Here is a 52,899-nt window from a genome sequence, read left to right as displayed (position 1 = left end):
CCAGTTGAGCCTGCTGGCGGGCGGCGCATTCGTTGGGATCTTGCTGCTGACCGGCCTCGGGCGCTGGTATCAGCGTCATGGCGAGACCTTACGCCGCCAGCGCCGGACCGAAGCCGCCGAACGGGCACTCACCCTATCGCGCGCCCGGGTGACGGGGGCGGTGCTCGTGCTAATGGCGCTGCTGCTGTCGAAATATTTCTATACGGCGGCTTTCACCGGCTATTACAATTTCTACCTAATCGACCGCTTCGGCCTCCCCGCCCAAACGGCGCAAATCTGCCAGTTTCTGTTCTTCGCCGCCGTGGCCGCCGGCACGATGATCGGCGGGCCGGTGGGAGACCGTATCGGGCGGCGCAAGGTCATCTGGGGGTCCATCCTAGGGGTGCTGCCGTTCACCCTGGCCCTGCCCTATGCCCCCTTGGAAGTGACCATCGGCCTGAGCATCCTCATCGGCCTCGTCCTAGCTTCGGCTTTTTCTGCGATCATCGCCTATGCCCAGGATTTAATTCCGGGCCGCGTCGGCATGGTGTCGGGCCTATTCTTTGGCTTTGCCTTCGGTATCGCCGGGATCGGGGCGGCAGCCTTGGGCGTCTTGGCCGATTGGACCAGCATTACGACCGTCTTCCAGGTCTGCGCCTTCCTGCCTGCGATGGGGCTGCTGACGGTGCTGCTACCGGATATCGAGCGCGACCGGGCATAACCTATCGCCGGAACGGAAGCCATGCGCGGTAAGTCCAGCAGCGCAGCAGCCACTCGGCAGGGCCGTACCGAAAGGCGCTGAGCCACGGCCCGGCGAGCAGGATTAACCCGGTCGCCACGGCGACCGCTAAAATGAGACAGACCGCTGGACTTAGGCGGGCAAACAGATCGAAACCGTGGATCACCCCATTCACTGCGAGTGACTGGCCGAGATAGAGGCTAAGCGATACCTGCCCGGCTTTTGCCAGACGGCGATAAACCCAAGTGCCGGACAACCGCGCTAGTCCCCCCGCATAGAGGAGGGCTAAGCATGGGCCGCCAAGGGCGAGGGCTGGTAATGAAATCGGCAGGCGGTCGGCACCAAGCAAAAGCCCGGCGACGGCAATACCGTTTCCAACAACGGCACCGCCCCACACCACCGCGCCGTATCGCCGACAGAAATCTTGGACACTGGACGGGTCAGCCAGAAGATTTTTCCGCCCGGCAATGACCCCCAGAGCAAAAGCGGCGAGGGCCATCGGCCCATTGTAGAGCGGAAGAACCAGGAGGGCGACCAATCCCCAATCGGCAACGCGCTGGGTCAGAATGTCGCCCCATCCGCCCCGATACGCCGCAAGAAGGGTGGCCGCGTCTTCGGGGGTCGGTACCCCGCCGGTCTGGCTCAACCAATCAAGCACCCCAAAGGCGGGCAGGGCGAACAACCATCCCATGAAAGCGGTACGCCGCAAGACCGCCTCCGACGCAGCGCGAAGCCGCCAGACAATCGCCCCGAGAAGGGCATAGCCGGTCAGAATATCCCCCGGAAAGAGCAGACTCCCGTGGGCTATTCCGAGAATTAGCAACCCCCAGAGACGGCGCGGATAGGCGCCCGTTGGCAGCGTCCCCGCCGCTTCAGCGCGCGCTTGCAACGCCAGACCGAAGCCAAAAAGGAAGGAGAAGAGGATAAAGAATTTCGCCTCGAACGCCCCGACAGTCAGCGCGCGCGCCACGCTGTCCCAGAAGGACGCAGGCTCGGGGAATGGCAGCAACCCCCAGGCCATAAACGGCACATTGACAATGCAAATGCCGATCAAGGCAAAACCGCGCAGCGCATCGGCATAATCGCGACGGATCATCGGGCGGCGTGCTCCAACAGTGGGGTTAGGACAAAACGGACCCGCTGGCGAATGGCGGCATCGGTTAAGTCGGGCTTGGAAATACGGCATCCCAGGATACCATCGAGCACCAGCGCAATGGCTTCTGCCAGAGCATCTGCCGGGAGATGCGCGGGAAAGAGGCCGCCTGATTGCCCGCGCTCAATCGCTGCTTGCCATGCCGCCGCGACCGCCCGTTCATGGGCGGCGAGAGCCGCCGCAATCGTTGCGTCGCGGGCGGCGGAAGCCGCGATTTCGAGCGCGACGGCGGCATAGTCGGGGTCGGCAACCCCTAAGGCGGCCGCTTCGACTGCCGCTATTAGGGCGGCGGGCGTTATCGCCGCCGTCGCGAGCGGATCGAGTGATGCAAGCGCCTCTGCCTGAGCCTCGGCGATCAAGGCCGCGATGATGGCGGCCTTCGATGGGAAGTAGTGGTAGAGACGTCCAGCGCTGATCCCCGCTTCGGCACACAGGGCGGCGATAGCCGTTCCCTCGAAACCGTAGCGACGGATACACCGTTCGGCGGCCCTTAGAATGCTGGTCTGCTGGGCGGCATAAATCTCAGGGTTCCGGTAACGGGCCATTGTCTCGCCTCCTCTGGCGAGATTAATAACTAGAATGATCATTTTATCAATTAGAATTTGGAATCGCCCATGACAGGCAGCGGCGCGTGCAGTATCGTTCAGCACGCTCCCCTTTAAGATGCAGGGCCGATGTCCGTTTCGCCGATTGCCCGCGTTAAAACCGTCGCTTTCTCCGGCATCGAAGTGATCGACGTGGATGTGCAGGTGGCGATGACGGGCGGTTTGGTCGCCTTCACCATCGTTGGCCTGCCCGATAAGGCGGTGGCGGAAAGCCGGGAACGGGTGCGCTCCGCCCTCGCCGCCCTCGGCTTGGCTCTCCCCGCCAAACGCATCACGGTGAACCTCGCCCCCGCCGACGTGTTGAAGGAGGGCAGCCATTTCGACCTGCCCATCGCCGTTGCCCTGCTGGTGACGATGGGCATTCTGCCCGCCGACGAGGTAGCCGCCTTTCTAATGCTGGGGGAATTGGGGCTGGACGGCACACTCGCCCCCGTCTCCGGCGTGCTCGCTGCTGCGTTCGGGGCGGTGGAGCGTGATCTTGGCATCCTCTGCCCGGCGCCCTGTGGCGGGGAAGCCGCCTGGGCCAGCCCCGATCTGCCGGTGCTGGCGCCCGCCAGCCTGATGGACCTGATCAACCATATGAAGGGCACGGCACTGTTGCCGCGCCCGCGCGCCGAATTAGCGGAAGACCCGCGCCGCCCGCTCGATCTGATCGATGTCAAAGGCCAAGAAAGCGCCAAGCGTGCCTTAGAGATTGCAGCGGCGGGCGGGCATAATCTGCTGATGGTCGGGCCGCCTGGATCGGGTAAATCCATGCTAGCGCAGCGCCTGCCGGGCCTGTTGCCGCCGCTGTCGCCGCGCGAGGCCCTGAGCGTCGCGATGATCCAATCGGTCGCCGGGCAGCTCGCGGACGGCAAGTTGACGCGCCAGCGCCCATTCCGTGACCCGCATCATTCGGCCTCGCTCGCATCGCTCGTCGGCGGCGGGCATCGCGCCCGTCCGGGGGAAATCAGCCTGGCACATCACGGCGTATTGTTCCTCGACGAACTGCCGGAATTTGCCCGGGCAACGCTGGAATCCCTGCGTCAGCCGCTGGAAACGGGGCGTGTGACCGTCGCGCGCGCCAATGCCCATGTGACCTATCCAGCGCGGGTACAGTTGGTGGCAGCGATGAACCCCTGCCGCTGCGGTTTTCTGACCGATCCGGCGCGCACCTGCGGCAAGGCCCCACGTTGCGCTGTGGACTATCAGGCCAAAATCTCTGGCCCGCTGCTCGACCGTATCGATCTGCATGTGGAGGTTGCCGCCGTTTCTGCGCAAGACCTCGCCGGACCACCCGCGAAAGAGGATAGCGCCGTCGTGGCCGCCCGCGTCGCCACCGCCCGCGCGGTGCAGGCGCAGCGTTTCACCGGCATGAGTATCGCCACCAATGCCGAGGCCGATGGCGACCTGCTGACCGCCATCGCCCGCCCGGACGCCGCCGGACAGAGCCTGCTGACGGAGGCCGCCGACCGGCTGCGCCTGTCAGCCCGCGGCTATCACCGCGTTCTGCGCGTTGCCCGCACGCTGGCCGATCTCGCAGGGCGCGGGCAGGTCAGCCGCCTCGATATCGCCGAAGCCCTTGCCTACCGCAGTCGGACGGGCGTGGGTTAGCGGGGGCTAATCCCCCCCGCGCTGCTGCTGTAGGGCCATCGCGAAAACGCCATTGCCGACCGACCAGTCGGAATAATCATTCTCGTGACAGAAGATGAAGACATCCTTGGGGGACACGCCCGCGTCGCGCTGAAGATTGGCGGCGATACGGGCGTAAAGGTCGCGCTTCATCGCATCGCTGCGCCCGCGCCGCAGGGTGATTTCGACGACAACAGCCGCGTCGGATCGGGCGATGCCGTTGAAGTTACGGTCGTAAAAGTAATCGGCCTCGGCGTAGTCGCTGACCAGATTGAACAGCTCGTCCGCAGGCATGCCGATGGCATCAATCAGGGCTTGATGAATCCCCATGACGATCTTTTTTTTGAGATCGGCGCTGGTTCCGGCTTTAACGGCGGTACGAATAAAAGGCATCACTTCTCTCCCAATCGTCAAAAACTGCGCCATCCTGCGCCGCCAGACGCAGGGAAAGAAAACGATCCTTTCGGCAAATGATTATGCTTAAATCTCACATATGAAACGCGACCTGCCGCCCCTCACCGCCCTGCGCGCCTTCGAAGCCGCTGCCCGCCACGGTCGCATGACCGCTGCCGCCGAGGAACTGCACGTCACCCCCGGTGCGGTCAGCCGTCAGGTGCGGTTGCTGGAAGAGGTTCTGGGCGTCCCGCTGTTCGAGGGGCCGAAAAGCAAACCCCGGTTGACCGAGGCGGGCCGCACCCTTGCCCCCCGGCTCGCCGATGCTTTCGATGGGATCGAAGCCGCAACCCAAGCCGCCCGCGCGGTACAGGCCGCTGTGCTGGATGTTTCCTGCCTCAGCACGTTTCTGATGCGCTGGTTGATCCCGCGCCTCTATCGTTTTACCGCGCAGTTCCCCGGCATCGACGTGCGACTGCGCGCGGCAGAAGGGCCGGTCGAGCCCGAACGCGACCGCTTCGATGCCGTGATCACCATCGTGCCGGAAGGGCCGTTGGCGACGGGGGAGGAGCGGCTCTTCCCCGAATGGCTGGGGCCGGTCGGCACCCCTGCCCTCTGCGCTACCATCACCGGCACCGAAGACCTAACCCAGGTTCCCCTGCTGCACACAAAAACCCGGCCCGACGCCTGGACCGGGTGGACGCCCGCCCCCCCGGCGGGGGCGTGGTACGAGCATTATTATTTCACGCTGGAAGCTGCTGGGGCGGGCCTGGGCCTCTGTCTTGCGCCTTGGCATCTTGTCGCCACCGATATCGGGAGCGGGCGGCTGGTTGCCCCGCTGGGCTTTACGCGCAGCGGCTTCGAGTATCGCCTGAAAACCCGGCGGCACGCGGCGGCGGGCCTGGACCCATTCCGCACTTGGCTGAAGGCGGAAGCGGCAACCCAGGCGATGCCGGACCAATCCGCGCCAACCGATGACACCGGGCGGGAACGGGCTTACGCTGCCTCCTCCTTGCCCTCAACTTAGGCGCGCCCGACCATGTACCCCAACCTGTTTCTGCTCGGCGCGGGCAAATGTGGCACAACCTCCCTGCATCACTTGCTCGGGTGTCACCCGGATATTCATGCCTGCACCCCCAAAGAGCCGAGTTTCTTTTGCAGTTATTTCCAGGTGATCGCGGACCCGATTACTTATTTTTCGCTTTTTCATGCTGATACGCGCTATCGGGTCGATGCATCCCATGTGTATTTTTCCAACCCCGAGACGCCGCCGATTTTAAAGGGCCTGTTTCCGCAGGCGAGGTTTATCGTGATTTTGCGCGATCCCAAGCGGCGGGCCTATTCGCTCTATCAGCACATGCGCCGCGCCCAGCACGCCGACGGGCAGCCCATAGAACTTTCGGAGAGTTTTGCCGACGCGCTGTTCGCGGAAGATGATCGCTTCGCCTCGCCCGCATTCTTCCAGACCTGCCGACATTATTTTTATAATTTCATGTATGTTCGGTCGTCCTTGTTCGACCTTCAGATTGATCGCTATCTCAGCTTATTTCCCCGCGATCAGTTTCTCTTTCTGAGCCTTGCAGAGGTGAAAAATCAGCCGCAGGCGACGCGGGAAAAACTCGCCGCGTTTCTGGACATTTCCCCCAACGGGTTCGGCGACACGATCCCCGACGCGAACCGGGCGCCCGCCTATGCGCCCTACGACCCGGCCTGCGACGCTTTCCTCACCGAGCGCTTTGCCGGGTTGACGGATCGGGTCGAAGCCATGATTGGCCAACGGCTGGATTGGTCCTGCTAAGCCTGGGCCGCCTCTACCCCCAGGCCACCGATGACATGGCGGGCGAACAGCCGGGCGGCGGGGCTGAGATTATCGCGCTGATAAAGGGCGATGTCGGTTTCTGGCAAGGGCGGTAGCCCCTCTGCCTCCCCCAGCAGCCGGAAGCCGGACGGGATGGTGCCGCGCGCCAGTACCGTCACGGCCAGACCGGCACTGACCGCCGAGAGGATGCCTGCAAAGCTGGAGCCGGTATAGGCGATCCGCCAAGGAATGCCCGCGCGGTCCAAGGCTTCGAAGGCATGGGGGCGGAAGGCGCAATCTTCGGTGAAAAGGGCGAGCGGCAGCGGGCGCCGGTCTTCCAACCGATGATCCGCCGCCCCTACCCATTGCAAGGGTTCGCGTCGGATCAACTGCCCCTCCGCCGCGCCGGGCAGGCGGGTACACAGCACAAGATCGAGCTGATCGACGGCGAGCCGCGCGCGCAAAACCTGACTGCAGGCACAATGCACTTCCAGCGCCACGCGCGGCTGAGCGCGGGTAAATTCCGCCACCAACGGGGTGACGAACGGGCCTTCGTAATCGTCGGGCACGCCGAAGCGGATCAAGCCTTCCGCGCCGATGGCAAGCAGATCATCGACCGCCGCATCATGGTCGCGCAGCAACCGGCGCGCATGGCCGAGCAAACGCACACCGTCTTCGGTCGGATGGGCACCATTGCGCCCGCGCGTTAACAACCGCCGCCCCAGCATCTCTTCCAGCCGTTTGATCTGCGCCGTCACAGCAGGCTGGCTGCGCCCAAGCTTGTCCCCCGCCAGCGTGAGACTAGCGTGATCGACGGTGGCGACGAAGCAGCGCAGCAAATCGATATCGAGGGTCGGTCGCATCACAAAACCTGATGAAATTATCCATTCTATTGCTTTGATCTATGCTAGACGCGCCCGCATGCTGTGGCTAGACCTTTCCTTGGGGGAAACGCACGATGACCAGCCCCAGCCTAACCCTATCGATGACAACGCGAGGCGGCATGAGCCGGACGCAGTGTTTTCTTCTTCTGATGCTCGCCCAGGTCGCCATCGGCGTTGGGCCGCTGATGGTGCGGCAGGTCGATGTCGGCCCGGCGGATAGCGCTTTCTGGCGCCTATCGCTCTCGCTGCTGGCCTGGGTGGGGATTGCCCTATTCTTGCCGCGCGGGAAAGTTGGCCTGAAGCCGGGGGTGAAGGCCGCCAGCCTCCTGCTGGGGGCGGGCATCGCCTTTGCCGCCGACCTCACCACCTATCACTTCGCCCTGATGCACACGGCGATTGCCAATGCGACCTTTCTCGCGAATCTCTCGCCGCTGCTGGTCGCCCTGGGGGCCTGGGCGCTGTTCGGGGAAAAGCCTGCCCGCCGCGCGCTGATCGCCCTGGCCGTTGCCCTGCTGGGCGCCGCCATTATGACCGGCTTTCCCCATAAGGCCGGGACGATCGCTTGGGGCGACGGCCTCGCCCTCATCGCCTGCCTGTTTTACACGCTCTATCTGCTGCTCACGCGGCGGTTGGCGGGGGCGGTGAGTGATTGGACGGTGATCCTGTGGACCAGCTTTGGCTCGGTCGCCGCCGCGCTGGTGCTGGCCGCCTTCCGGGGCGGCGTGACCTTCCCGCACAGCGCGAGCGGTTGGGCCGCCGTCCTCGGCCTCGGGCTGATTTCGCAGACGATGGGCCAGGGCCTGACCCTCATCACCCTCGCCCGCCTGCCCGCCGCCTCCGGTAGTCTGATGCTGCTGGCGGGGCCGGTGGTAGCGATGCTGAGCGGCTGGGCGGTCTATGGCGAAACCCCCGGCCTCGATCAGGCGCTCGGCGGCGCCGTGATCCTAGCAGCGCTAGTGCTGGCGCGGCGGGGTTAGGGGGATGCCGCCGACCGCCAAGCCGTCCAATCCACCGGCTCCGAGGTTTGGACGTCTAGATCACCTGGGCTAAGCCGATCTAAAAAGAGGCCAAGGACGTGTAGAGCACATCGAAGTGGCCGGGATCCCAACGGCCACGGGCGGAGGCCCCTTCGAGACCATCCCGCCCTTCCCGGACGATGCGCCAGGCATCCCCCTCGAAGGCGACGCCGGGTTGAGCATCCAGGGCATCAAGAAGGTCGAGATCGCGCGCCTTACGGTTCGTCATGGGATGGTCAGACGTAGGCCCCCGCCTCTAACCGTTCGATGACGCTTAACACCTCCTCGGTCCGATCCGCAGTGATCAGATCAATCGCCCGCTCGCCGTTCAGCATCGGGTGCCTTGCGTGTAACCACAGGCGGGCTTCGTCGGCAGTATAAAAATCCGACAGCCGCTCGACCACATACCGGAGATCGGCGATCACCGTTTGCGTGTGCAGATTGGGCGTACCAGTCCCATGCGACCAACGGGAGACAGTCGCCGTCGAAACATCGACGATATTGGCAATATCCTTACCCTGAAGGCCGCCCCGGGTGCGAAGGTCGTCAAGAATACGGGCAACCGCAGCGCTCATGATGCAGGCCTCTCTGATCTGGAATCATGCGCCCCCTAGCCCACCACCTCGGTCAATTGCTTCAGCGATTTTTCCAGCAACTCCCGTCCAATATCGCGCGTGATCAGCACGATGCGGCTGCGGCGGTCGTCGTCCGGCCAAGCGGGGAGCGGCACCGGCGGATGCAGCAGGTGTTGGACGCCGTGGAGCACCAGGGGCGTCTCCTGCCCCCGAACGTTGAGGATCGCCTTCAAGCGCAGAATATCCTCGCCGCGATAGGCGGTCAGGGATTGCAGCCAGAGGGTCACCGCTTCCCACGGCACGGGCGCGTCCAATGTTAGGCAATGGGCGGCGATGCGGTCGTCATGGCGGTTGATGTCATGGTGGTGATGATGATGCCCGTGGTCATGCCCATGATCATGGTCATGATGATGATCGTGCCCATGATCCTCATAGGCTTCCGCCTGCAGCCAGCGGCGCACGTCGAGGCTTTTGGTCGCGGGGTTCCACAGACCGCTTTCCAAAAGCTCTGCCGCCGAAACATCGGCTGGCAGGATCGGCGCTGCGGGATTGAGGGCGTGCAGCCGGGCTTTCAGCGCGGCAACCGCCGCTGGATCGGCAATATCCTGCTTGGTCAGCACGAGACGGTCGGCAACGGCGGCCTGTTTCAGTGCTTCCGGCTGGGCGGTCAGGGTTTGATCGCCGACCACGGCATCCACGGTGGTCACCACGCCGTCGAGCCGGTAATGGGCCGCCACCAGCGGATCTTGCATCAGCGTGTGCAGGATCGGCGCCGGATCAGCAAGACCGGTGGTTTCGATCACCACGCGCTCGAACTCCGGCACCGTGCCGCGCACCCGGTCGATGGCCATCTGGCGCAGGGTTTTCGACAGGTCGGACTGGATCGTGCAGCACAGGCAGCCGGAGGCCATCAGCACCCGCTGCTGCCCCGCCTCTTCCTCGATTTTTTCGATCAAATGATGGTCGAGGCCGATTTCGCCGAACTCATTGATCAGCACCAGCGTATTCTTCAACGCCGGATCGCGCAGCAGCCGGTTGAGCAGCGTCGTTTTCCCCGACCCGAGAAAGCCGGTGAGGAGGGTAACGGGAAGCAGGCTCATGCTTGCGGTCCTGGCACGGAGAAGACGATCGCCCGGCCATCGTCGGCCCCGGCGATCAAATGATTGCCGTTGCGCGCCCAGGCAAGGCAGGTCACCGGGCCGCGCTTCGTGACCTGCACCTTGCCGCCCGCCTGGGTCTTGAGATCGACCATGGCGAGCGTGCCATCTTCGAACCCGCAGGCGACGAAATGGCTAATGGGATGGGCGGCAACGCGCGTGACCATGACGTTGCGGATTTCCACCAGTTCCAAGGGCGCCCGGCCTTCCGGCCCTGGCCCGTCGAACGGCCACGCCACCATCACGTCAGCGCCGGAGGTGCAGAGCCACTGCCCATCGGCGGAAAAGGCCAGGGATTTCACCTTGCTCTGATAGCCGGACATGCGCATCTCGCGCTTTTCATCCAGCCGCCAGCCGTGGACATCGCCTTCCTGAGTAGAGGTGGCGACGATGGTGCCTTCCGGGTTGATGGCGACGGCGAGATGCGAGCCTTTCCACACCAGCTTGCGCGGCTCCGCCGACCCGTCGAGCGCCCAAAGCGTCGCGCCGTTATAATGGCAGGCAACCAGCTTATCGCCATGCACGGCGATATCCATCACGGTGCTGTCGTGCGGCCCCAAGCGCGCGGTTTCCGTACCGGAGGCATCGAGCAGGATAACCTGCTTGCCCAGCGCATAGGCGATGCGCCCGTCCGGGAACGCGGCCATCACCTCGATCCATTGATGGGGGTGCTTGGCCCATTCCACCGGCTCGCCCTCGGTGGGAATGCGCATAATCCGCCCATCTTCCCCACCACTAACGTAACCGCCCTCAGGATGCGCGACCAGGGCCGTCAACCCGCCCTTATGCACCTGGGTTTCGCTCGATACCTGCTGATCGACCGTGGCGAAGGGAATGCGGCGCAGCTTGCCGTTTGCCTGACCGAAAGCGCCTTCCGTGCAGTCCCAGGCCACCGTAGCGCGGGTCAGATAGCCATCGAATTTCCAATTGGTGCGCGAGGCGTTTTGCATCAGAAGGACGATCCCGGTTCTTGTAGAAACTCAATTTCTTCCAGCGTGCTCTCCCGCCCCAGAATATCGTTCCGGTGCGGGAAACGGCCGAAGCGGGCGATAATGGCCCGGTGTTTTTCGGCATAGTCCGCAGCCTTGGCGGCCGCGATCTGCGAGGATTCGGTCTCAAGACCGAGCATCAATTCTACGCATTTTTCTTGCAAGCCAAGATCTTCAGCATGTTCGAACGGTAGGTAGAAAAAGAACCGCTCCAGCGGTGTCAGCTTGCGATCATAGCCGCGCTCCAGCCCCAGCAACGCCACCTGCTGCCCGCGTGGATCGCCGGAAAAGGCGCGCGGGGTGTTGCGGTACGCATTGCGCGGGAACTGGTCGAGCAACAGGATCAGCGCCAGGGCCGAGCGGGGGGCATCCTCCCAGGCGGCCAAGCCGCCCGTCAGCGCCTGGCCGATCTCGATTTGAAACCGGCGGGCGATTTCCTGATCGAACTCCGGGTTCTTTTCGAACCATTCGGCGCGAAAAGCCTGCGGCTCCGCAGGGCCGAACCAGAAATCGAGGATCGCCGCCGAACTCGTCACACTGTCACCCCTTGCGCGCAGTTCAGGAACCCTTCGCGCAGGGCGTCGGCGTCAAGGTCGCGCCCGATGAAGACGATGCGGCTATCGCGCGTATCGCGCCCCCGCCACGGGTTGCCCCAGGAATGGTTCATCTGCATGTGAACGCCCTGGAAGACAAAGCGGCGGTTGGACCCGGCGACGTTCAGAATCCCCTTGGAACGGAAAATATCCTGGCCCTTCAGGCGCAGCAGTGTGCCGATCCAGGCTTCGAATTTATCGGGGTCGATGGGTTTTTCGGTGGTGATGCCGACCGACACCACATCATCCTCGTGATGATGGTGGTGATGCTCCAGGAAATGCGGTTCCTGTTCCAGAATGCGATTGAGGTCGAAAGCGCCGCGATTGAGGATCAGCTTCAGGTCGATTTCGCTGTTCTTGGTATGATGCAGCGGCGCGAAGGCGTTGATCTTGCGGATACGCGCCTCGACCTTCGCCAAATCCTCCGGCGACACGAGATCGACCTTGTTCAGCAGCAGCACATCGGCAAAGGCGATCTGCTCCACCACCTCGTGCCCATCATCGACGTGATCAAAGAAATGCTTGGCATCGACCACGGTCACGATGGCGTCGAGCTTCGCGGCCTCCTTCACCTCGGCATCGACGAAGAAGGTCTGCGCGACCGGGGCCGGGTCGGCCATGCCGGTGGTTTCGACGATGATGCCGTCAAACTCCCGCCCGCGCCGCGTTAGCCCGCCGATAATGCGGATCAAATCGCCGCGCACGGTGCAGCAAATGCAGCCGTTGTTCATCTCGAACACTTCTTCGTCGGACTGGACAACCAATTGATCGTCGATCCCCAGTTCGGCGAACTCATTGATCACTACAGCATATTTCTTGCCGTGCGGTTCGGTCAGAATCCGGTTCAGCAGCGTAGTCTTACCCGCGCCCAAAAAGCCGGTAAGAATGGTGACGGGAAGTTGCAGCATCGAAAGTCTCGCTTGGTTAACGGCGGTGTCGGGTCACATATCGGGCGGCAAGGCCGCAAATTAAAGCCGCCAGCGGCACGCCCACCGTCAACGGCCCCATGACGGCAAAGCTGGGCGCCGGGCGCGTATAGGCGGTATAGATCAGCATCAGCGCGACCCAGAGCGCCGATCCTAAGATCCAGACGAGAAGAAGATTATAGCGCCCCGGCGGGGAATGGTGATCGGCCATCATTTTCATCCGCAATTCCTGTGCGACATAGGTGCCGCACCCGGCGAGGCGGGGCAAGGGGCTTGCAGGAAAAAGCGCGGATTCATACTCTGCCCGCATGGCACTTGTTCCGATCCAGCAGATCAAATTGAGCGGCACCTGGGCGCTGGCGGCGGCGGCGGGCGTGGTGTCCGTTACCCATAAGCAGCGGCACGGGCGCCAGCGGCTGAAACTGGGCGCCGATACCCTGGTGGTGACGGTACCGCGCGATCAATTGCTCGGCGACGGCGACGCGCTGGTCACCGAAACGGGCACCCATTATCTCGTGCGGATGGTGCCGGAACGGGTGCTACTGGTCAGCAATGCCGAAGCCGCCGTCACCGCCCGTTTGGCGTGGCACCTCGGGGCGCGCGGCGTTCCGGTGGAAATCCAACCGGGCGGCATCGTTATCCCCGATAGCCCCGCCAATCGACGGCTGGTGGCGGGGCTGGGCGCAGAGAGCGAGCCCGCCAAACGGGTGTTTACGCCGGAACTGTCGGAACTGATCCGCCCGCCCCGGCGGCGGGGTTAGGCCAAAAGCGCTAATTGCGCGTCGGTCAGCGCCCCCGGCACAATCGTAATCGGCACGCGCAGGCGCCCGGCAACCCGGCCCGCGACGTGGGACACCAAAGGCCCCGGCCCTTCCGATCCCGTCCCCGCGCCGAGAACGAGGATGGAGATCGACTGATCCTCCTCGATCAGCCGCAGCAGCTCCTCCCGCCGGTCGCCCTCACGAATATAGAGCGCCGGAATCCGCCCGGACCAGTCGAGCGCCTCGCCGCCTAAGCGCTGCAACACCTGTTCGGCCTGCTCGCGCTTTTCGGCGCGGATCAGATGTTCGATCGAAAGCCACTGCTGGCCGACCACCGGCTCCATCACATAGAGCAAGGCCACATGCCCCCCAGTATGGCGGGCGCGCAGGCAGGCGAAATGCAGGGCGGTGTTGAGTTCCGGGCTATCGTCAACGACGACAAGGAAAATCCGATGCTCGCGCGGCATAAAGCCCCCCTTGATCAGCGGTTACGGAACGCCCAGAAGCCAAGGCCGCCCATCAGCACGGCAAGACCGAGCGAGGCGACCGCATAGGCCCAAGGCAGTGAGTAGGCCCAATCATGCACATCAGCAGCAAGGCCGATCTGGCTGGTGATCAGCGGCGTCGTCAAGGCGCCAATCACCTGGTGATCCTTGACCGCGAAGACCGTCACTTGAAACGGGCCGACCGGCACATTCGACGGCAGGGCGAAGCTGACCTTGAACAATCGCCCGCCCAGCAGGCGGATCGGCTCGTTTTTCTGAACGATCAAGCCGCGCTTGGCGAGTTCGCCGATCACTGCCGCCCGGTCGCTATCGAGATCGCGCGGGGCATCGGTCGCGCGAACGGGTTCAAGGCTATTCTGCAAGGCCGTCAAGCCGATGCGGTTCTGGTTGAGGTCTTCGAGCGACAAGAGGCTCGTCACCGGCTTACTGGCCGCCAGCCCATAGAAGCCCGGAACCTGGGTAAAGCGCTGTTCCGCCCCATTCAACCATAGACCGAAATTGCGTTCCTTGCGGCGCAGGCCAAGGGTTTGGCCGGGGCCGCGCAGCATGACAATCACATCACTGTTAAACTCGTCCACCATGCCGAAGACGGTGATTTCCGTTCCCGAAAAGCCGGTGGTGATGGCGACCAGCGGGTGCGTTACATCCGCCAACACCGCTTGGGCGCGGGCGCCGGTCGGCAGCCAGAGAAGCAGCAGGATCAGCAGGCGCCTCACCGCAGCACCTCTAGCCCATAGAGATCGCTGGGGGTCAGGATCAGGTCGAAGAACAGCTTTACCGCCACCGCAAGAATGAGGGCCGACATCAGCATGCGCGACTGTTCGCCCCGCAGGTTCATGCCGAAACGCACGCCGATTTGCGTACCGATAATGCCGCCGACCAGTAGGATGAGCGCCAGGAAAACATCAACCGTCTGGTTGGTGACGGCTTGCAGCAGCGCCGTAATCGCGGTGACGAAGATGATTTGGAACAGCGAAGTTCCGGCGACCACGCTGGCGGGCATGCCGACGATATAGACCATCGCCGGGATCATGAAGAAGCCGCCGCCCACCCCCATGATCGCCACGATCACCCCGCCGAGAAAGCCGATGGTGAGCGGCACAAAGACGGAGATATAGAGGCGGCTTTTCGGGAATTTCAGTTTCCACGGCAGCCCGTGCATCCACAAATGCTGATGCAGCCGCCGCAACGCCGGGGCGGGGTTCTTAGCGGCGCGATAGGCCTTGATGCTTTCCACCAGCATCAACCCGCCGACCGAGCCGAGCACCAGCACGTAGAGAATGGAGATCGCGGCATCAATCTGCCCCAAGCGCTGCAAGATCCCGAAAATCCAAACGCCCAGCGCCGACCCGACGACCCCGCCGCCCAGCATCACCCCGCCCATGCGGGTATCGACGCCGCCGCGCTGCCAATGGCTGAGCACGCCGGACAGCGAGGCGCCGACAAGTTGATTGGCCTGGGTGCCGACGGCCACCGCGGGCGGCACCCCCAAAAAGATCAGGATCGGCGTCATCAGAAAGCCGCCACCGATGCCGAACAGCCCGGAAATGAAACCAACGCCGCCGCCCAAGGCCAGCAGCACCAGAATATTCACCGACATTTCGGCTATGGGCAGATAGACCTGCATTCCGCTCACCCGCAGCATACGCGCGGGCTAGCTTAGGGGCGATTTGCGCGGCGGACTCAGGCTTTTTCGGCATACCCGGCATTTCGTCGATCATACCCGGCAAATCGCCGATCATTTTCGCTTTTTCGCCGTTTCGCCGGGTGGTCCGCCGACGCGCCCCGCCAGCACACTGCCGCCATCAGAACAGGAGGCAGGCATGCACAAAATTCTTATTCTCGGCGCGGGCCGCATCGGCACCTCGATGGCAGCGCTGCTGCAAGGCACCGGCGACTATCAGGTGACGATCGGCGATATTTCCGCCGCCGCACTCACCGCCGTCGATGTGCCGGGCGTTGCGACGCGGCAGGTCGATTCGACCGATGCCCATGCCCTGGCCGAAGCGATGAAGGGCCAAGGGGCCGTCGTCGGCGCCGGACCGTTCGCCGTCAACGTCCATATCGCCGAAGCCGCGCGCACCCACGGGCTTGATTATTATGACGTGACGGAGGATGTCGCCGTCACCAACCGCGTCCGCCATCTGGCCCAGGGCGCCACCACGGCCTTTGTACCGCAGTGCGGTTTGGCGCCCGGCGTCATCTCCATCGCCGCCCATGATCTTGCCTGTCAGTTCGATAGCTTGCGCGAGCTGCGCCTGCGTGTGGGCGCCCTACCGAAGTTTCCCGCCAATGGTTTGGGCTATAACCTGACCTGGAGCACCGAAGGGCTGATCAACGAATACCTCAACCCCTGCGACGTTATCATGGGCGGCCAGCGCGTTGCTGTGCCGCCGATGGAGGGGCTGGAGCATTTCGCCATCGACGGGATCGACTATGAAGCCTTCACCACCTCCGGCGGGGTCGGCAGCCTGTGCGAGACCTATGAGGGCAAGGTCGAAACCCTGACCTATAAAACCATCCGGTTCCCCGGCCATTGCGCGGCGATGCACCTGATCCTTGAAGATCTGAACCTCAAAAGCCGTCGGGGCTTGCTGAAAGAGATTCTGGAAGGCGCCATCCCGCAGACGCGGCAGGATGTGGTCGTCGTCTTTGTCACGGCCACCGGCTTCCAGCAGGGGCGCCTGATGCAGACCAGCTTCGCCCGTTCGATCGGCGCGCAAACCTGGGAAGGGCGCGACTATAGCGCCATCGAGCTGACCACGGCGGCGGCGGCCTGCGCCGTCATCGACCTGAAGAACGGCGGACATTTGCCGCAAACCGGCTTCGTGCGCCAGGAAGACGTGGCACTCGACGCCTTCCTCGCCAACCGTTTCGGCAAGGTCTACGCCTAATCGAGGCGGCGGCGGAGGGCTGCCCTCCGCCGCCGCACGGTTTATTGATTCAGCACATCGGCTTTCGTGGAGGCCGCCGTCGTCATGATCGCGCTCACCAACTCAGCCGGAACCTTCAACTGCTCCAAGGTTGCCTGGAGGTGCCCGGCAACGGCATTGAAATGCGCCTCGTTCAGCCCCCGCGCCACGAGATGCTTATGCCCCTCGCGCAAATCTTTGCCGTCGTAATCGGACGGGCCGCCAAACACCATCGTCAGAAACGCCACCTGCTTGGCGCGCTGGCGATCCAGGCTCACGCCCTCAAAGAACGGCGCCAGGGTCGCATCCTGCAAAATCCGATCATAGAAAATATCCACCGCCGCGCGAACGGCACCCGCCCCGCCAATTTGTTCGTAGACGCTCATGCTCCCCTCCATTTAAGCTGCATTTTATATGCATAGTATCGAATGGGCTTGGGGGAGCAATCCAAATTTTGCATTGATGTCGAAAACCGGGTCACATCTTTGTCACATCGCACAAAAGCGATTGATAAAGAGCAATTTTTGCTCCTTGCATCGTCTGGAGATCGTTAGAGCATCGGCGGCATCGCGAAACTGACTAGTGCATCAGTTTTTTGCGATCTTCTCACCCCGCCGCCGTAATACTTATTCTCGGGTTTCCCACCCGTCAGACAACTACGGTTTCGGCATTTCCGTAAATTTTTACTTAAATAAAGCCCAACCTTGACCCTTCGATAAGCCGCAACGAATATACAGGAAATATCGACACCCCCTGCGGATCAGGCCGATCTATGTGGATTCTTCGGGCGCTCAGCTTTCGCATTTATCTGGCGGTCGCCATTCCGACGGGCGCTTTCTTGATCGTCAGCGGGCTGGCCATTACCGATAAACTTGCGGTGAATGGCCAGATGCGGCACCTGAAAGAACAGGTTTCCTTCGCCACGGCTGCCGGGGCGATCATCCACGAATTGCAGAAGGAGCGCGGCGCCTCCTCGCTCTATCTCGGTAGCAAGGGGCAGCAGTTCGGCCCGGACCGCGAGACCCAACGCACACTCACCGACACGCGCCTTGCCGCCGTCATCGATTAAGCCGACCGGCTCCGGGCGGCCAAGGGGGAGAGCGCGTCGACGATGCGGGAGGCCTTAGCCGGTCTTACCGAGAGCCGGCGCAAGATCAGTACGCTCACGCTGAAACCCCAAGAGAGTTTTGCGTATTTTACGCAGACCATCCGCCTAACGCTCGATCAGGTCTATGGTCTGGGGAAAGCTGATCACGGTGACTTGGCCGCTGAAATTCAGGCCTATCTGGCCTTCATCGAGGGCAAGGAATGGGCGGGGCAGGAACGCGCTACCGGGTCGGGCGGGTTTGCCGCAGGCCGCTTCGACCCGCCACTGCTTCAGCGACTGGTCGGCCTCGCCCATTCCCAAAACGCCGCTTTTGTGACCTTCAAGGCCCGCACCGACGCCCTTCAGGCCGAGGCTATCGCCGCGCTTAAATCCATGCTTCTGCGCACAAGCGCGGCCATTGTTATCGTTCTGCTGGTTGACACGCTCATCGCCCGGCGCATTTCCAGCCCCATCGTGGGAATGACCGAAGCGATGACGCGGCTGCGCAAGGGCGACCTCAGTCTAGCGATCCCCTATGCCGACCGGCGCGACGAAATTGGCCACATGGCCCGGGCCTTGGCGATTTTCCAAGAATCGATGCAGACCAATGCCCGCCATCAGGCCGAGCAAGCCGCCACCGCCGACCAGCGCGAGCAGCAACGGCAGCGCCTCGAAACCCTCAGCGCTACTTTTTCTGATGGGGTAGATAGTCTGATCGCGGCGGTCGAAGACCTGAATACCGCGATGATCGATGCCGCCAATGCGATGGTTGTTGGCGCCCATGAAACCAAACAGCGGCTTTTCGACGAAAACCCACGCCCGCGCAGACGATCAGGGATGCCCTCTCGGCTTAATCCTGACAGGCGGAGAGGCTTCCGACTACAATGCTGTCTCTGACCTGCTGGCGATGCCGGTTGGCAAACCGAGGCGGTTTCTTGCCGACAAAGGTTTTCTACGCGAGGAGTTGCTGCTCCAACGGACCAGGCCGGTCATCCCGCCGAAGGCCAATCGGAAAACCCCGCCCGCCTGCGACTTCAGAACCTACAAGGATCGAAATGGTTACCATACTGTTGTCAACAAGACCCAGTTTTGTCCGGGTAACTCATTTGGAGGCTAAAATCTTGACTATTGCTTTGGTGGGAACGTCGTCCTTTGATCGGTTCTTCAATCCAGCCCATGAAGCGTTGCAACGGCGTGGCCATGGTGTGGCACGGTTCGTCACGCGCGAGGAACTGCTTGCCGCCGTTGATGCACTGCAGTCTTTGGAAATCCTTGGCGCGACCTCAAGCTTTGCAGCCGACCGGGAGCTATTTGCCAGGATGCCGCGTCTGCGCGCACTGGTTTCTCCGTTCACAGGGGTCGAAGGGTTCGATGTTTCGACCGCGACGGAAAACGGCATCCTCGTGGCGAATGGCCAGATTGCGGAAAACACCGTCAGCATGGCCGAGGCCGCAGTTCTCTTCACCCTGGCTTCGCTCTATGACCTTCATGGCACGGAGCGCTACCTTCGCGAAAACCTGCCGCGTCCCTCGCAGGTCCGTGCGCGCATGCTCATGGGAAAGACAGTTGGCCTGATAGGCTTTGGCAAAATTGGACAGGCTATCGCGGAACGGCTGTCTGTATGGGGCGTGAGGCTCGTCGCTTCGGTGCGCACGCCGCGATCGATGCCCGCCTACGTCACCTCCCAGAGCCTCGATGAAGTGCTCGCGACAAGCGATGTCGTTATCATGGCGGCTGCACTCACTCCTGAATCACGAGGAATGCTGGATCTTGACGCGTTGCGCCGGATGAAACCGGACGTAGTGTTTGTCAACATCACGCGGGGCGGCATCATCCCCGACGATACACTCGCCACGCTCGCCGCAGAGCGGCCGACTATGCGCCTTGCCCTCGATGTGTTCGACCCGGAGCCGTTGAAAGAGGATAGTCCGCTGCGCGACCTTCCGAACGCCATCCTCACCCCACACATGGTGGGACATACGGTCGAGTCGCAGATGCGCCTGCGGGAGGCATTTTGCGACAACCTTCTCGCGGTGGCAGAGTGGCGGGTGCCTGAATACGTCGTCAATCCGTCTGTGATCGAAATGTGGCTGGGAAAACAGGACAGCCCACAGCTCTAATTGCGTCCGAGCTTGTATCACTCATCAGTGCATCGTCATCCATTCGCGGGCGGCGCGTAGTGCAGCGGCGAGTTCGGCCTTGCTTATCGTCTGGGCAAGGTCACCGCGCAGTGCTGCAGCCCGGTCGGAGACCTTGATGGCGGCGATGAAATCAACGGCGCAGCAGCGACCGGTCGCATACATGAACCCCATTTCGAAGAAGACGTCGGCGTGATTGTCGCCGCCCATTCCAAGGGATCAGGCCGGTCATCCCGCCGAAGATAAACCGGAAAGCCCAGCCCGTCTGCGACTTCAGAACCTGCAAGGATCGAAACCGCATCGATCGGATGTTCAATCGGATCAAGCAGTTCCGTCGTGTTGCTACCCGATATGACAAGACCCGATATGATCGAGGCTTTCTCCGATGCTCACCGCTGTTGCTACCCTGTTGGGTCGCCTGCGCCAAGACCGTCGTGGCGCTACCGCCATCACCTTCGCCATCATCACCGGCGTTTCGCTGGTCGGCCATGCCTTGGCCGAAACCTTTCGTAAGATCGCCCAGGCGTTGAAATAACCGCCATGCTGCACGCACTCGGCCTGCTTTTGGGGGGATGCGGCCTGCTCTGGGCGATGGTCAGCGACGTTAGGCGCTATATCATCCCCGATCCGGTCCATGCCCTTGTGCTGCTCGGCGCCGGGCTGAGTGCGCTCGGCCTCGCCCTCTCGTGGCAGGAAGGGGCGTTCCACCTCGGCGTTGGGCTGATCGGGTTTATCGCGGCCTTGCTTCTCTTCGCCCGCGGTTGGCTGGGCGGCGGCGATGTCAAGCTGATCGCCGTATGCCTTTTATGGGTATCGCCGCGCCAAAGCCTTGAGTTTCTGCTGATCATGGCCTTGGCCGGGGCGGTTCTGGCCCTCGCGGTGCTGGTGAAACGCGGCCTTTCGCGCTCAACCGAGCCATCCCCGCTGCCCTATAGCCTCGCCATCGCGGCCGCCTGGGCCGTCTGCGTCCTCCCCCGGACGGAGGGGTAAGATGCGCCTGCTGTTCGTTAGTCTTGCGATCGGCTTCGCCCTTTTGGCGGGGATGATCGCCGTGCGCAGCGCCGGAAGCGGCAGCCGGGGGCCGACCGTGGATATTCTAACGGCGGCTGCCGATCTGCACCCGGGCGACCGGCTCGACGCCCAGCGCCTGCGCTGGAGCGCGTGGCCGATCACGGCGCTGACCGAGGCCCATATCCAACGCCCAACGCCGGCCGCCCCGCTCACCGACTGGCAGGATTGGGTGGCCCTGGCGCGGCTCACCGCCGGCGAACCGGTCTATCGCGCCAAGATCGACCGACCGGAAGGCGGAACCCTGGCGGCCATGCTGAGTAAGGACAGTCGCGCCGTTACCATCGCCGTCAATGATGTCGGCGGGGTTGGTGGTTTCGCTCTGCCGTGCGACCGGGTGGACGTGCTGTTCACCCCGCACGAAACGCGCGGCCCGACGGCGACCAGTCAGGTGCTGGTGCGCGACCTGCGCGTGCTGGCGATCAATCAAGTGATCGCGGCCGACGGCGCATCACTGGGGGGCACTGTGCGCACGGCGACGCTCGAGGTTCGGGAAGATCAGGCCCGCGATCTCGTTCAGGCCGGGGTGCGCGGCACGCTGGCGCTCAGCCTGCGTCCGGTCGGCGCCATCGATCCACCGCCCCCACCCCCGGCCCCCGTCCCGCCACCGGACCCGCCGGTCGCCGCGCCGCCCCCAGGGCCGGAGACGCCCGAGAAAACCATCGCCGTGTTTCGCGGCCTTACCAAAGAATCCGTCAGGATCACCCCGTGATGCGCCTGCTGCTCTGCGCCCTTCTCACCTTCTGTACCTTCGCGGCGGCGGCGGCGGCGGACCGGGACTATGTCCTGCCGCTTGGGCAAGGCCGGGTGATCACCCTGCCGCGCGACGCCCGCGATGTGTTCGTCGGCTCCCCCGATGTCGCCGAAATCGTCGCCAATACACCGCGTGTGTATTATATCTCCGGGGCGAAGATTGGCGCGACCAACGCCATTTTTATCGATAGTGCGGGCAATCAGGTGGCCGATATCGCCATCCGAGTCGAGGCGGATGTTGCCGGGCTAAAAACCGCCCTGCGTCAGGCCCTACCCGATGCCGACATTAACGTGCAGGCGGCGGGCGATAAGCTGTTCCTGACCGGGAACGTCCTCTCCGCCTCCGCCGCCAGCATGGCCGAACGGCTGGCGAAGCTCTACGTCAAAGACGAAAAGGGCCTCGTCAATCTGCTCAAAGTCGCGGGTGGCGATCAGATTCTGCTGCGCGTGCGCGTTGCGGAAATGCGCCGCTCCGTCGCCAAACAACTCGGCATCAAGTCGCTGGCGGTCGAGGGCGGCAACATCCGCCTGTCTGGCGGGCGCCCCGCCAACGGTAGTTTCGGTGAGTTGAGCTTTTCCATCAACAGCAGCGCCTTCGACGCGCTGGAGGACGAAGGGCTGGTCCGCACGCTTGCCGAACCCAATCTGACGGCAATCTCCGGCGAAGCCGCCAATTTCCTGGCGGGCGGCGAGTTTCCCGTGCCGATATCCCGCGATTTGCAGGGCAATTCTATCGTCGAGTTCAAGCCCTTCGGCGTCGGGCTGAACTTCACGCCGGTCGTCATCAGTTCGGGCCGCATCAGCCTGAAGATGGCGACCGAAGTAAGCTCGCTCAGCGAGGAAGGCGCCCAAACGGTCGGCCAATTGCGCATCCCCGGCCTGTCGGTGCGGCGCGTCGAAACCATGGTGGAAATGGCGAGCGGCAGCAGCCTGATCGTCGCCGGGCTGCTGCGCAACGATGCGGCAGGCAATGGCAAGGTCACCGCCGTTCTTGGCGCGTCCGGCGGGGCGGGGGCATCGACCGTTGCGCTCGAGCTGGCCTATGCCCGGCGGCGCATGCAACAACCGGCGCCGCTGCTGATGGACCTCGATTGGACCTTCGGCAGCCAAGACCTGCTAACCGATGTGCCGGCCCGGGATACGATTAAGCCCTACCTGCTGGAAACGCCGGAACTCGACCCCGCCTTGCTGGCAAAACTGCTGCATTCGGCGCAAGGGCTGCGCATCTTCGCCGGGGGTGCCGAGCCTGAAGACCACCGAACCGCTGCTGGCGCCGGACGGGGTGCGCCGACTATTGACGGCGGCGCGCTTTCTGGCATCCGACATTATCCTTGATCTGCCGCACGCCTGGACCCCGGCCGTGCGCGAGGCGCTGCGCTTTGCGGACGAAGTGGTGTTGGTCGCCCTGCCGACCGTCCCCGGATTTCGGAATTTGCGCAGCCTGATCACCGCCTGCGAGGCGCTGCGCCCGAACGAAACGCCCCCCGCTGCCGAGGCCCCGGGTGACGCTTTGCGCCGCCCCACCCCGGCCCCGCACGAGGAGTAGGCGTTGATCGCCTTAACGCGCGCCGCCCTGACGTGCCGCCGGGGTGTCTCGCCATCATGGGGGCCCTGCTGCTGCCGCTGCTGCTGATCCTGCTGCTGCTGGTCATCGATTATGGGCGCGGGCTGGCGGTGCGCATCCGCTGGCAGGGGATCGCCGAGGCGGTTGCCTTGGTCGGCGCGGCGGAGCTTGATCAGCGTCCCGACGCGCTGGAGCGTGCCCTGGTCGCCATGCGCACTCAGGCCCGGCTGGAGGAAGACGTGGCAGGCGATTCGGTCCCCCTCGACCAATGGGAGTGGTCAGACCGCGATGGGCGCCCGACGCGCGACGCCCGCGACGCTAACGGGGTGCGCGTTGCTGTGACGACGGCCCCCGTCGCCTCCTTTGCCGCGCGGTTGGTCGATCTGGTGCAACGGACGCCGGACGCGCGCGACGGCGCTTTCGCCCTGCGCCCGACCGCCCTTGCGGTCAATGATACGCTCGTCTGCCACGCCGCCCCCCTGGCGCTCTGCACCGCACCGGATACCGCCGAGGCGCTAAGCGATCCGAGCGCCGTGGGGCGGCAGCTCTTGCTCACCGCCAGCGGGGGATTGCGGGGGCTCTGCTCCCCGGGGGACGCCTGCTCGCCCGACCGGATCATCGCCCGCCTGGCCCAGCCCAACGGGAATTTCTGCGCGAACACCCGGGGCACTATCCAACCGTTACCCGCCGACAGTCTCACCGCCGCCCTTGGCGCGCGCTTCGGCGGCCCGCAGGTCTGGGCGCAATCGGGGGCACATCCGCGCGTGACCCGCTACCCGCGCGATCTGGGCCGCCAGGGTAATGATGGGCTGGGCAACGGTTATTGGGACCGGGAGTATTATTGGCGCATCAGCCGCGGCCAGTCGGTCCCCGGGGGGCTAGCGGGGGCGACGCGCTATCAGACCTATCTTTATGAGTGGGGCCAGAGCTTTGCCATGCGCGGGCGCGAAACGCTCTATCCGCCGCCCCCGGTCCTCGACCCGGGGATGGATCTCATCGCCCCGCGCCCGCTGCAACGGCCCTTTTTGCCCCTGCCGGATACTTTAGCGGGACCGACGACCCCCGCGAGCCGGGTGCTGACGATTGGATTGGCCGACTGCGGGACGGGCGCGGCGGTAGCCCTGCGGCGCTGGCTGCGCCTGTTCGTGACGGAAGCCCCAGAGCGCGATGGGCTGCGCGCCGAAATTATCGGGCGGGCCGTTGCAGGGGAACCCGCCGTCTACGCCCAAGGCCGCTTGCTACGATGATCGGACGCCAAGGGACCGCCGCCGTCGAACTGGCCCTGATGCTGCCGGTCTTGCTGCTGACCCTGCTGGCGGGCGCCGACCTTGCGCGCGCCACCCTGCTGCGGGCGGAGGGGGAGCAGGCCACCCGCGCTATCGCCCGGTTTGCCGCTGGGCAAGCCGTTTTGCCCGGCCCTAGCTTGGCTCTGGCCCAGGTTCCTGCCCTAGCCGATGATCCCGAGGCCGTTCACCTGCGCCTGACGGAGCGTCTTGACGGCGGGCACCGCTGGGTAACGATCCAGGCCGAGCTTGGGTATCGCCCGCTCACGCCCTTTCTCGAACGTCTGCTCGACGGGCCGTTCTGGCTTCGGTTTTCCGCTGTCGAAAGAAGCCCCAATGCGCATCCCTAACCGCTGCTTGGGGCAGCGCGGAGCCACGGCGGTCGAAACCGCTTTGGCCCTGCCGATCTTCCTACTGGTCATCCTGGGCGGGCTCGATATCGGCCTTTGGCTGCTGCACAAGGCCCGGCTGATCGACGCCGCCGACCGCGCCCTGACGGTGATGACTGCCGCCCGGATCGATGGGGCCTTGGCGCCGGGGGAACATCAAGACTGCACCCTGACCCCGATCCCCCAGTGTAGCGGATCACAGCGCGAGCCCGTGGAAGCGCTGCCGCAAGCCTTGGCCGCCGCGCGCCGCAGCCTGCCGACGTTACCGGCCGATGCGCTGACGCTCGACTATCGCGCCCCGCCCGCCGCCCGGCCTGCGGCGCGGATTGGCCTGTGTGTCACCATCGGCGGGGTGGAGCACCACTTTTTCTTCCTGCACTGGCTGCCAGGCATTCCCCGGCACAACCGTCTGCCGCCCGCCCGTCTTTGCGATTTTTTGCCGTTTTCCGGCCTTGCGCGCCCCGATGCCGATTAGGAGCAAGCCCATGACCCTCGACCTCCGCGCTGCCCTTTGCCAAACGCCGCTGCTCGACGGTGTGCCGTCCGACCTACTGGATCGGCTGATCGACCAGGGCACGGTTCGGCAGGTGCGCGCGGGCGAACAGCTTTTCGCCGCAAGCGATATGTCGAACACGGTGTTTTTCATTCTGGCGGGCAGCCTGCGCATCTATAGTCGTGATGAAACGTCGCCGGTGCCTTTGGCCGATTTGGGCGCAGGGGATGTCGTGGGGGAACTCGCCGCCATCGACGGCGGCGGCCGGACCGGCTCGGCCACGGCGCTTCAAGAGAGCGCTGTACTGGTCTGCCCCCCCCGATGCCTTCATCGCCCTGCTAAGCCAAGGCCCGCAGGTAGCCCTTCGGTTGTTGCGGCGGTTTTCGCGGATCATCCGCGATGCCGATAGCCGTATCGCCGCCCTTTCCAATCTCGCCCCGGGGCAGCGGGTTTATTTCGCGCTGCTGCATCTTGCCGCGCCCGACCCCAGCGGCTCCGGCCAGTGGACAATCAACCCCGCCCCCTCCCACAAGGAAGTCGCGGGGTGGGCCGGCACGACGGAGGAGGTGGTTGCCACCGCCCTCGGCAGTTTGATGCGGTCCGGCCTGATCCGCCGCCGCAGCCTGGAACTGCAAATCTTCGACCGGCAGCGGCTGGAAGATCTTATCCGCCAGCGCTAATCCGCCCTCACGATGCGGCAGAGGGCGACGACGCCAGCGTCACCCAGCGGGCATTCGCGGCGGCGGAACGAACCGCTGCATCGATGAACGCCATCCCGCGCCAGCCATCGTGCAGGGTTGGGAACAGTACCTCCGGCGGGCAGACCTCCCCCGCCGCCCGCGCCCGGATTGCACGCGCCACCTCGCTATAAAGCGTGGCAAAGGCTTCCAGATAGCCTTCCGGGTGACCGCTGGGGATGCGGGTAACGCGCGTTGCCGCTGGGGACAGGCCCGGCCCGCCGCGCGCCAGCACCTGTGGCGGCTGCCCGAAGGGCGACCAAAGCAGTTGGTTCGGATGCTCCTGCCGCCATTCCAGCCCGCCTTTGCTGCCGTAGACGCGCAGCTTCAGGCCATTCTCGTTCCCCGGCGCCACTTGGCTGGCCCACAGCATGCCGCGCGCCCCGCCCGCAAAGCGCAGCAGAATATGGGCATTATCATCGACCCGCCGCCCAGCGACGCAGGAGCTGAGGTCTGCCGCCACCTGCTGCACCGACAGACCGCTGACGAATTCGGCAAGCTGAAACGCATGGGTGCCGATATCGCCGATGCAGCCCCCCGCCCCCGCCCGCGCCGGATCGGTGCGCCAATCGGCCTGCTTCTGGCCAGTGGCCTCCAGCGGTTCGGTCAACCAATCCTGGGGATATTCGACCTGCACAACGCGGAGATCGCCTAAGAGACCGTCGGCGACCATCGCCCGCGCCTGCCGCACCATCGGATAGCCGGAGTAATTATAGGTCACGCAGACAAGGCTGCCCGCCGCGTCTGCCGCCCGCACCAAGCGGCGTGCTTCCGCCAAACTATTGGCCAGCGGCTTATCGCAAATCACCGCGATGCCCGCCTTCAAGAACGCCAGCGCCGCCGGAACATGCTGATGATTGGGGGTGACGATGGCCACCGCCTCGATCCCCTCCTTCAGCCGCGCTTCCCGCCGCGCCATGGCCATAAAATCCGGGTAGCTGCGCGCCGGATCAAGCCCCAGCGCCGCCGCCGAGCGCAGGGCCTTTTCCGGCGTGGACGAGAGCGCCCCGGCCACCAGCTCGAACTGCCCATCGAGGCGGGCGGCCATCCGGTGGACCGCCCCGATGAACGCCCCTTCGCCGCCGCCGACCATCCCTAACCGCAGGGGCCGGGTGGCGGCATCCGCCCGTGCAGAAACCATCGGTGCTCTCCCCTATGCGATGCCCAGCATGCGCTGGATTTGCGCCGGATCGGTCTTGCCGCCGGCAAAATCATCGAAGGCTTTTTCGGTGACGCGGATGATGTGCTTATCGATGAAGGGCGCGCCTTCGGCCGCCCCCACTTCCGGGTGTTTCAGGCAGCATTCCCATTCCAGAACGGCCCACCGGTCGTAACCATAGGCCGCGAGTTTGGAGAAGATGCCGGTGAAATCGACCTGCCCATCGCCCAGGGAGCGGAAGCGCCCGGCCCGATTGACCCAGGATTGATAGCCGGAATAAACGCCCTGCCGCCCGGTCGGGTTGAACTCGGCATCCTTCACATGAAAGGCGCCGATCCGCTCGTGGTAAATATCGATGAAGGCGAGGTAATCGAGCTGCATCAGCACGAAATGTGACGGATCGTAGTTGATCATCACGCGCGGGTGATTATCGACAGCCTCTAGGAACATTTCAAAACTGGCGCCGTCGAAGACATCTTCGCCGGGGTGGATTTCGTAGCAGACATCAACCCCGACCTCGGCGTAAGCGTCGAGGATCGGGCGCCAGCGCTTCGCCAACTCACCGAACGCCGTTTCGATCAACCCCGCCGGGCGCTGCGGCCACGGGTAGAGATAGGGCCAGGCGAGCGCGCCGGGAAAGGAGACGGTCGAATCGAGACCAAGACGGCGCGAGGCCTGTGCGGCAAGCCGCACTTGCTCCACCGCCCAGCGCTGCCGCTCGGCGGGCTTGCCGCGCAAGGCTTCCGGCGCGAAAGCATCGAAGGCTTCGTCATACGCCGGATGCACGGCCACCAACTGCCCCTGAAGATGGGTGGACAGTTCGGTAATCGTTACGCCATTGGCCTGCGCCACCCCCAGGATTTCCTGACAATAGGTGTCGGAGGTCGCGGCGGTTTCGAGGTCGAACAGTCGTTTGTCCCAGGTCGGCACTTGCACGCCCTTATACCCCAGCGACCCGGCCCATCGGGTGATCGCCTCCCAGGAGTTAAAGGGGGCCGCATCGCCCGCGAATTGCGCCAAGAAAATACCGGGGCCTTTTATGAGACTTGCCATGAAGATTTCCTTAGAAAGCCGGACCGGCCCATAGGGCGGCGGCCTCGGCAGCAGTCAGGGGGGCGGGCCGATCCAGGCGGGACGTGAGATGCAAGGTCTCGCCGGTCTGCCCCGCCGTCAGCATCGCCTGCATCGCTTCGAGCGCATGGGCGGCCAACGCGCCGGAGGCCCGTTGCGGCGTGCCGTGCAGCACCGAGCTTGCAAGTTCCGCAATCCCCAGACAGCGGTAGTTCGCCCGCGACGGCATGGTCGGCGCCCAGTTCGGCGACCGCCAATTGGGCTTGCCGAAGGGTTTCGTGTCGGTGTCCACCGTGATCCAATCGCCCCCGGCCTCGGTATATTCGACCGCGCCACCGAAGAAATTGGGATCGGGCACGCGCAGTGACCCCTTGGTGCCATACAGTTCGATCGGCGGATGGCTGTGCTTCCACACGTCCCAACTCATGGTGAACTGAATGTCCGCCCCGCTTTCGAAATGCAGCAGCGCCATCACCGTGGTCGGCGTTTCGACCGTGATCGCCTTGCCGGTCATCGGCCCCGCTGCCGTTACTATACGTTCGGCAAACCCAGTGGAAGCCCGGGCCTGCACACTCGCGACCGGACCGATCAGGTTGATTAGTGCCGCGAGATAATAGGGCGCCATATCGAGGATCGGACCGCCGCCCGGCTTGAAGAAGAAGGTCGGGTCCGGGTGCCAATGCTCCATCCCGTGCGACATCAGATGACAGGTGCCGGAGAGGATAGTGCCGACCGCGCCCGAATCGACCAGCGCCCGCGCCGTCTGCCCGCCGCCGCCGAGGAACGTATCCGGCGCGCAGCCGATCTTTAGGCCGCGCGCGGTCGCTTCCGCCACCAGGGTCGCGGCGTCCTCGGCATTCACCGTGATCGGTTTTTCCCCGAAGACGTGCTTCCCCGCCTTTAAGGCCGCCAGACTGACGGGGAAATGCGCATTGGGCGTCGTCAGATTGACGACGATGTGGATATCCGGCCGTGCCAGCAGCGCATCGATGCTAAGGGCTTCGATATTGAAGAGTTTCGCCTGGGCTTCCGCCGCCTCCGCCCGCATATCGGCGCAGGCAACCAGCGTGAGCCCGTGGAAAGACGCCATATTCTGGAGATAGATGGTGGAGATGTTACCGCAGCCGATCAGGCCGACGCCGAGCGTGCTCATGCCATCCCTCCTTACGACCAGGACGCAACGGTTTCGCGGGCGCGGCGGGCGAAACGCGCCACGTCGGACGGTTTATCGTGTTCGGCAACAAAGAGCGTCACCCCGGCGGCGGCGAGCGCCGGGCGGATGGCGCCCCAGTTCATCACACCGTGGCCCGGATCGGCCCAGCCGTCTTCATCGACGCACTCACCCGCCGGGGCGATATCCTTGATATGCACGGCGGCAAGCCGATGGGCGTGTTTTTGGATTTCCGCGACCGGATCGCCGTTGCCGCGCACGACCCAGGCCAGATCGGCTTCCCACAGCATATTGGGCGCTTCTTGGAATAGGCAGTCGAGGAAGGTGGTGCCATCCGCCGTGGTGCCATATTCCCAATGGTGATTGTGCCAGGCGAACTTCAACCCCTCGCCCATCACGATATCGCCGATGGTTTTCAGCTCGCGGCCCAGGGCACGCCAATGCGCCTCGCCGCCCTCACGCTCGCCCGGCGGCGGGGCGGGGGCAATCAGCAGGTCGGCGCCAATTTCCCGGCACAAGGCAACGGCCGCTTTAGCATCGGCCCGCAAACGATCCAACCCGACATGGGCCGAGGGGGCGCGCATCCCATGCTGAGCTAGCAAACGCTTGAGTTCGGGAATATCGCTGAACAACCCGCCGAAGGGTTCGACAAACTTATAGCCCAGCCCCGACAAGAGGTCGAACTGCGCCGCCAGCGGCGTCAGCGTGCGGGCGGAATAGAGCTGAAACGAGAGGGCATCGATCATAGCCACGGTCTATCTCCTTAAAGCGGCGCTTACAGGCGCACGCCGGTCGAATCGTCAAACAGGGAAAGGGCATCGCCGGGGAAAGCCACCGGCAGCGGATCGCCCGGGATCAGCGACGTTTCGGCGCCTTGGCGCAGGGCCAGCGGCGCCCCATTGGGCAGACGGCACCAGACGAGCGAGTCGGACCCCATCGGCTCCACCATCTCGACCTTCGCGGTCAGGGCGGACGGTCCCGCCTCCGCCCCCGCCAGGATATGTTCGGGCCGAATGCCCAGCGTCGCGGCGCCGGCAAAGCCCGGCGTGCGCCAGCGATAGCCGGTCAACGGGCACTGCCCTTCGTGGGTAAACTGGAACGCGCCGTCGCTTTCGATCCGCCCCGGCAGGAAGTTCATCGCTGGCGACCCGACGAACGACGCGACGAAGCGGTTCACCGGCTCGCGGTAGATTTTCATCGGCGTATCAAGCTGCTGGATCACGCCGCCCTGCATGACGGCGATCCGGTCGGCCAGGGTCAGCGCTTCGATCTGATCGTGGGTGACGTAGATCATCGTCGCGCCCAGACGGGCGTGCAGGCGTTTGATTTCCACCCGCAGTTCGGCGCGCAACTGCGCATCGAGGTTCGATAACGGCTCGTCGAACAGATAAACCCCCGCCTGCCGCACCAGCGCCCGGCCGATGGCGACGCGCTGACGCTGACCGCCAGAAAGCTCTGCCGGGCGGCGGTCGAGCAGCGGCGTTAGCTTCAGCATTTGAGCGGCGGCCTGCACGCGGGTTTCAATCTCCGCTTTCGGCGTGCCCGCGACTTCAAGACCGAAGGACATGTTCTTGCGCACGCTCATGCGCGGGTACAGCGCATAGCTTTGGAAGACCATCGCGATGCCGCGATCCTTCGGCTCGTCCCACGTTACATTGCGCCCGCCAATATGGATTTCGCCCTCGGCGACTTCCAACAATCCGGCAATCGCATTCAACAAGGTGGATTTGCCGCAGCCCGACGGGCCGAGCAGCACCAGGAATTCCCCCGGCGCAATCGTTAGATTTAGGTTTTCGAGAACCCGGATACTGCCGAAACGGATGCAGATATCCTTCAGGTCCACAGGTGCGGTCGTGCCCATCGGCCTATCCCTTCACAGCGCCCGCAGCGATGCCGCGAACGAACCAGCGCCCCGAGGCGAAATAGACGACCAGCGGCAGCAGCGCCGTGAGCATGGTGGCCGCCATATCGACGTTGTAGGCGCGTTCGCCCTGGGTGCTGTTGACGATATTGTTGAGCTGGACGGTCATCGGCAGGTTTTCCCGCCCGGCGAAGACCAGCCCGAGGATGAAATCATTCCAGATGCCCGTGACCTGAAGAATGACCGCGACGACGATCATCGGCACCGCCATCGGCATCATGATCCGGCCATAGATCTGGTAAAAACCCGCCCCATCCACGCGCGCCGCCTTATAGAGTTCCGGCGGCAGCGCGCTGAAGTAGTTACGGAACAGCAGCGTCATCGTCGGCAGACCAAAGATCGTATGGACGATGATGATCGTCAGCAGCGATTGGCCGAGCCCGAGGAAAGAGAAGACGCGCACCAGCGGGTACAGAAAGATCTGATAGGGAATGAAGGCGACGATCATCATCGCGGTGAACAGAATATTCGTCCCCCGCGCCCGCCAGAACGACAGGGCATAACCGGTGAGCGAGCCAACGAGGATCGACACGAAGACCGACGGAATGAGGATTTTCACCGAATTGAAGAAGCCGACGCTGATGCCGTTGCAGTTCAGGCCCGTGCAGGCCGACGACCATGCCTTCGCCCAGGCTTCCACGGTCCAAACGTCCGGCAGCGCCACGATATTGCCCAGGCGGATTTCCGCCATCGGCTTCAGCGAGGTTACGATCATCACGTAGAGCGGCAGCAGGAAGAACAGCGCGGTGATCAGCAAGAAGGCATAGATCCCCCAGCGCGCGGGCGTGATGCGGGTGGGCTTGCGGCCCCGCGGCGTAACGGCGGCGGTCATGCCCGACCTCCCTTGCGGCTGCGCCAGTACATATAGGGCGCGACGACGGCGATGACGGTAATCAGCATCGAGGTGGCCGCCGCCGTGGCGAGGCCGATGTTGGCGCGCTCGAACAGATGATCCATGACGAATTTCGCAGGAACTTCCGACGCCACCCCCGGCCCGCCATTGGTCATGGCGACCGATAGATCGTAGAGCCGCACAACGCTGGTGGAGAGCAGCACGGTCGCCGTGGCAAAGCTGGCCGACAGCATCGGAATGACGATGGAGATATAGACCCGCCACGCGGGCAGCCCATCGACCTTGGCGGCCTTCCAAATGTCTTCATCGATGCCGCGCAGCCCCGCCAACATGATCGCCATCACCAGCCCGGCGGCATGCCAGACGGCGGCGAGCACGAGGCAGAAAATCACCGTATCCTGCCGCACGATCCAGTCGAAGGCGAAATCGGGGAACCCCCAGCCGCGCACCAGTCTCTGAATGCCGTGGGTCGGGTTCAGCAGCCATTGCCAGACGAGGCCGGTCACCACGAAGGACATGGAATAGGGATAGAGGAAGATCGACCGGAAGCTATTTTCGTTGCGCACGCGCTGATCGATCGCCACCGCCAGCAAAAACCCAAGGGCCAGCGCGAGGAGAAGAAACAACCCGCCGAAGATCACGAGGTTATGGACGGAGGTCAGCCAGCGGTCGTTGGCGAAAAGCTGGTCGTATTGGCGCAAGCCGACGAAATTCGTGTTCGGCAGCATCCGCGAATTGGTGAAACTGATCCAGATCGTCCAGCTTGTGGAACCGATATAGACGATCACCAAGACTAGAAAGGCGGGCAGCAGGGCCGATAGGGCCGACCGGTTGCTGGACAGCCGAAACCAATGGGGTTTCATGGGATGAACCCTCCCTGTTTCGCAGCCAAAGCCGCGACGGGGCGTTTTCTTTTAGGAAAATGGCCGCGCGGCGGCAAACGCGCCGCGCGGCCACTGCGCGACTAAAGCTCTTGCTTCAGCACGCCCAGGATTTTTTCGACGAATTGATCGACGGTCTGGTTCGGATTGTTCCAGAACTGGGAATAAACATCCTCCAGCGCCCCGGTCATCGCGGGGGAGGACAGCATTTCGACGGCAGGCACCTGCTGGGATTTATCGCCGATGACCTTCATCGCCCGCTGCGCGCAGATATCGAGCGAGGAGCCATCGACATCGAGACGCACGGGGATTGACCCTTTCTTCTGCGCAAACAGAATCTGGGTTTCCGGCTCCAGCATCACTTTCGCCAAAGTCGCTTGCGCCTTCGCCTGGGCCTCGGTTTTCGGTTTCGGGAAGGTGAAGACGTCGCCGCCCATCACATAACCGCCGCCCCGGCTGCCGAACAGCGTGCAGCCAAACTCTTTCCCAGCGGTCAGATTGGCGGCGGCAAACTCGCCCTTCGCCCAATCGCCCATGACCTGCATGAAGGCTTTACCCTGGATGACCAGCGCGGTCGCATCGTTCCAGTTCCGGCCCGGGGCGCCCTGATCGACATAAGAGCGCAGTTTGGCATAGGTTTCTGCCGCCGCGCGGAACTGCGGGCTTTTCGCCGCCGCTTGGCTGCGTTTGCCGAAGAATTCGGTCCAGACCGCCGGCCCGCCCTTATCGAGCAGAATGGCGTTGAACAAGCCGCGTTCCCACACTTTTTGGCCCGAGAAAGCCAGCGGAATCAGCCCGGCGGCCTTCGCCTTATCGAGCAGCACGAGGGCTTCGTCCCAGTTCTTGGGTTCGGTGCCGCCGATTTTATCCAGCACGGCCTTATTGTACCAAACCCAATTCTGCCCGTGGATATTCACCGGCACGGCGTACATTTTGCCCCGGCGGGTCGTGGCGTTAAGGATTGGGTCCGGCAGAACCGCTTTCAGGTTCCCCGCCGTCATAATGGCTTCGACGTCGGCCAGGAGATCGTTTTCCACCAGCTCGTCGAACTGTTTGCCGGTGTTGAACTGCATTGCCGTTGGCGGATTGCCGCCAACCGTGCGGTTGATCGCGGCGGTACGCGCATTGGCGCCGCCCGCAACGGCGTTATCGACCCAGGTGCCGCCCGCTTTGGTGAACTGGTCGGCAAAGACCTTCAGCGCTGCGGACTCGCCGCCCGAGGTCCACCAATGGATGACCTCCGCCTTCATTTCCTGTGCCAAAACCGGCGGGGCCGCTGCCAATAGGACAGCCGACATCGCCGCGAAACTCGCGCTCCTCATGACGTTTTCCTCCGAAAATGGACCGTTATTGGTCTCTGTAATCGATTACATGAACGGTATCATAATTGGATGATTTTGCAAGCGTCCTGATAAGTGTCTAAGATAAGGAAATGCGTTCTCCTCGCCGCCCGCCGTCGCCCCCCGCCAAAATTGCCGATGTCGCCCGCCTCGCCGGGGTTTCCGTCGCGACCGTCAGCCGCGCCCTCGCGACGCCCGAGGTCGTGTCGGAGACAACGCGCGAGCGGGTTCTCGCCGCTGTGCGCGAGACCGGCTATACGCCCAACATCGCCGCACGCAATCTGCGCGCCCGCAAATCGATGATGGTGCTGGTCGTCGTGCCCGACATTTCCAACTCCTTCTTCGCCGACGTGCTGCGCGGGATCGACGAGGCGCTGGCCGCAGAAAATTACGGGCTGATCATCGCCAACCTCGGGCGCGCGCCGGAACAGGAAGCGCGCTACGTCAACCTTGCCCTCGCCGGGCAAGTCGATGGTGTGCTGCTGCTCTGCGGTCACGTACCCTGTGGCGGCGGGCGCCGGATGACCGACGCCAACCTGCCCATCGTCGCTGCCTGCGAAACCATTCCGGGGGCCGACTTTCCGCAGGTAGAGGTCGATAACCGCGCCGCCGCGAAAACCGCCGTGCAGCATCTTATCGGCCTTGGCCATCGGCGCATCGCTTACCTCTCTGGCCCGCGCGCTAATGTGCTCGATCAGGCGCGGGCGGCAGGCTATGCCGAGGCGCTGGCCGAAGCAGGGCTGACCGGCATAGCCCCCGTTCTGGACGGCGATTTCGGGTTTCACGCTGGCACCAAAGCCGCCGAAACCCTGGCCGCCCTGCCCGCCGAAACCCGCCCCACGGCGCTTTTTGCCGCCAATGACGAAATGGCCATCGGCTTTATCAAGGCCGCGCGCGGGCTGGGCTTGGCCGTGCCCGACGATATGTCCGTCATCGGCTTCGACGGGATCGATTACGCCGATTTTTGCGAACCGACGCTCGCGACCATTCACCAACCGCGCCGCACTTTGGGCGCCCGCGCGGCCGATCTGCTGATCGGCCTGATGAGCGGGCGCGACAAGCCGCACGCCGGGATCGAACGGGTGGCGACGGAGTTGCGGGCACGCGCCAGCGCCGCCCCCTTGGCCGCCCGATAGGAAGCGCCGGGGTGCTATCGCGCAACCATTTACCCGACCTGTCGGTCTTTCTGCTGATCGTCCAGCACCGCAGCTTTAGGAAAGCTGCGGACCAGCTCGGCGTGACCGTTTCCGCCGTCAGCCACCGGATGAAGGCACTGGAGGACCGGCTGGGCGTCCGCCTGCTGAACCGCACCAGCCGCAGCGTCGCCCCGACGGCCGCCGGGGAAGCCCTCGCCCAAAAGATCGCCGCCGGGTTGGAGGTGATCGACAGCGGGCTTGCCGAACTGCAAGACCGGTTTCGCGGCATTGCCGGAAGCGTGCGGATCAATGTTCTGCGCGACGCGGTGCCCCTGCTGCTCGCCCCGGCTTTGCCTTTGTTTGTCGAGCGCTACCCGAATATCGAACTGGAAGTCGCGTCCGACGATCACTTCGTCGATGTGACCGCCGAAGGGTTCGATGCGGGGCTGCGCTATGCGGGCAGCATCCCCGAGGATATGATCGCCATGCCGCTCACGCCGCCGCTGCGTTGGGTGACGGTCGGCGCCCCCAGTTATTTCGCCCGCCACGGGCGGCCTGCGGTGCCGGAAGATCTGACCGGGCATCGCTGCACCCGGCTGCGGACCGGGCGCGGCCAGATCTATCGATGGGAGTTCGAGCGCGGGGCCGAAACCCGCGAGATCGACGTGCCGGGGTCGGTGGTGTCCGGTTCGACCGATTTCGCCCTGGCCGCCGCCGTCAGCGGCACCTGCCTAACCTATTGCCTCGAAGCCCTGGCCCGCCCCTATCTCGATACCGGGCGGCTGGAAATCACCCTGGCCGAATGGGCGCCGCTCGGGCCGCCGCTGGCGCTCTATTATTCCAGCCGTCGCCAATTGCCCTTCGGTATCAGCGCGCTGATCGACATTATCCGCAGCCTCCCGGAACAGCGGTTTCTTGAGCTAAACTCAACGAAACATTGATGATCGCCGCCTTGATTCACAGATGAGCGGCGCCTAGCCTGCCCCTGATTTCCGCACCAAGGGGCACCCGCATGTATCTTCCCAACCCAACGCGCTATGAGGGCGTGGACTATCGCCGTTGCGGCCATTCCGGTCTAAAACTGCCGCCGATCTCCCTCGGCCTTTGGCAGAATTTCGGCGGCGCCGACGTGTTCGAAACCGGGCGGGCGGTCATCCGCCGCGCCTTCGACCGGGGGGTAACCCACTTCGACCTCGCCAATAATTACGGCCCGCCCTATGGATCGGCGGAAGAGAATTTCGGTCAAATCCTGGCCAAAGATTTCAAGTCCCTGCGCGACGAGCTGATTATTTCCTCGAAGGCAGGCTGGGATATGTGGCCCGGCCCCTATGGCATCGGCGGATCGCGTAAGCATCTGATCGCCTCGCTCGATCAAAGCCTAAAGCGCATGGGTCTTGAGTATGTCGATATTTTCTACTCGCACCGCCCAACACCAGACGTGCCGTTGGAAGAAACGATGGCCGCGCTGGTGCAGATGGTCCGCCAGGGTAAGGCGCTGTATGTTGGCATCTCCTCCTACGGTCCCGAACGCACCCGCGCGGCAGAGAAAATCCTGCGGGCGGAAGGCGTACCGCTGCTGATCCACCAACCATCTTATTCGATGCTGAACCGCTGGATCGAAGACGGGCTGTTGGAAACCCTGACCGATCTCGGCACCGGCTGCATCGCCTTTTCGCCGCTGGCCCAGGGGCTGCTGACCTCGAAATATCTCAACGGCGTGCCGGAGGATGCCCGCGCCGGTAAGGGCGGCTCGTTCAAAGCCCAGCACCTCAGCGCCGAAAACCTCGCCCGCGTCCGCGCCCTCGACGGGATCGCCCAACAGCGCGGCCAATCGCTGGCGCAAATGGCCATCGCCTGGACCCTGCGCGATCCGCGCGTCACCTCCGCCCTCATCGGCGCCCGCACCGTCGCCCAGCTCGACGACTCGCTGGATGCGGTGAAAAATACTCACTTCTCAACGGAAGAGCTGACCGCCATCGACACCCACGCCCTCGACGGCGGGATCGATCTCTGGCGCTCGCAATCGCTTCATACCTGATGGACTGACCGGTAGGCGCAGCAAAAAGGGGCTAGCGGCTTCACACGGCTAACCCCTTGATAATTTTGATATATGCCCTCCGGGTAAGATTGCAGGCGAACACCCCTGCCTCTTCAAGCTGGTAGGGGGAGACTTTTCCCCGTATCTCCCGACCCTATCGACCGCCGCGACGCTTTCACGGAACGCGCGGCGATGAAACAGTTTGGCGGTGGCACGAGCCGGGAACAGGCAGAACGGGAGGCGGCGGCGGAATCCGGCTTCCCGCTGGACACGGCAAGGATCGCAAGACCCTGACGAGAAGACCAGAAGATGACAGTGACAGAATTTGGAAATACTATAGACTGGTGGGCATGGGGAGTTTGAGGGGTAAAAACAAACCCCATATTAGAGGAATTATTTCAGAGGGATTTTTTGCTGTATTTTTTCTAGAATCAGAATTATTTCGGAAAATGATTCTTTGCAAGAAGATTTAAAATAATCATTTTTCTCGGACGCTAGTTTTTTAAATTTTTGGAGACATTCTTTTTTATAACTATCTTTATCATTCCCGGATTTTTCCTCTAATATCATTTTATCAAACCCAATTTCCTCAGGATAATACATTTCTAAACTTTCCTTCTGAAGGCAAATAAAGGTATCATCGGAGCATTCTTTAAATTTTTCTAAAAGCTTATTTTTTACCTCTTTCCCCTTTTTATCTCCATCTAGCACCACCCAGGCACAATTTTTGTATACAGGCTGTAGATGCGTATACAAATACATACGATGTATTTCACCAAAGTGCCTTTTTGTGTTGTCTGCACCACCGGCTGATACAGTGCGAATCTTTCCATAGAGAGAGGGGAAAAACCACTCAATTAAATAATCACGAACTATTTCTTCCATTGAGGATTCTTCAAATATGATCCATCCTCTAAAAAGACCAAAATCTGAGAAATGATAACCCAAATCCTCTAAAGCATATTTTCTTTTTTCAGAGCTGTCAGTTATATTTTGTACTTTTGAGATTGGATATTGACCATCACTCACATTATCAAACGATAATATATTCGTAAATTTATGACAGGCGAGATGCGTTAAAACAATATGAGAGTGAGTTGAAATAAAGAATTGATTTTCATCAGATTTTTCTACTATTGCTTCCAATAATAATTTTAATGCACCCGGATGAATATCATTTTCTAATTCCTCTATTAAGAATATTTTGTTCTTTGCAATACTTAATTCCGCAATAAACGCAACGATATTGCAAACCCCAGATCCCATTTCATTTACAGATATTTGTTCTCCATTTATTAGTTTTATTCCAGGATGTTGCCCATGCTCAGTCATTATATTGCCAACTGTAAAACCTAAAACTGATTGTGATTTCTCATTATAAAATTTCATAGATGGGTGATTAGGGTGCATTACCACATGCGCCACAAGAGAAGAAAGTAACGATAAATCATCTAAAATTTTATTGTAATTATGATTGTTAACCACTTCTACGAAAGATTTTATTTTTCTTTCTGAAAGAAATTTTACAAATAATCCCGTATCTCTGCGATTTTCTAAACGCTCCAAGCCTAAGCTTGATGATGCCCTACCTTTCGCAGCGATATTGATATTCCCCTGTCGATCACCAGAGACCGATATATGAACTAGCTCCCTTTGAACAATCGGACTTAACTCAATTTGTCTCTTCCATTCTTCAGGTAAAAATAAATAATTATCGATATAATATTCTATATAAAATTGATGTTTTCCGATAGAAACTTGTATAGGTTTATTTCTTTCAACCTGAATAACCGATAATGCTTCTAGGAGGGCAGATTTTCCTGTATTATTTTTTCCAATTAAAACGTTTATATTGGAAAATTTTAAATCAAGACTCCCCAATGATTTATAATTTTGGATAACCGCACTCCGGATAATCATATCCACACCTTTGCAAAACTCACGTCGATATAATTTATAAGGGATTAAATACGCAATTAATGCAACCAAGATAATTCAAGACGAGCCTCCCCCCGCTGGTGACATGGTGGTGCCACAGCAAAAAGGGGCTAGCCGCTTCACGCTGCTAACCCCTTGATAAACTTGGTGGAGCCGATGAGAGTCGAACTCACGACCTCTGCAGTGCGATTGCAGCGCTCTATCCTTTCGCAGCTATTCCGCGCCATTCTAACCCATAGTATTATATCGAAAATACAATGAGTTATGATGGATGGCGTTTCCTTCGAATGGCCAGGAACGGTCAGAAATATCCGTTTCGTTGTAGCTTATTTGTAGCTATCATAAAAGCCAGGAGGTAGCTATGACAGCAGAAACTCGAGCCCGTCAGGAGCGGCAGCGGCAGAAGATTACCAAGCGCGTGGTCGATGCGATGGCGTCGGGGACCACGATCTGGGACACCGATCTGACGGGGTTCGGGGTCAGGCGGCAGGTCCGCGATCCGTCGTTCATTCTCAAATATTCTTTCAATGGGAAGCAGCGCTTTCATACCATTGGGCAGCACGGCCCGCTGACGGTGGATCAAGCGCGGACGGAGGCGAAACGGCTGATTGGCCTCATTGCCTCGGGCGTCGATCCGAAAGCTGCTCCTGCTGAAAAAATCGAAGCCATAACCGTAAAGATGCTCTGCGAGCGCTACCTTTTGGAGGGGCCGAGTTTCAAGCCTGACAAACGGGCATCCAGCTGGAACACCGATCAGTCAAATATCACGCGGCACATCATCCCCTTGCTTGGTGAGCATGTGGCGAGGGAAGTCCGTGAAAGCCATATCATTCGCTTTATCGCTGCAGTGACGCGCGGTGAAACCAAGGCCGACGAGAAGACTGGATATCGCGGGCGTGCCATCGTGGATGGAGGAAAGGGGACCGCCGCCCGAAGCCTTGCCGTGCTGAGCGCCGCCTATACTTATGGCATCCGCGCCGGGCTGGTATCTGAGAACCCCACAAAGACTGTGAAAGCAGCTAAAGGGGAGGCCCCTGGCCGTTTTCTGAGCCCCGACGAATGGACACGGCTCGGGCAAACCCTATCCAATCTCGAGAAGGCTGGCCGCTATAAGCCTTTTCTGGACGCGATCCGGTTGCTGGCCCTGACTGGGTGCCGCCGCTCCGAGATAACCAACTTAAAATGGGAAGAAGTTGATCTTCAGCAAGGTGTGCTCAACCTGAAAACGAGCAAAGTTGGGGCTCGATCAGTTCCGGTCAGCGATCAAGCAATTGCTTTGTTAGGAGAAATACCACGAAGCAATCTGTTCGTATTCCCATCTTCACGCGGCACCGGGCCAATTATCGGCATTCAGAAAGTATGGGGTGAGATTCGAGACATTGCAGAGCTAGGCCAGATCAGGCTTCATGATTTGAGACATAGTTTTGCGTCACAGGCCGTTAATGCCGGTGCTTCGCTATATATGACTGGCGCCCTGCTTGGCCATCGGCAGAGTAAGACCACACAACGTTATGCCCATCTGCAGGCTGATCCACTCCGAGCCGTTGCCACTGAAGCGGCACGGGGCATCGATTTGGCCCTGAAGTCGGAATAGGGTGAGTTTTCGCTTGATCGAAGTGCGGGCAATCTATACAAAAACATAGAACATGATATGTTTTAATTGACAACGAGGAAATTATCTATGGCGCTCTGGACTGCCAATGGCCTCGGACAAGAGTTAGGCGACATCCTTGGATTGGATGCCGAAGGAGCAGCTGTCCGCACTATTCGCCACCTAACCAATGCGGGCCTCATTCCGGTACAGGGAGACGTCCACACAGGTACAGGTTATCGACGAACCTATGACGAAGAGGGATATGCCTGGTGCTCACTCATGCTTCAGTGCAACGGATGGTTCATCACAATAAAAAAGCTTAACGAGATAAAGGATAATATAATGAGCCATCTAAATCAAATTGCTGGGAGCCCCTTTCTATATGAGCATGTAAAAAACTCCAATGCGCATATTGTTGCTATAGGAGCGCCGCACAATCACAGCCCGGTCGTCTTTCTTAATAAGAATTACCATCCAGATGAACTTCCCATAGATAGTCTCTGCATTCCGGCCGAGACTCTTTTACCGAAAGAAGAAAAACCGAAGAGGAGCTCGAAATGACGGAATCGCGATATCTTAGGAGGGCAGACGCTTCGAAGTTACTACTCGATAAGTTTGGACTCCAGGTTGCTCCTGCCACGCTAGCTAAGCTTGCTGTGACGGGAGACGGGCCTCCCTATCATCTTTGGCAGAACCGGGCCGTCTATGACAGGTCCGATCTCTGTCAATGGGCAATTGGAAAGCTGGGCCCTAAACTGAATAGCACAGCTGATCGCAAAAAATCGATCGGTGGGACTGGGCTTCTGTGAACGGCCCCGATCCATTCCATCAGAGGCCAATTTTAAAGCCAGCACAGGGAATCAAACGTTTGATTGGAAGGTGATATATGACCAAGAATATCCGTAGCCCTGAACCGCATATCATTGACGATTTATTTTCTGGAGACGGTGTTGTCATCAATGATGATTCAGTGGAAAAAGCATTTCGCGCTCTAGATTTAGCACAAGAGGAAGAGAAAATATTTCGGAAGGCGCGTCGTGCGCTTCGAAAAGAAACTCATAAGGTATTTTCCCTTACTTTTGAGGTCTATTACTACGCCATTTCATCGCCCCATATATTTAAAAAGCTAAAAGAATTAATCGAAAAGGACGGAGAGTATAATATCAGTTCCAGAACAGATTTATCTTTACGGATCATACGGTGGGTCGGCTTTCAAGAGAATGCCAGAGCCCACGTGTGGGCAAATGCTATGCGAGGCGCAATAGATCAAAAACTAACCCCGAAATTATTAAGGGAAAAATTAGAGAATAAGCAAGTCGGCATAAGGAGTCTTAGCGAATATTTTTCCTCAACGAAAAAAAGCAAGACTGAATGTCTCGAAATTAACTCGGACTATGATTCGGTAGATACAGATATTATAGAAGAAAATTCTCCTGTGCCAATACTGGTATGGAGTAAAAATATGAGAAAAATCGCAAATTCAAAAAAATATAAAAACAAGAAAAAGCTCCAAATCTTAATAGAAAAGCGGGCTGATGGAAAATATGACGTCGTCAAAATTGCTCAATGAGGTGTCGCTCATGGAAAGAAACAAGGTTTTAACGATTTCAAAGTATGGAAAAGAGTCTTTTCCTACAGGGAACCCGGACTCGCTATACTCAATTTCGGCGTTCTGCAGAATTACGCATATGCCTCGCTCGACAGCATATCTCCGGGCTAAGAATGGCATAATTAAAATCAAAAAGGCTAACGGTCATATATTTATTTCTGAGAAGGATATAATGGACATTATCACCTCTAAAAATCAACCTTCTATGCACTTAAAAGGTGTGGATCAAAAATTCAAAATTGGAGATTGCGATCTTTATTTACCCATATTGGAAGAAAATTCAAAAAAATTACCGGGTTCTATTTCACTGAAAACTTTATTCGATTGGACAAGGGTAGCGTCGAAGCATGATGATTTGGAACAGCCAAATTCATACTATCATTACAGATATGCAGACATCCTCCGTGAAACTCACGTTCTTTTAGCGCAAGCACGTAGTTATGATATTGCCCTTGCAAGAAGTGCACGAATAATTACTGGGTGCAAGCCCGGAAATTATTGTCAAAGCCTATTTTGTACTCGCTGCAAGGAAAGGAGGATATTCCGTTTGGTGCGCCGATTTTCCTCAACGGATCACAAAATTGGAGATCTATTTTTTATCACATTGATTGCTGGAGTAGTATCATCAGCTAAAGACGCAGAGCAACTGATTGATGGGGTGAAATCTGCTGTTGATCTTCATTTAGATCAAACAATACAAGTAAATGCAAAGTTCTCTCAAATTTCATTTGGTGGCATGTTCGAGTTGGAGCCTATCCGTGAACCGATAGGAACGCGCAAAAGGGCTTGCTTGGTTACTCTTGGCTATAAACGCGAGGTGCAGAGCCAATTAAATGCACACGCCCATATCATTATCCATGCTCCCGGACTATCGAAGCTGGATTTAGAGACTTTCTTTAGGCAAGCACTCGCTAGAGTTTGTCCCTCAACTGGTTTCGGGATTCCGGGGCAGGTGCGCGTTGACCGACTTAGAAAAGATATAACTCTCGCTCAATCAGTCGCAAACTGCGCGGGTTATGCGTTAAAGGCAGAGGTACCAGTTTCTCGCCCTTTACTCGCTAAGGTCCGTCAGACGCGGAGAAGGCCAGAGGATTTGCCGATAACGCTTGCGGATGAGCTGCACGCAGAACTTATTCCAATGCTCCGTCTCATTCATGATATCGGCGGGTGGGCACATATGAGATGGAATCGGTCAAAGCGCGCTGCAGCAAGGCCAACTGTCTAAGTAGTTAGTACATAGACTAGTCACGAAAATGCGTGCATGTGCAGACGCACTCATACATAGACACATGCAAGGATGTGTACATAGATATATAGACACACTCATATATAGATTTTTGAAGGAAGCATACTTCTCCGGAGATGGTTGCAATATTTCACGGATTTTACGCAATTAATTACCGGTATTGATTTTTATCTCTATTCATGCTATACTATTTATACTTCCACTACACTGCGAGATTTCTCATGCCAGGGTCACAAGCCTTGCTGCTGACGCCGTCTGCCGTGCGTCGGCTGCTTAAACACGTCTTGACGCACTCACGCTATCCGGCGCGCGACCGGGTGATTGTCGCCTTGAGCTTCCGCGCCGGGTTACGGGCGGCGGAGATTGCCGGGATGCGCTGGCGCATGGTGCTCGATCCTTATGGAAAGGTCGCTGATCGATTGACCGTCGAGGATGCCATCGCCAAACGCCGGGGTGGGCGGATCGTGCCGATGCACCGGGAGTTGAAGGCCGCGCTTATGGCCTTACGGACGGAGTTGGATCAGCCGCCGGAACGGGATGCGCCCATCGTCACCTCGGAACGCGGCGGGCCGATGCGGGCGGGGAGCGTCGTCAATCTCTTTGCCGGATGGTATGCGGCGCTGGGGTTTGAGGGCTGTAGCTCCCACAGCGGGCGGCGGACCTTTGTTACCACGTCGGCGCGCAATCTTGCTAAAGCGGGCGGCAGTCTGCGCGACGTGCAACTGCTCGCCGGGCACCGGCAATTAGCGACGACCGAACGCTATATTCAGGGCGATACGCAGGCCCAACGCCGCCTTATCGCGCTGCTGTGAGCGGCGAACCCCTCGAACCCCGGTTTCAGGGGGATGAGGATTATCTCTGCAGCCTCTATGCCGTGCTCAACGGCGTGCTGCGTCTTGCCCCCGATCTCGATCAACCCGCGATTATCCGCCTGTTCCGCGCACTCTGCCGGGCACTGGACCGGGATGATCGGCTGCTGACGACGCTGATTGACGGCGGCGGCGGGCCAACGGTCGAACTGCTGCTGACGGCCTGCGTCAAGACGTTGAGCCCAGCCCTGCCGTTAAGTTGGGACCGGCTGATGCTGCCCCCGACGAACCCCTTCACGACCCTGCGCCGACTGGCGCGGGCGGAGGCCAGCCTGCTGATGACCTACCGCCACGCCGAAGGCGGACATTGGACCGTCATCGACCGGGTCGGCAGCAAGTACCTGCATCTTTTCGACAGCATGGGCTTCGGCCCGCTCCCCCTGGCCGACTGCGGTTTTAGCGGCACGCCGCCCTATCGCTTCTCCCGGCGCGTCTATCGGCTGCGCCGCGTTTAACCACCCCCTTCCCACGAGGATCATATGACCGGGATCATTGCCCTCTCGGTGGCCGACCGCGCCACCGGGATTTTTCATCTATGTCTTGAGACGGAGTTTGTACCACAGCGGTTCGTTCCGATTCTGCTGAACGCCGAACCTCCAGGGCGGTTTGACGCCGGGCGCTATGCAGCAAAGCTGGTTGTCGGGTTCAGTCTCGACCGCGTACCGGTGCGGCTGCTGCGTGACTGGCGCGAACTACCCGGTTTCGATCTAAGGGCGCTCGTGACCCACGCGCAAGGAACGCTGTCCATCGTGCTGCTGGAAGGCCGGGACGCGGATACGCTCTGCCTCTATCAGGGTCCGGTCACGGAATTGCATTTAACCTAGAGGGAAAAACTTTCCTCCGAGCTTCCATATGAAGGAAAATATAAACCAATACAATGATAATAAAAATGAAATTTACACAGGTTCTGGAGGAGAGAAAGTCCTCGCAAAACCAAAACTTTCCCCACATTTCGGGCAATCATATTCAAATTTTTCATTCCAGCTACCGCCATCCTCAACATACGAAGCTTGAAAGCGGGTGGTAATTCCGCATGAATTACAAATTTCACTCCAAGTCTGCTTGTCTATCATCATAGTTATGCACCCTCAAAAACATACGGAATGCAAATTATTTACCCTTCTTCATCCAGATCGTCAATCATATGATGCACGCATAAACACTCATCACCTCGCGGCAGCGGAATAGAAGTTCTTCCCGCAACTCGGGCGGCTCGATCACTTCCACATCCGGCCCCCAGCCGAAGAGATGCAGCGCCATTTCCCAGAGGCTGCTGGCGGTGAAGCGCACTTCCAAACCGCCCTCGGGCAGGTCGATCATTTCTTGCGTCGGATGAAAGCGGTAGGTGCGGGCATTGGGGGCCGCATGGGCCGTAAACCGCCAGACGATCCGGCGTGGCCCTTCGGCATCTTGAAACACGCCGAAGCTGCGCTGAACGAAGGCGGCAAGATCAATGTCCAACACCGGAGCCGGATCGGGCAGCAGCCGCACCTCCGAGAAACGGTCCAGCGCGTAATGCTGTGGCCGATCCCACTCCGGGTTTTGGGCCAGCAGGAACGGGCGTGGCCCATAGAGAAAGCCCAAGGGCACCAGCCGCGTCACGCTCTCCGCTCCATTCGTCCGGCGGCTGTAACGCGCTTCGATCCAGCGCCCGGCGAGGATGGCTTCCCGGAAAATCGCCAGAGTCGCGCCCTCAATCGGCACATAGGGACCGGGCCGATGGGTAACGGCTTCGGCCTGACTGAGCGCATCAAGGTCGGGATCAAGACGGCGGCGCATCGCCGGGGCCAGCGCGGCGCGGAGTTTCTGGCCCAGGGTCTGTAACGCCTCGGCTTGGGTTTTGAGGCTGGCCTGCTCCAGCAGTTTCCCGGCCGCGTCCAGGGCCGACAATTCCTCCAGCGTCGGGGCCAGCAGCGCCGGGCGCAGACCAGAGGGCAACCGCCAGCGCTTCTGCCGTCCGCCGTCGGATAATTCCTCGACCTGGGGAAACAGCCGGATCACTGCATCGCGCATGCGCTCTGCGGTGCGGCGGCTGACGGCGAAGGCGCTTTCGATATCGGCGAGCCGCAACCCTTCGGCGCTGCCCTGCATCAAGAGCGCCAAGCGCAGGATCATTTCAGGTTTGTCGTAGCGCATCTCCGGGGTCCGCTTCTGGCTTTGTCTGCCGTCAGCTTCGCGTCCGTCTGCGTCAGAAGCGGACGGAGGCAACACCCCGGCCCGATCACTATCGAAGCTTTGCCGTGGGGCCGCTAGTCCGCACGGCTGAGAAAACGGAGTTTTTCTCCGTTAACGCGTCCGCTTTTGACGCGTCCCCTTGTCATCCTCCACCCCGTAAACCGTCAGGCGCATGCCCGCGCCGGAACAGGAGACCTATGTCTAACATCGACACGACCGCCGCTATTCCCGTCACCCGCAAGCACTGGTTCGCGTTGCTCGCCTGCCTCGTCTTTCCGCCCCTCGGGCTCTTTCTGCTCTGGCGTGGGCCGACCTATCGGCGCAACAAGGGCGTCTGGGAGCCGGTGCCCCGGCGCGATAAACTTATCATCACCGTTTTGGGGCTGGTGGTGATCGGCTTTCAGGTGAGCCGGATCGGCGGCGGGAAAATCGATAGCCTGCCGTTCTGCGACGCTTCCGCAACCTTACGCTCCCTCAAAGGCGCGGTGGAGACGTCTCCCGCCGGGCGCACGCAAGGACTTCGCTTGATCGAAGTCGAGAAGCCTCACGAAACCGCCTGGAGCCCGAGCGAGCAAGTCCGGCTCTGTGCCGGGGATGCCGTAACCAATGGCGCGACCTTACCGATCCAATACCGGCTGCGCTGGCTGGATCAGGGGAAGGGCCGCTGGCTGGTGGAATATCAGATCAACTAGCCGAAGACGTGAGACGGCGCGCGAGTTGGGCCAGCCCCTCGGCTTGTTCCAGCATCGCGCGCCGAACCTCGGGCGGTTGTGCAATGAACAGCGCCAGCAGCCGCCCGGCGTCCACCTCCAGCGGCGGCACCGGCTCCAGCCGAAACAACTCGTGGAACGGTACGCCGACCGCGTCGGCCAAGGCTTCAGCATGGACCATTGAGGTGAAATTCACGCCGCGCTCAATCTGGCTGATGCCATCGACACTGATGCCGACCAACTCGGCCAGGGCTTCCTGGGTCAAACCCTTCGCCCGCCGCAGCTCGCGCACCCGCCGCCCCAGCTTGCGGAGAATCTCGGCCCCTCGGGCTTTACGGGAAACGGACGCGTCAGCTTCGGTCATAGCGCGAGCGTCCCAAAGAAGCCGTCCCGCCACCACACCCCAAAGCCTCGAAAGCAGGGATTGACAGGCAGCAGAGAACGGAGTTTTTCTACGATTAATCGTAGAACAGCCCCGGATTTAGGCCGACCCGTTGCCAACAAGACGCCCCAAAGAGCCGGATCGACCGTTCCCCTGGGAAGCCCCCGGCGTCATGGCCCGAATTGCGGACATGTTGGCGGCGATCCCGCCCGCACAAGTGACGCGCCCCTTGCCGGAGGGATTGGACTTCAAGGTGCTCCGCAAAGCCGATCTCGGGCTCTTCGGGTTTCATCCGCGCCACGGGCTGACCCACGGCGACCATCTGCCCTTCGCGGCGAAATTTCTGGAGCCGGTATCGTCCAGTGGGCTGGCCGTCTTTCTCGGGGCGAACGCCTATCACGATGCCGCCACCTCGGAAGCCCGCAGCCGTGCCTTTGCTGCTGCACTAATCGATGCCGCCAACTGCTTACGCGCTTACGATGAGCCGCCCATCTCACTCCCGCTGGACATTGCCCCCGGTAGCCTCAGCGTGCGGAAGGAAGTGGGCACCGGCCTGCGCCAACGGGGCAAACGCGGCTTTATCGATCTCCTGCTCACCTGGACGACACCCGCCGGAAAATCCGTCGCCCTCGCCGTCGAGTTCAAGCACTGGGCTGGATTAAGCGCCGACCAACTCCGCCCCTATTCCGCTTATCTGCGGCAAGCGTTTCCCGAGGCGGAGGTTGCGAGCTTCTACGTCACCCCGGACGGCCACGCCCCCAGCGGCGCAACCGCGCGCGCATGGCGAGCCGTCTCTTGGTTCCACCTGCTGCGGCGCTTCGAGACCTACCTCGCCGATCAACCGGCCCGCCCGTTGAAAGCCGACCTTGACCCTTTCGACCTCTTCCGCCGCCAGCAATGGCACATTGCCCTGGGACTGAACCGATGACCCGCCTCGCCCTGCCGGAAACCCTCCTGGCCTACCGCGATCCCGCCACCCGCAGCGCCCTCGACTGGGTGGCCAACCAGACAGAACCCCCCGCCGGGCTGACGCTGGGGGAAGTGCGAGACTTTTACGCCCTGCGCCTCGCTTACGACAAACTCCGCTTCGACACCTGGGCGTGGCTGGAAACCCTCTGGCAGCAGACCTGGGGAACGGTGCTCACTGACCTCGAACCGCTGACCAACGCGGCGGATGGTAGCCTTCCGGACGAATGGGCGCTGGATGCCATCGACCCCGCCGATGCCGTTGATGACATGGTCTGGCTCTATAACGCCCATCGCCTCAAGAATGGCCGCATCCTTTGGACGGGCGTGTTCGGGCGGGCGGTTCCCGGTGGCGAGATCGGGTTTGCCTTCTCGCTTTGGGATGGGGCGACGCCAGCGCCGCTGGAGGAGATGCGGGCTTTGGCTGAGCAACTCGGAGATGAATGGGAGTTGATCGCTGAGGATGAGCCCAGGGATCGGGAGATTTGTACGCGGGTGGGGAGTTGCCTGCTGGATAAGAATGGAGAATATGATGCTGACGCGATGAATAGGATTATCGACATGACAGCCCTCAGGGGTGTTTCCGACATCCCTTAACTTGCAGATGGGATCACGCATATCTTAGCCCTAAAAAAGGCTTGGAAGTTCCAGCTTCACACGATTTTTGTCATACAGATAGTCCTCTTGATTGTTGTTTTACGGAAATGGCTCAGCTAAGGTATTTCTGTAAGCGAAAGGGGGAGATATAATGGCGCGGCCAAGAGCAGAGAATCCAAGAACAAAAATCACCAATATCCGCCTGACAGAGGAAGAGCGCATCGCTTTTGAAGTCGCTGCCGCCTCCAAAGGTTATAAAAATATTAGCGAATACATCCGTTTCCTTCATAATAACCTCAATTATGAAGCGGTTTCTAAACAAAAAGATCAAAAAATTGACCTATGCGACTATCCAGCTAAGATGCTTCGTAGCTTCCTTTCGACAAAGCACGGGGAAATACTCTGGGGTGACAGCCGAAGCTATCTTTTCAATAAGGCTAAGCCGAGCAGCGTCGATCTTATCATGACCAGCCCGCCTTTCGGCCTAGTCCGTAAGAAGAGCTACGGTAACGAAGATGCCGACGAGTATTGCGAATGGTTCCGGCCCTTTGCGGAAGGGTTCCGCACCGTCCTGAAAGACAGCGGAAGCCTAGTCATTGATATCGGTGGCGCATGGAAACCCGGCCAACCAACCCGCAGCCTATATCACTTCAAACTACTCATCATGCTTGTTGAGGAGTATGGTTTTCACCTGTGCCAAGAGCACTATTGGTGGAACCCATCAAAGCTTCCTACTCCCGCCGAATGGGTCAATGTCCGCCGTGTACGCGTCAAAGACGCAGTGAACACCGTCTGGTGGTTGGCGAAGACTCCTTTTCCCAAAGCCAACAACAAGCGCATCCTTCAACCATATTCCAAGTCTATGGAACATCTGCTGAAGAACGGCTATACTGCCAAATTGCGTCCCTCTGGCCATGACATCTCGGAAAAATTCAATAAGGATAATGGCGGCTCAGTACCACCAAACCTATTAGCTATAGCCAATACTGAGTCCAATGGTCGTTATCAGGATCATTGTCGTGCAGAGAATATAGCGATCCATCCCGCACGCTTCCCTGCGCAACTTCCCGAATATTTCATTCGCTTCCTAACAGACCCAGGCGACCTCGTAGTTGATCCTTTTGGCGGGTCCTGCGTCACCGGCGTCGTCGCTGAGAATCTACGTCGCCGCTGGGTATGTTGCGAGCTATCTGAGGAATACCTACTTGGAGCTCGAGCCCGCTTCGTACCAACAGTGCAGTCACTTCCTAAAGAACGAGGCAACCCTTACGGGATCTCGTCGCCTTGCGCGAGGCCCGTGAATGAGAAGGATGTGCCGCTCTTTGCAGATGGTGGGGCGAGTCGCCCGCCGGAACTGAGGCGTAAGGCCGGGAAATCCGAAATACCCGACAAATCGGCCCTCCGCATCCCTGCATGATCGGCGTCAGGCCACCGAAGAAAGCCAATCGCGCACCCAATCCCTCAGAAGCCCCGACTTGATTCCGTTGAAATCCACCGCGCGTGGCGCAACCGCTGTGTCATTGAGGAGAGTAGGGGCTGCTTGGCTCAACACTATCAACGATCGCCGAATTAAGGCGGGAAGGTCAGTTTCGCCAGTGTACCCCCGCCCATACCGAATGATTTGCCCTGCCGCTTCCTGAAATCGGGCACTGGCCGTGTCTCCAGTCAGATACTTCACCTCGATGATGGCCACTACGCGCTCGGCTTGGTTATCGACGAGCACCAGATCGGGACGATCCGCCGCAGATGCCATGCCATAGGCTGCAAGGACGGCTGCAAGACGCATCTCCGAAGGTTCTGGCGCAGGCGGCATGTACAGGCCGCCCCCTGACTGCCAGAATAGCGAGAGACGGCCACAGCGCAGCACTGGCTGACCAGGACTGGCATCGAGGACAGACAAGCGAAGCGGGAGTGCAAGTTCCAACGAAAGGGCTTCGCCAATCCCTGAGGCAACCGCCAGCTCGAAGCGCCGCCATACTTCAAGCGGGCCAAGGAGCGTGCTGTGTAGCACGCTTGCAAGCGCGGCTTCGTTTCCCGCCTCGATCCCGGTCAGTGCCATATACGCGGCAATCGCATAACGATAGATCAGTCGCCTTGATCGCGCCGCGTCCCGCAACACATTAGGCCCCGGCCTACGCCCCATTATGACGTGCTTGAGCGGCTCCCGCAGCGCATCAAGCCGCTTCACCGCCGAAATTTCCTTCATCGCCGTCTCGATCAGACCGGTATAAGCTGAAATCTTTGGAGGCATAGCAAAGAGCTGTTCGGCATAAGTGGCAGCCATTTGCACCACCCACGCAACCACTTGATTCGGGCCGGTGTTGAACGAGCGCACTGGCTCTTCGGATACAGTGAGGGAGGGATGACCGGCCACACGTCGCGCGATCACCGAAGCACGAGCATCAATCCTCCCCCGCGCGACCGCGTCATCCGTGCGCCTCTGAAACTGCAGCAGGGCTTGCGCGTCATGTCGATGCGCTAGGAGGTACTGCAAGAACTCCCGCACCGGCGCGGAGATCGCCCAATGCGCGCGCAGAAGATCAATATCGCGGACGAGATCAAGCGAGGGACTTTCCGCACCGAGAAGCCCGCCAGAGCGGAAATGCCGGAGGAAGATTCCCGCCGCATAGTCAGAAATCTCGCGATCAATCTCTCGCATCACACCGCGACCACCTCCATCCGCCGCTGGATTCGATCCTTACCTTCCGCATCGAGTCCGAATGCCTCGATAGCCGCCTCGGCAAGAAACTTAGCGTCTTGGACCACGATACCGTCCAACATCGGAAGAAGTACCATGTCTACCGCATCAAGTAGGGCTTCTCGCATCGAGGGGGTCGGCACAGTGAAGAAATCCGCCGCCCCCTCCATGACCTGAACCGCCCTGATGGCATCAATGATCGGGGCTGGGCCGAGCACCCGAACTTTGTTGATCGCTGACCAGAAAGCCCCAAGCGGGCAGGGGGCACCATGCGCCGGCCCTGCCCAAACAGGATCTACCTTACGCAAGTAGGCCGCTATAAACGCCGCCGTGTCACGTGGCGCATCAACGTAAATCCAGCCAAACCGGCGACTCAAGGCGTAAGACATCTGGACACCTCGAAAAACCCCTCGCGTCGGGGTTGGTGACGTGATTC

The 52,899-nt window shown here is 60.8% G+C and carries 63 protein-coding genes, 1 tRNA gene and 2 pseudogenes (1 of these 66 only partly in view); 36 read left to right on the top strand and 30 right to left on the bottom strand.

The window, feature by feature from the left end; translation table 11 throughout:
* Positions 1-700: the 3' portion of an MFS transporter gene (locus CHR90_RS12380; RefSeq protein ID WP_094409333.1), read on the top strand. The gene continues 506 nt to the left of window position 1, outside the view; 700 of the gene's 1,206 nt are visible here — the last part of the coding sequence; the start codon falls outside the window, past its left edge; the stop codon is at positions 698-700.
* 1 nt (position 701) lies between these two features.
* Here CHR90_RS12380 and CHR90_RS12375 read toward each other — a convergent pair whose 3' ends face one another.
* Together CHR90_RS12375 and CHR90_RS12370 are read right to left on the bottom strand one after the other, a co-directional pair.
* Positions 702-1,814, bottom strand: a complete 1,113-nt coding sequence (locus tag CHR90_RS12375) for a DUF418 domain-containing protein (RefSeq protein ID WP_170941395.1) — start codon at positions 1,812-1,814, stop codon at positions 702-704.
* Complete coding sequence (locus CHR90_RS12370; protein WP_170941394.1) at positions 1,811-2,416, bottom strand: helix-turn-helix domain-containing protein; 606 nt, start codon at positions 2,414-2,416, stop codon at positions 1,811-1,813. Before CHR90_RS12370 ends, CHR90_RS12375 begins: the two co-directional genes overlap by 4 nt.
* Positions 2,417-2,545: 129 nt before the next feature.
* Here CHR90_RS12370 and CHR90_RS12365 point away from each other — a divergent pair, with 129 nt between their 5' ends.
* Entirely contained in the window at positions 2,546-4,069 is a 1,524-nt protein-coding gene (locus CHR90_RS12365) for a YifB family Mg chelatase-like AAA ATPase (protein WP_094409331.1), read from the top strand.
* 6 nt (positions 4,070-4,075) lie between these two features.
* Here the strand turns inward: CHR90_RS12365 and CHR90_RS12360 are convergent, their stop codons facing one another.
* Entirely contained in the window at positions 4,076-4,480 is a 405-nt protein-coding gene (locus CHR90_RS12360; RefSeq protein ID WP_094409330.1) for a tautomerase family protein, read from the bottom strand.
* Positions 4,481-4,580: 100 nt separating this feature from the next.
* Here CHR90_RS12360 and CHR90_RS12355 point away from each other — a divergent pair, with 100 nt between their 5' ends.
* Both CHR90_RS12355 and CHR90_RS12350 read left to right on the top strand, forming a co-directional pair.
* Positions 4,581-5,507, top strand: coding sequence for a LysR family transcriptional regulator (locus tag CHR90_RS12355; RefSeq protein ID WP_094409329.1), 927 nt, complete (start codon positions 4,581-4,583; stop codon positions 5,505-5,507).
* Positions 5,508-5,519: 12 nt separating this feature from the next.
* Positions 5,520-6,278, top strand: coding sequence for a sulfotransferase domain-containing protein (locus tag CHR90_RS12350; RefSeq protein WP_094409328.1), 759 nt, complete (start codon positions 5,520-5,522; stop codon positions 6,276-6,278).
* On the opposite strand, the gene CHR90_RS12345 is transcribed toward CHR90_RS12350, so the two are convergent.
* A complete protein-coding gene (locus CHR90_RS12345; protein WP_094409327.1) occupies positions 6,275-7,141 on the bottom strand; it encodes a LysR substrate-binding domain-containing protein in 867 nt (288 codons plus the stop codon). The two genes, CHR90_RS12350 and CHR90_RS12345, sit on opposite strands and share 4 nt — an antisense overlap.
* A gap of 95 nt (positions 7,142-7,236) precedes the next feature.
* Here CHR90_RS12345 and CHR90_RS12340 point away from each other — a divergent pair, with 95 nt between their 5' ends.
* Positions 7,237-8,139, top strand: a complete 903-nt coding sequence (locus CHR90_RS12340) for a DMT family transporter (RefSeq protein WP_094409326.1) — start codon at positions 7,237-7,239, stop codon at positions 8,137-8,139.
* Between the two features lie 79 nt (positions 8,140-8,218).
* On the opposite strand, the gene CHR90_RS12335 is transcribed toward CHR90_RS12340, so the two are convergent.
* The 7 genes from CHR90_RS12335 to CHR90_RS12305 are packed head-to-tail and all read right to left on the bottom strand — an operon-like array spanning position 8,219 to position 12,638.
* Entirely contained in the window at positions 8,219-8,407 is a 189-nt protein-coding gene (locus tag CHR90_RS12335) for a hypothetical protein (protein ID WP_188775369.1), read from the bottom strand.
* A 7-nt stretch (positions 8,408-8,414) separates the two neighbouring features.
* On the bottom strand, positions 8,415-8,753 hold the full coding sequence (locus CHR90_RS12330; protein ID WP_094409325.1) for an antitoxin Xre/MbcA/ParS toxin-binding domain-containing protein: 339 nt from the start codon (positions 8,751-8,753) through the stop codon (positions 8,415-8,417).
* Positions 8,754-8,788: 35 nt separating this feature from the next.
* On the bottom strand, positions 8,789-9,853 hold the full coding sequence (locus CHR90_RS12325; RefSeq protein WP_094409324.1) for a CobW family GTP-binding protein: 1,065 nt from the start codon (positions 9,851-9,853) through the stop codon (positions 8,789-8,791).
* Entirely contained in the window at positions 9,850-10,860 is a 1,011-nt protein-coding gene (locus tag CHR90_RS12320) for a WD40 repeat domain-containing protein (protein ID WP_094409323.1), read from the bottom strand. The genes CHR90_RS12325 and CHR90_RS12320 overlap by 4 nt, the downstream gene beginning before the upstream one ends.
* A complete protein-coding gene (locus CHR90_RS12315) occupies positions 10,860-11,435 on the bottom strand; it encodes a DUF924 family protein (protein ID WP_094409322.1) in 576 nt (191 codons plus the stop codon). The genes CHR90_RS12320 and CHR90_RS12315 overlap by 1 nt, the downstream gene beginning before the upstream one ends.
* On the bottom strand, positions 11,432-12,400 hold the full coding sequence (locus CHR90_RS12310; protein WP_094409321.1) for a CobW family GTP-binding protein: 969 nt from the start codon (positions 12,398-12,400) through the stop codon (positions 11,432-11,434). The genes CHR90_RS12315 and CHR90_RS12310 overlap by 4 nt, the downstream gene beginning before the upstream one ends.
* Before the next feature lie 16 nt (positions 12,401-12,416).
* Positions 12,417-12,638 carry a hypothetical protein gene (locus tag CHR90_RS12305; protein ID WP_141210949.1) on the bottom strand — a complete coding sequence of 74 codons (222 nt, stop codon included), beginning with the start codon at positions 12,636-12,638 and terminating at the stop codon, positions 12,417-12,419.
* Positions 12,639-12,726: 88 nt separating this feature from the next.
* On the opposite strand from CHR90_RS12305, the gene CHR90_RS12300 reads away from it, so the two are divergent.
* The gene (locus CHR90_RS12300) at positions 12,727-13,179 is read left to right on the top strand and encodes an urease accessory protein UreE (RefSeq protein ID WP_094409319.1); all 453 of its coding nucleotides are present in this window, start codon (positions 12,727-12,729) and stop codon (positions 13,177-13,179) included.
* On the opposite strand, the gene CHR90_RS12295 is transcribed toward CHR90_RS12300, so the two are convergent.
* From CHR90_RS12295 to CHR90_RS12285, 3 genes are read right to left on the bottom strand one after another with little or no spacing between them, the layout of a single operon-like run.
* Positions 13,176-13,646: a universal stress protein gene (locus CHR90_RS12295; RefSeq protein WP_094409318.1), complete on the bottom strand. Its 471-nt coding sequence runs from the start codon at positions 13,644-13,646 to the stop codon at positions 13,176-13,178. The two genes, CHR90_RS12300 and CHR90_RS12295, sit on opposite strands and share 4 nt — an antisense overlap.
* Positions 13,647-13,660: 14 nt before the next feature.
* Entirely contained in the window at positions 13,661-14,401 is a 741-nt protein-coding gene (locus CHR90_RS12290) for a TIGR02186 family protein (RefSeq protein WP_094409317.1), read from the bottom strand.
* Positions 14,398-15,312 (bottom strand): sulfite exporter TauE/SafE family protein, encoded by a 915-nt coding sequence (locus tag CHR90_RS12285; protein ID WP_094409787.1) that lies wholly within the window; start codon positions 15,310-15,312, stop codon positions 14,398-14,400. Before CHR90_RS12285 ends, CHR90_RS12290 begins: the two co-directional genes overlap by 4 nt.
* 196 nt (positions 15,313-15,508) lie before the next feature.
* Between CHR90_RS12285 and CHR90_RS12280 the strand changes: the two genes are divergently transcribed.
* Positions 15,509-16,579, top strand: coding sequence for a saccharopine dehydrogenase family protein (locus tag CHR90_RS12280; RefSeq protein ID WP_094409786.1), 1,071 nt, complete (start codon positions 15,509-15,511; stop codon positions 16,577-16,579).
* Positions 16,580-16,620: 41 nt separating this feature from the next.
* Here the strand turns inward: CHR90_RS12280 and CHR90_RS12275 are convergent, their stop codons facing one another.
* Entirely contained in the window at positions 16,621-16,983 is a 363-nt protein-coding gene (locus tag CHR90_RS12275) for a group I truncated hemoglobin (protein WP_212668682.1), read from the bottom strand.
* A gap of 386 nt (positions 16,984-17,369) precedes the next feature.
* Here CHR90_RS12275 and CHR90_RS19700 point away from each other — a divergent pair.
* The 4 genes and pseudogenes from CHR90_RS19700 to CHR90_RS12255 form a co-directional block, all read left to right on the top strand.
* Positions 17,370-18,053, top strand: a pseudogene (locus CHR90_RS19700) (nitrate- and nitrite sensing domain-containing protein); the annotation flags it as partial.
* A gap of 24 nt (positions 18,054-18,077) precedes the next feature.
* Positions 18,078-18,581, top strand: coding sequence for a HAMP domain-containing protein (locus tag CHR90_RS19695; protein WP_267890188.1), 504 nt, complete (start codon positions 18,078-18,080; stop codon positions 18,579-18,581).
* On the top strand, positions 18,466-18,801 hold the full coding sequence (locus CHR90_RS19945) for a transposase (RefSeq protein WP_212668681.1): 336 nt from the start codon (positions 18,466-18,468) through the stop codon (positions 18,799-18,801). Before CHR90_RS19695 ends, CHR90_RS19945 begins: the two co-directional genes overlap by 116 nt.
* Positions 18,802-18,805: 4 nt before the next feature.
* Complete coding sequence (locus tag CHR90_RS12255) at positions 18,806-19,804, top strand: NAD(P)-dependent oxidoreductase (protein ID WP_170941393.1); 999 nt, start codon at positions 18,806-18,808, stop codon at positions 19,802-19,804.
* A gap of 24 nt (positions 19,805-19,828) precedes the next feature.
* Here the strand turns inward: CHR90_RS12255 and CHR90_RS12250 are convergent, their stop codons facing one another.
* Positions 19,829-20,032 carry a hypothetical protein gene (locus CHR90_RS12250; RefSeq protein WP_094409312.1) on the bottom strand — a complete coding sequence of 68 codons (204 nt, stop codon included), beginning with the start codon at positions 20,030-20,032 and terminating at the stop codon, positions 19,829-19,831.
* Between the two features lie 5 nt (positions 20,033-20,037).
* Between CHR90_RS12250 and CHR90_RS19940 the strand changes: the two are divergent.
* The 11 genes and pseudogenes from CHR90_RS19940 to CHR90_RS12200 all read left to right on the top strand — a co-directional run.
* Positions 20,038-20,181 (top strand): annotated as a pseudogene (locus tag CHR90_RS19940) (IS5/IS1182 family transposase); the annotation flags it as partial.
* Between the two features lie 26 nt (positions 20,182-20,207).
* Positions 20,208-20,357, top strand: a complete 150-nt coding sequence (locus CHR90_RS19690) for a hypothetical protein (RefSeq protein ID WP_170941392.1) — start codon at positions 20,208-20,210, stop codon at positions 20,355-20,357.
* A 5-nt stretch (positions 20,358-20,362) separates the two neighbouring features.
* Entirely contained in the window at positions 20,363-20,812 is a 450-nt protein-coding gene (locus tag CHR90_RS12240; protein ID WP_094409311.1) for an A24 family peptidase, read from the top strand.
* A gap of 1 nt (position 20,813) precedes the next feature.
* The gene (gene cpaB, locus CHR90_RS12235; protein WP_094409310.1) at positions 20,814-21,602 is read left to right on the top strand and encodes a Flp pilus assembly protein CpaB; all 789 of its coding nucleotides are present in this window, start codon (positions 20,814-20,816) and stop codon (positions 21,600-21,602) included.
* Complete coding sequence (locus CHR90_RS12230) at positions 21,602-22,978, top strand: pilus assembly protein N-terminal domain-containing protein (RefSeq protein ID WP_141210948.1); 1,377 nt, start codon at positions 21,602-21,604, stop codon at positions 22,976-22,978. Before cpaB ends, CHR90_RS12230 begins: the two co-directional genes overlap by 1 nt.
* The gene (locus CHR90_RS12225; protein ID WP_170941391.1) at positions 22,926-23,189 is read left to right on the top strand and encodes a P-loop NTPase family protein; all 264 of its coding nucleotides are present in this window, start codon (positions 22,926-22,928) and stop codon (positions 23,187-23,189) included. Before CHR90_RS12230 ends, CHR90_RS12225 begins: the two co-directional genes overlap by 53 nt.
* A 56-nt stretch (positions 23,190-23,245) precedes the next feature.
* Complete coding sequence (locus tag CHR90_RS12220; RefSeq protein ID WP_094409307.1) at positions 23,246-24,454, top strand: pilus assembly protein TadG-related protein; 1,209 nt, start codon at positions 23,246-23,248, stop codon at positions 24,452-24,454.
* Positions 24,451-24,840: a TadE/TadG family type IV pilus assembly protein gene (locus CHR90_RS12215; RefSeq protein ID WP_094409306.1), complete on the top strand. Its 390-nt coding sequence runs from the start codon at positions 24,451-24,453 to the stop codon at positions 24,838-24,840. The genes CHR90_RS12220 and CHR90_RS12215 overlap by 4 nt, the downstream gene beginning before the upstream one ends.
* The gene (locus CHR90_RS12210; protein WP_094409305.1) at positions 24,827-25,354 is read left to right on the top strand and encodes a TadE/TadG family type IV pilus assembly protein; all 528 of its coding nucleotides are present in this window, start codon (positions 24,827-24,829) and stop codon (positions 25,352-25,354) included. Before CHR90_RS12215 ends, CHR90_RS12210 begins: the two co-directional genes overlap by 14 nt.
* A 10-nt stretch (positions 25,355-25,364) precedes the next feature.
* Complete coding sequence (locus CHR90_RS12205) at positions 25,365-25,781, top strand: Crp/Fnr family transcriptional regulator (RefSeq protein WP_170941390.1); 417 nt, start codon at positions 25,365-25,367, stop codon at positions 25,779-25,781.
* Positions 25,744-26,052 (top strand): helix-turn-helix domain-containing protein, encoded by a 309-nt coding sequence (locus CHR90_RS12200; RefSeq protein WP_170941389.1) that lies wholly within the window; start codon positions 25,744-25,746, stop codon positions 26,050-26,052. The genes CHR90_RS12205 and CHR90_RS12200 overlap by 38 nt, the downstream gene beginning before the upstream one ends.
* Before the next feature lie 7 nt (positions 26,053-26,059).
* Here the strand turns inward: CHR90_RS12200 and CHR90_RS12195 are convergent, their stop codons facing one another.
* The 8 genes from CHR90_RS12195 to CHR90_RS12160 all read right to left on the bottom strand — a co-directional run bounded on the left by CHR90_RS12195 (position 26,060) and on the right by CHR90_RS12160 (position 34,487).
* A complete protein-coding gene (locus tag CHR90_RS12195) occupies positions 26,060-27,250 on the bottom strand; it encodes a Gfo/Idh/MocA family protein (RefSeq protein ID WP_094409302.1) in 1,191 nt (396 codons plus the stop codon).
* Positions 27,251-27,262: 12 nt separating this feature from the next.
* Positions 27,263-28,321 carry a sugar phosphate isomerase/epimerase family protein gene (locus CHR90_RS12190; protein WP_094409301.1) on the bottom strand — a complete coding sequence of 353 codons (1,059 nt, stop codon included), beginning with the start codon at positions 28,319-28,321 and terminating at the stop codon, positions 27,263-27,265.
* Positions 28,322-28,331: 10 nt separating this feature from the next.
* Complete coding sequence (locus tag CHR90_RS12185; RefSeq protein ID WP_094409300.1) at positions 28,332-29,492, bottom strand: Gfo/Idh/MocA family protein; 1,161 nt, start codon at positions 29,490-29,492, stop codon at positions 28,332-28,334.
* An 11-nt stretch (positions 29,493-29,503) separates the two neighbouring features.
* On the bottom strand, positions 29,504-30,256 hold the full coding sequence (locus CHR90_RS12180) for a sugar phosphate isomerase/epimerase family protein (protein WP_094409299.1): 753 nt from the start codon (positions 30,254-30,256) through the stop codon (positions 29,504-29,506).
* Positions 30,257-30,285: 29 nt separating this feature from the next.
* Positions 30,286-31,371: an ABC transporter ATP-binding protein gene (locus CHR90_RS12175; protein WP_094409298.1), complete on the bottom strand. Its 1,086-nt coding sequence runs from the start codon at positions 31,369-31,371 to the stop codon at positions 30,286-30,288.
* Between the two features lie 4 nt (positions 31,372-31,375).
* Complete coding sequence (locus CHR90_RS12170; RefSeq protein WP_094409297.1) at positions 31,376-32,263, bottom strand: carbohydrate ABC transporter permease; 888 nt, start codon at positions 32,261-32,263, stop codon at positions 31,376-31,378.
* A complete protein-coding gene (locus tag CHR90_RS12165; protein WP_094409296.1) occupies positions 32,260-33,147 on the bottom strand; it encodes a carbohydrate ABC transporter permease in 888 nt (295 codons plus the stop codon). Before CHR90_RS12165 ends, CHR90_RS12170 begins: the two co-directional genes overlap by 4 nt.
* 101 nt (positions 33,148-33,248) lie before the next feature.
* Positions 33,249-34,487 carry an ABC transporter substrate-binding protein gene (locus CHR90_RS12160; RefSeq protein WP_094409295.1) on the bottom strand — a complete coding sequence of 413 codons (1,239 nt, stop codon included), beginning with the start codon at positions 34,485-34,487 and terminating at the stop codon, positions 33,249-33,251.
* A 110-nt stretch (positions 34,488-34,597) separates the two neighbouring features.
* Here CHR90_RS12160 and CHR90_RS12155 point away from each other — a divergent pair, with 110 nt between their 5' ends.
* The 3 genes from CHR90_RS12155 to mgrA all read left to right on the top strand — a co-directional run bounded on the left by CHR90_RS12155 (position 34,598) and on the right by mgrA (position 37,679).
* Positions 34,598-35,641 carry a LacI family DNA-binding transcriptional regulator gene (locus tag CHR90_RS12155; protein ID WP_094409294.1) on the top strand — a complete coding sequence of 348 codons (1,044 nt, stop codon included), beginning with the start codon at positions 34,598-34,600 and terminating at the stop codon, positions 35,639-35,641.
* Positions 35,642-35,652: 11 nt separating this feature from the next.
* Entirely contained in the window at positions 35,653-36,582 is a 930-nt protein-coding gene (locus CHR90_RS12150; protein WP_094409293.1) for a LysR family transcriptional regulator, read from the top strand.
* A 71-nt stretch (positions 36,583-36,653) separates the two neighbouring features.
* Positions 36,654-37,679: an L-glyceraldehyde 3-phosphate reductase gene (gene mgrA / locus CHR90_RS12145; protein ID WP_094409292.1), complete on the top strand. Its 1,026-nt coding sequence runs from the start codon at positions 36,654-36,656 to the stop codon at positions 37,677-37,679.
* Between the two features lie 393 nt (positions 37,680-38,072).
* Here mgrA and CHR90_RS12140 read toward each other — a convergent pair whose 3' ends face one another.
* Both CHR90_RS12140 and CHR90_RS19440 read right to left on the bottom strand, forming a co-directional pair.
* On the bottom strand, positions 38,073-39,599 hold the full coding sequence (locus tag CHR90_RS12140; protein ID WP_094409291.1) for an ATP-dependent nuclease: 1,527 nt from the start codon (positions 39,597-39,599) through the stop codon (positions 38,073-38,075).
* A 163-nt stretch (positions 39,600-39,762) separates the two neighbouring features.
* Positions 39,763-39,837: transfer RNA gene (locus tag CHR90_RS19440), tRNA-Ala, on the bottom strand.
* A gap of 141 nt (positions 39,838-39,978) precedes the next feature.
* On the opposite strand from CHR90_RS19440, the gene CHR90_RS12135 reads away from it, so the two are divergent.
* The 7 genes from CHR90_RS12135 (at position 39,979) to CHR90_RS12110 (ending at position 45,759) form a co-directional block, all read left to right on the top strand.
* Positions 39,979-41,211 (top strand): site-specific integrase, encoded by a 1,233-nt coding sequence (locus CHR90_RS12135; RefSeq protein WP_094409290.1) that lies wholly within the window; start codon positions 39,979-39,981, stop codon positions 41,209-41,211.
* A gap of 87 nt (positions 41,212-41,298) precedes the next feature.
* Positions 41,299-41,772 (top strand): MerR family transcriptional regulator, encoded by a 474-nt coding sequence (locus tag CHR90_RS12130; RefSeq protein ID WP_094409289.1) that lies wholly within the window; start codon positions 41,299-41,301, stop codon positions 41,770-41,772.
* A gap of 325 nt (positions 41,773-42,097) precedes the next feature.
* The gene (locus CHR90_RS19255; protein ID WP_141210942.1) at positions 42,098-42,781 is read left to right on the top strand and encodes a hypothetical protein; all 684 of its coding nucleotides are present in this window, start codon (positions 42,098-42,100) and stop codon (positions 42,779-42,781) included.
* Positions 42,747-44,045, top strand: a complete 1,299-nt coding sequence (locus tag CHR90_RS19250; RefSeq protein WP_141210941.1) for a hypothetical protein — start codon at positions 42,747-42,749, stop codon at positions 44,043-44,045. Before CHR90_RS19255 ends, CHR90_RS19250 begins: the two co-directional genes overlap by 35 nt.
* A 242-nt stretch (positions 44,046-44,287) precedes the next feature.
* Positions 44,288-44,878, top strand: coding sequence for a tyrosine-type recombinase/integrase (locus CHR90_RS12120; protein WP_094409287.1), 591 nt, complete (start codon positions 44,288-44,290; stop codon positions 44,876-44,878).
* On the top strand, positions 44,875-45,390 hold the full coding sequence (locus CHR90_RS12115) for a hypothetical protein (RefSeq protein WP_094409286.1): 516 nt from the start codon (positions 44,875-44,877) through the stop codon (positions 45,388-45,390). The genes CHR90_RS12120 and CHR90_RS12115 overlap by 4 nt, the downstream gene beginning before the upstream one ends.
* Positions 45,391-45,414: 24 nt before the next feature.
* Positions 45,415-45,759, top strand: coding sequence for a hypothetical protein (locus CHR90_RS12110; RefSeq protein ID WP_094409285.1), 345 nt, complete (start codon positions 45,415-45,417; stop codon positions 45,757-45,759).
* 316 nt (positions 45,760-46,075) lie between these two features.
* Here the strand turns inward: CHR90_RS12110 and CHR90_RS12105 are convergent, their stop codons facing one another.
* Positions 46,076-47,071 (bottom strand): helix-turn-helix transcriptional regulator, encoded by a 996-nt coding sequence (locus tag CHR90_RS12105; RefSeq protein ID WP_094409284.1) that lies wholly within the window; start codon positions 47,069-47,071, stop codon positions 46,076-46,078.
* A 236-nt stretch (positions 47,072-47,307) separates the two neighbouring features.
* Between CHR90_RS12105 and CHR90_RS12100 the strand changes: the two genes are divergently transcribed.
* Positions 47,308-47,802 carry a hypothetical protein gene (locus tag CHR90_RS12100; protein ID WP_094409283.1) on the top strand — a complete coding sequence of 165 codons (495 nt, stop codon included), beginning with the start codon at positions 47,308-47,310 and terminating at the stop codon, positions 47,800-47,802.
* Here CHR90_RS12100 and CHR90_RS12095 read toward each other — a convergent pair.
* Positions 47,795-48,184 carry a helix-turn-helix transcriptional regulator gene (locus CHR90_RS12095; protein ID WP_094409282.1) on the bottom strand — a complete coding sequence of 130 codons (390 nt, stop codon included), beginning with the start codon at positions 48,182-48,184 and terminating at the stop codon, positions 47,795-47,797. The two genes, CHR90_RS12100 and CHR90_RS12095, sit on opposite strands and share 8 nt — an antisense overlap.
* A 190-nt stretch (positions 48,185-48,374) precedes the next feature.
* Here CHR90_RS12095 and CHR90_RS12090 point away from each other — a divergent pair, with 190 nt between their 5' ends.
* The 3 genes from CHR90_RS12090 to CHR90_RS12080 all read left to right on the top strand — a co-directional run bounded on the left by CHR90_RS12090 (position 48,375) and on the right by CHR90_RS12080 (position 51,182).
* Positions 48,375-49,130 (top strand): PDDEXK-like family protein, encoded by a 756-nt coding sequence (locus CHR90_RS12090; RefSeq protein WP_094409281.1) that lies wholly within the window; start codon positions 48,375-48,377, stop codon positions 49,128-49,130.
* Complete coding sequence (locus CHR90_RS12085; protein WP_094409280.1) at positions 49,127-49,765, top strand: hypothetical protein; 639 nt, start codon at positions 49,127-49,129, stop codon at positions 49,763-49,765. The genes CHR90_RS12090 and CHR90_RS12085 overlap by 4 nt, the downstream gene beginning before the upstream one ends.
* A 151-nt stretch (positions 49,766-49,916) precedes the next feature.
* The gene (locus tag CHR90_RS12080) at positions 49,917-51,182 is read left to right on the top strand and encodes a DNA-methyltransferase (RefSeq protein WP_094409279.1); all 1,266 of its coding nucleotides are present in this window, start codon (positions 49,917-49,919) and stop codon (positions 51,180-51,182) included.
* A 6-nt stretch (positions 51,183-51,188) separates the two neighbouring features.
* Here CHR90_RS12080 and CHR90_RS12075 read toward each other — a convergent pair whose 3' ends face one another.
* Both CHR90_RS12075 and CHR90_RS12070 read right to left on the bottom strand, forming a co-directional pair.
* On the bottom strand, positions 51,189-52,424 hold the full coding sequence (locus tag CHR90_RS12075) for a hypothetical protein (RefSeq protein ID WP_094409278.1): 1,236 nt from the start codon (positions 52,422-52,424) through the stop codon (positions 51,189-51,191).
* Positions 52,424-52,899, bottom strand: a 476-nt coding sequence (locus tag CHR90_RS12070) for a hypothetical protein (protein ID WP_212668680.1), incomplete at its 5' end; no start/stop codon positions are given. The genes CHR90_RS12075 and CHR90_RS12070, both read right to left, overlap by 1 nt.

The sequence above is a fragment of the Elstera cyanobacteriorum genome, assembly GCF_002251735.1.
GTDB classification, from domain to species: Bacteria; Pseudomonadota; Alphaproteobacteria; order Elsterales; family Elsteraceae; genus Elstera; species Elstera cyanobacteriorum.
This window is presented reverse-complemented; position numbering and strand designations above follow the sequence as displayed.

Bases quoted from the DNA above. Each gene is read 5' to 3' on its own strand.
- CHR90_RS12375 (WP_170941395.1), bottom strand. From the start codon at position 1,814: ATGATCCGTCGCGATTATGCCGATGCGCTGCGCGGTTTTGCCTTGATC.
- CHR90_RS12370 (WP_170941394.1), bottom strand. From the start codon at position 2,416: ATGGCCCGTTACCGGAACCCTGAGATTTATGCCGCCCAGCAGACCAGC.
- CHR90_RS12365 (WP_094409331.1), top strand. From the start codon at position 2,546: ATGTCCGTTTCGCCGATTGCCCGCGTTAAAACCGTCGCTTTCTCCGGC.
- CHR90_RS12360 (WP_094409330.1), bottom strand. From the start codon at position 4,480: ATGCCTTTTATTCGTACCGCCGTTAAAGCCGGAACCAGCGCCGATCTC.
- CHR90_RS12355 (WP_094409329.1), top strand. From the start codon at position 4,581: ATGAAACGCGACCTGCCGCCCCTCACCGCCCTGCGCGCCTTCGAAGCC.
- CHR90_RS12350 (WP_094409328.1), top strand. From the start codon at position 5,520: ATGTACCCCAACCTGTTTCTGCTCGGCGCGGGCAAATGTGGCACAACC.
- CHR90_RS12345 (WP_094409327.1), bottom strand. From the start codon at position 7,141: ATGCGACCGACCCTCGATATCGATTTGCTGCGCTGCTTCGTCGCCACC.
- CHR90_RS12340 (WP_094409326.1), top strand. From the start codon at position 7,237: ATGACCAGCCCCAGCCTAACCCTATCGATGACAACGCGAGGCGGCATG.
- CHR90_RS12335 (WP_188775369.1), bottom strand. From the start codon at position 8,407: ATGACGAACCGTAAGGCGCGCGATCTCGACCTTCTTGATGCCCTGGAT.
- CHR90_RS12330 (WP_094409325.1), bottom strand. From the start codon at position 8,753: ATGAGCGCTGCGGTTGCCCGTATTCTTGACGACCTTCGCACCCGGGGC.
- CHR90_RS12325 (WP_094409324.1), bottom strand. From the start codon at position 9,853: ATGAGCCTGCTTCCCGTTACCCTCCTCACCGGCTTTCTCGGGTCGGGG.
- CHR90_RS12320 (WP_094409323.1), bottom strand. From the start codon at position 10,860: ATGCAAAACGCCTCGCGCACCAATTGGAAATTCGATGGCTATCTGACC.
- CHR90_RS12310 (WP_094409321.1), bottom strand. From the start codon at position 12,400: ATGCTGCAACTTCCCGTCACCATTCTTACCGGCTTTTTGGGCGCGGGT.
- CHR90_RS12305 (WP_141210949.1), bottom strand. From the start codon at position 12,638: ATGAAAATGATGGCCGATCACCATTCCCCGCCGGGGCGCTATAATCTT.
- CHR90_RS12300 (WP_094409319.1), top strand. From the start codon at position 12,727: ATGGCACTTGTTCCGATCCAGCAGATCAAATTGAGCGGCACCTGGGCG.
- CHR90_RS12295 (WP_094409318.1), bottom strand. From the start codon at position 13,646: ATGCCGCGCGAGCATCGGATTTTCCTTGTCGTCGTTGACGATAGCCCG.
- CHR90_RS12285 (WP_094409787.1), bottom strand. From the start codon at position 15,312: ATGCAGGTCTATCTGCCCATAGCCGAAATGTCGGTGAATATTCTGGTG.
- CHR90_RS12280 (WP_094409786.1), top strand. From the start codon at position 15,509: ATGCACAAAATTCTTATTCTCGGCGCGGGCCGCATCGGCACCTCGATG.
- CHR90_RS12275 (WP_212668682.1), bottom strand. From the start codon at position 16,983: ATGAGCGTCTACGAACAAATTGGCGGGGCGGGTGCCGTTCGCGCGGCG.
- CHR90_RS19695 (WP_267890188.1), top strand. From the start codon at position 18,078: ATGCTTCTGCGCACAAGCGCGGCCATTGTTATCGTTCTGCTGGTTGAC.
- CHR90_RS19945 (WP_212668681.1), top strand. From the start codon at position 18,466: ATGAAACCAAACAGCGGCTTTTCGACGAAAACCCACGCCCGCGCAGAC.
- CHR90_RS12250 (WP_094409312.1), bottom strand. From the start codon at position 20,032: ATGGGCGGCGACAATCACGCCGACGTCTTCTTCGAAATGGGGTTCATG.
- CHR90_RS19690 (WP_170941392.1), top strand. From the start codon at position 20,208: ATGCTCACCGCTGTTGCTACCCTGTTGGGTCGCCTGCGCCAAGACCGT.
- CHR90_RS12240 (WP_094409311.1), top strand. From the start codon at position 20,363: ATGCTGCACGCACTCGGCCTGCTTTTGGGGGGATGCGGCCTGCTCTGG.
- cpaB (WP_094409310.1), top strand. From the start codon at position 20,814: ATGCGCCTGCTGTTCGTTAGTCTTGCGATCGGCTTCGCCCTTTTGGCG.
- CHR90_RS12230 (WP_141210948.1), top strand. From the start codon at position 21,602: ATGCGCCTGCTGCTCTGCGCCCTTCTCACCTTCTGTACCTTCGCGGCG.
- CHR90_RS12220 (WP_094409307.1), top strand. From the start codon at position 23,246: ATGGGGGCCCTGCTGCTGCCGCTGCTGCTGATCCTGCTGCTGCTGGTC.
- CHR90_RS12215 (WP_094409306.1), top strand. From the start codon at position 24,451: ATGATCGGACGCCAAGGGACCGCCGCCGTCGAACTGGCCCTGATGCTG.
- CHR90_RS12210 (WP_094409305.1), top strand. From the start codon at position 24,827: ATGCGCATCCCTAACCGCTGCTTGGGGCAGCGCGGAGCCACGGCGGTC.
- CHR90_RS12205 (WP_170941390.1), top strand. From the start codon at position 25,365: ATGACCCTCGACCTCCGCGCTGCCCTTTGCCAAACGCCGCTGCTCGAC.
- CHR90_RS12195 (WP_094409302.1), bottom strand. From the start codon at position 27,250: ATGGTTTCTGCACGGGCGGATGCCGCCACCCGGCCCCTGCGGTTAGGG.
- CHR90_RS12190 (WP_094409301.1), bottom strand. From the start codon at position 28,321: ATGGCAAGTCTCATAAAAGGCCCCGGTATTTTCTTGGCGCAATTCGCG.
- CHR90_RS12185 (WP_094409300.1), bottom strand. From the start codon at position 29,492: ATGAGCACGCTCGGCGTCGGCCTGATCGGCTGCGGTAACATCTCCACC.
- CHR90_RS12180 (WP_094409299.1), bottom strand. From the start codon at position 30,256: ATGATCGATGCCCTCTCGTTTCAGCTCTATTCCGCCCGCACGCTGACG.
- CHR90_RS12175 (WP_094409298.1), bottom strand. From the start codon at position 31,371: ATGGGCACGACCGCACCTGTGGACCTGAAGGATATCTGCATCCGTTTC.
- CHR90_RS12170 (WP_094409297.1), bottom strand. From the start codon at position 32,263: ATGACCGCCGCCGTTACGCCGCGGGGCCGCAAGCCCACCCGCATCACG.
- CHR90_RS12165 (WP_094409296.1), bottom strand. From the start codon at position 33,147: ATGAAACCCCATTGGTTTCGGCTGTCCAGCAACCGGTCGGCCCTATCG.
- CHR90_RS12160 (WP_094409295.1), bottom strand. From the start codon at position 34,487: ATGAGGAGCGCGAGTTTCGCGGCGATGTCGGCTGTCCTATTGGCAGCG.
- CHR90_RS12155 (WP_094409294.1), top strand. From the start codon at position 34,598: ATGCGTTCTCCTCGCCGCCCGCCGTCGCCCCCCGCCAAAATTGCCGAT.
- mgrA (WP_094409292.1), top strand. From the start codon at position 36,654: ATGTATCTTCCCAACCCAACGCGCTATGAGGGCGTGGACTATCGCCGT.
- CHR90_RS12140 (WP_094409291.1), bottom strand. From the start codon at position 39,599: ATGATTATCCGGAGTGCGGTTATCCAAAATTATAAATCATTGGGGAGT.
- CHR90_RS12135 (WP_094409290.1), top strand. From the start codon at position 39,979: ATGACAGCAGAAACTCGAGCCCGTCAGGAGCGGCAGCGGCAGAAGATT.
- CHR90_RS12130 (WP_094409289.1), top strand. From the start codon at position 41,299: ATGGCGCTCTGGACTGCCAATGGCCTCGGACAAGAGTTAGGCGACATC.
- CHR90_RS19255 (WP_141210942.1), top strand. From the start codon at position 42,098: ATGACCAAGAATATCCGTAGCCCTGAACCGCATATCATTGACGATTTA.
- CHR90_RS19250 (WP_141210941.1), top strand. From the start codon at position 42,747: ATGGAAAATATGACGTCGTCAAAATTGCTCAATGAGGTGTCGCTCATG.
- CHR90_RS12120 (WP_094409287.1), top strand. From the start codon at position 44,288: ATGCCAGGGTCACAAGCCTTGCTGCTGACGCCGTCTGCCGTGCGTCGG.
- CHR90_RS12110 (WP_094409285.1), top strand. From the start codon at position 45,415: ATGACCGGGATCATTGCCCTCTCGGTGGCCGACCGCGCCACCGGGATT.
- CHR90_RS12105 (WP_094409284.1), bottom strand. From the start codon at position 47,071: ATGCGCTACGACAAACCTGAAATGATCCTGCGCTTGGCGCTCTTGATG.
- CHR90_RS12100 (WP_094409283.1), top strand. From the start codon at position 47,308: ATGTCTAACATCGACACGACCGCCGCTATTCCCGTCACCCGCAAGCAC.
- CHR90_RS12095 (WP_094409282.1), bottom strand. From the start codon at position 48,184: ATGACCGAAGCTGACGCGTCCGTTTCCCGTAAAGCCCGAGGGGCCGAG.
- CHR90_RS12090 (WP_094409281.1), top strand. From the start codon at position 48,375: ATGGCCCGAATTGCGGACATGTTGGCGGCGATCCCGCCCGCACAAGTG.
- CHR90_RS12085 (WP_094409280.1), top strand. From the start codon at position 49,127: ATGACCCGCCTCGCCCTGCCGGAAACCCTCCTGGCCTACCGCGATCCC.
- CHR90_RS12080 (WP_094409279.1), top strand. From the start codon at position 49,917: ATGGCGCGGCCAAGAGCAGAGAATCCAAGAACAAAAATCACCAATATC.
- CHR90_RS12075 (WP_094409278.1), bottom strand. From the start codon at position 52,424: ATGCGAGAGATTGATCGCGAGATTTCTGACTATGCGGCGGGAATCTTC.